This window comes from Terrabacter sp. Soil810 (genome assembly GCF_001429645.1).
In the GTDB taxonomy this organism is placed as follows: domain Bacteria; phylum Actinomycetota; class Actinomycetes; order Actinomycetales; family Dermatophilaceae; genus Terrabacter.
The window spans coordinates 176,418-223,818 of record NZ_LMSW01000012.1; the positions used below are offsets into that span (position 1 = coordinate 176,418).

Annotated in this window: 44 protein-coding genes and 2 tRNA genes; 29 read left to right on the plus strand and 17 right to left on the minus strand. The window is 71.4% G+C overall.

The annotated features are described in order from the left end of the window. Positions 1 to 627: a TetR/AcrR family transcriptional regulator gene (locus ASG96_RS15665; protein ID WP_057588530.1), complete on the minus strand. Its 627-nt coding sequence runs from the start codon at positions 625 to 627 to the stop codon at positions 1 to 3. Between the two features lie 98 nt (positions 628 to 725). Here ASG96_RS15665 and ASG96_RS15670 point away from each other — a divergent pair, with 98 nt between their 5' ends. The 10 genes from ASG96_RS15670 (at position 726) to treZ (ending at position 14,612) form a co-directional block, all read left to right on the plus strand. Beyond that, entirely contained in the window at positions 726 to 1,871 is a 1,146-nt protein-coding gene (locus tag ASG96_RS15670) for an acyl-CoA dehydrogenase family protein (protein ID WP_056759416.1), read from the plus strand. After that, positions 1,871 to 2,647 carry an SDR family oxidoreductase gene (locus ASG96_RS15675; protein WP_056759414.1) on the plus strand — a complete coding sequence of 259 codons (777 nt, stop codon included), beginning with the start codon at positions 1,871 to 1,873 and terminating at the stop codon, positions 2,645 to 2,647. The genes ASG96_RS15670 and ASG96_RS15675 overlap by 1 nt, the downstream gene beginning before the upstream one ends. Positions 2,648 to 2,850: 203 nt before the next feature. Continuing rightward, positions 2,851 to 3,915, plus strand: a complete 1,065-nt coding sequence (locus ASG96_RS15680; RefSeq protein ID WP_082588846.1) for an iron-siderophore ABC transporter substrate-binding protein — start codon at positions 2,851 to 2,853, stop codon at positions 3,913 to 3,915. Continuing rightward, on the plus strand, positions 3,915 to 5,039 hold the full coding sequence (locus ASG96_RS15685) for an iron ABC transporter permease (RefSeq protein WP_235509184.1): 1,125 nt from the start codon (positions 3,915 to 3,917) through the stop codon (positions 5,037 to 5,039). The genes ASG96_RS15680 and ASG96_RS15685 overlap by 1 nt, the downstream gene beginning before the upstream one ends. Next, positions 5,036 to 6,130 (plus strand): iron chelate uptake ABC transporter family permease subunit, encoded by a 1,095-nt coding sequence (locus ASG96_RS15690; protein WP_057588531.1) that lies wholly within the window; start codon positions 5,036 to 5,038, stop codon positions 6,128 to 6,130. Before ASG96_RS15685 ends, ASG96_RS15690 begins: the two co-directional genes overlap by 4 nt. 1 nt (position 6,131) lies before the next feature. Beyond that, positions 6,132 to 6,986 carry an ABC transporter ATP-binding protein gene (locus tag ASG96_RS15695; RefSeq protein ID WP_056759408.1) on the plus strand — a complete coding sequence of 285 codons (855 nt, stop codon included), beginning with the start codon at positions 6,132 to 6,134 and terminating at the stop codon, positions 6,984 to 6,986. After that, positions 6,983 to 8,014 carry a siderophore-interacting protein gene (locus ASG96_RS15700; RefSeq protein WP_057588532.1) on the plus strand — a complete coding sequence of 344 codons (1,032 nt, stop codon included), beginning with the start codon at positions 6,983 to 6,985 and terminating at the stop codon, positions 8,012 to 8,014. Before ASG96_RS15695 ends, ASG96_RS15700 begins: the two co-directional genes overlap by 4 nt. Positions 8,015 to 8,194: 180 nt before the next feature. Next, positions 8,195 to 10,366 (plus strand): glycogen debranching protein GlgX, encoded by a 2,172-nt coding sequence (gene glgX, locus ASG96_RS15705; protein WP_056759405.1) that lies wholly within the window; start codon positions 8,195 to 8,197, stop codon positions 10,364 to 10,366. Beyond that, the gene (gene treY / locus ASG96_RS15710; RefSeq protein ID WP_057588533.1) at positions 10,363 to 12,792 is read left to right on the plus strand and encodes a malto-oligosyltrehalose synthase; all 2,430 of its coding nucleotides are present in this window, start codon (positions 10,363 to 10,365) and stop codon (positions 12,790 to 12,792) included. Before glgX ends, treY begins: the two co-directional genes overlap by 4 nt. Then, positions 12,789 to 14,612 carry a malto-oligosyltrehalose trehalohydrolase gene (gene treZ, locus ASG96_RS15715; protein ID WP_056759401.1) on the plus strand — a complete coding sequence of 608 codons (1,824 nt, stop codon included), beginning with the start codon at positions 12,789 to 12,791 and terminating at the stop codon, positions 14,610 to 14,612. Before treY ends, treZ begins: the two co-directional genes overlap by 4 nt. Before the next feature lie 80 nt (positions 14,613 to 14,692). Here treZ and ASG96_RS15720 read toward each other — a convergent pair whose 3' ends face one another. Both ASG96_RS15720 and ASG96_RS15725 read right to left on the minus strand, forming a co-directional pair. Further along, a complete protein-coding gene (locus ASG96_RS15720; protein WP_082591817.1) occupies positions 14,693 to 15,661 on the minus strand; it encodes an acyl-CoA thioesterase II in 969 nt (322 codons plus the stop codon). 52 nt (positions 15,662 to 15,713) lie between these two features. Further along, positions 15,714 to 17,867 carry an ATP-dependent DNA helicase RecQ gene (locus ASG96_RS15725; protein WP_200962706.1) on the minus strand — a complete coding sequence of 718 codons (2,154 nt, stop codon included), beginning with the start codon at positions 17,865 to 17,867 and terminating at the stop codon, positions 15,714 to 15,716. Positions 17,868 to 17,990: 123 nt separating this feature from the next. On the opposite strand from ASG96_RS15725, the gene ASG96_RS15730 reads away from it, so the two are divergent. Both ASG96_RS15730 and ASG96_RS15735 read left to right on the plus strand, forming a co-directional pair. Further along, on the plus strand, positions 17,991 to 18,506 hold the full coding sequence (locus tag ASG96_RS15730; RefSeq protein WP_057588536.1) for a thioesterase family protein: 516 nt from the start codon (positions 17,991 to 17,993) through the stop codon (positions 18,504 to 18,506). Beyond that, on the plus strand, positions 18,503 to 19,141 hold the full coding sequence (locus ASG96_RS15735; protein WP_057588537.1) for a hypothetical protein: 639 nt from the start codon (positions 18,503 to 18,505) through the stop codon (positions 19,139 to 19,141). Before ASG96_RS15730 ends, ASG96_RS15735 begins: the two co-directional genes overlap by 4 nt. Here ASG96_RS15735 and ASG96_RS15740 read toward each other — a convergent pair. The 5 genes from ASG96_RS15740 to ASG96_RS15760 form a co-directional block, all read right to left on the minus strand. After that, positions 19,123 to 19,998, minus strand: a complete 876-nt coding sequence (locus ASG96_RS15740) for a glycerophosphodiester phosphodiesterase (RefSeq protein ID WP_235509185.1) — start codon at positions 19,996 to 19,998, stop codon at positions 19,123 to 19,125. The two genes, ASG96_RS15735 and ASG96_RS15740, sit on opposite strands and share 19 nt — an antisense overlap. 133 nt (positions 19,999 to 20,131) lie before the next feature. Next, the gene (locus tag ASG96_RS15745) at positions 20,132 to 20,650 is read right to left on the minus strand and encodes a DUF2247 family protein (protein ID WP_056759390.1); all 519 of its coding nucleotides are present in this window, start codon (positions 20,648 to 20,650) and stop codon (positions 20,132 to 20,134) included. Further along, a complete protein-coding gene (locus ASG96_RS15750; RefSeq protein ID WP_235509186.1) occupies positions 20,647 to 23,448 on the minus strand; it encodes a hypothetical protein in 2,802 nt (933 codons plus the stop codon). Before ASG96_RS15750 ends, ASG96_RS15745 begins: the two co-directional genes overlap by 4 nt. Beyond that, positions 23,445 to 23,798, minus strand: a complete 354-nt coding sequence (locus ASG96_RS15755) for a hypothetical protein (RefSeq protein ID WP_056759386.1) — start codon at positions 23,796 to 23,798, stop codon at positions 23,445 to 23,447. The genes ASG96_RS15750 and ASG96_RS15755 overlap by 4 nt, the downstream gene beginning before the upstream one ends. Positions 23,799 to 23,928: 130 nt before the next feature. Further along, positions 23,929 to 25,737: a glycoside hydrolase family 13 protein gene (locus ASG96_RS15760; RefSeq protein ID WP_082591818.1), complete on the minus strand. Its 1,809-nt coding sequence runs from the start codon at positions 25,735 to 25,737 to the stop codon at positions 23,929 to 23,931. Between the two features lie 120 nt (positions 25,738 to 25,857). Here ASG96_RS15760 and ASG96_RS15765 point away from each other — a divergent pair, with 120 nt between their 5' ends. Next, on the plus strand, positions 25,858 to 26,712 hold the full coding sequence (locus ASG96_RS15765) for an LLM class flavin-dependent oxidoreductase (RefSeq protein WP_056759385.1): 855 nt from the start codon (positions 25,858 to 25,860) through the stop codon (positions 26,710 to 26,712). A 57-nt stretch (positions 26,713 to 26,769) separates the two neighbouring features. Here the strand turns inward: ASG96_RS15765 and ASG96_RS15770 are convergent, their stop codons facing one another. Then, entirely contained in the window at positions 26,770 to 27,267 is a 498-nt protein-coding gene (locus tag ASG96_RS15770) for a MarR family winged helix-turn-helix transcriptional regulator (RefSeq protein WP_057588539.1), read from the minus strand. Between the two features lie 55 nt (positions 27,268 to 27,322). On the opposite strand from ASG96_RS15770, the gene ASG96_RS15775 reads away from it, so the two are divergent. Both ASG96_RS15775 and ASG96_RS15780 read left to right on the plus strand, forming a co-directional pair. Continuing rightward, positions 27,323 to 28,534: an NAD(P)/FAD-dependent oxidoreductase gene (locus ASG96_RS15775; RefSeq protein WP_057588540.1), complete on the plus strand. Its 1,212-nt coding sequence runs from the start codon at positions 27,323 to 27,325 to the stop codon at positions 28,532 to 28,534. Next, entirely contained in the window at positions 28,531 to 28,938 is a 408-nt protein-coding gene (locus ASG96_RS15780; RefSeq protein ID WP_056759378.1) for an NUDIX domain-containing protein, read from the plus strand. Before ASG96_RS15775 ends, ASG96_RS15780 begins: the two co-directional genes overlap by 4 nt. A gap of 55 nt (positions 28,939 to 28,993) precedes the next feature. Here ASG96_RS15780 and ASG96_RS15785 read toward each other — a convergent pair whose 3' ends face one another. From ASG96_RS15785 to pepN, 4 genes are all read right to left on the minus strand, one after another. Beyond that, positions 28,994 to 29,614: a hypothetical protein gene (locus ASG96_RS15785; RefSeq protein WP_056759376.1), complete on the minus strand. Its 621-nt coding sequence runs from the start codon at positions 29,612 to 29,614 to the stop codon at positions 28,994 to 28,996. Between the two features lie 138 nt (positions 29,615 to 29,752). Next, positions 29,753 to 30,139, minus strand: a complete 387-nt coding sequence (locus tag ASG96_RS15790) for a globin (RefSeq protein ID WP_056759374.1) — start codon at positions 30,137 to 30,139, stop codon at positions 29,753 to 29,755. A 58-nt stretch (positions 30,140 to 30,197) separates the two neighbouring features. Then, on the minus strand, positions 30,198 to 31,121 hold the full coding sequence (locus ASG96_RS15795) for a mechanosensitive ion channel family protein (protein ID WP_235506744.1): 924 nt from the start codon (positions 31,119 to 31,121) through the stop codon (positions 30,198 to 30,200). A gap of 225 nt (positions 31,122 to 31,346) precedes the next feature. Further along, positions 31,347 to 33,920 carry an aminopeptidase N gene (gene pepN / locus ASG96_RS15800; protein WP_057588683.1) on the minus strand — a complete coding sequence of 858 codons (2,574 nt, stop codon included), beginning with the start codon at positions 33,918 to 33,920 and terminating at the stop codon, positions 31,347 to 31,349. Between the two features lie 138 nt (positions 33,921 to 34,058). On the opposite strand from pepN, the gene ASG96_RS15805 reads away from it, so the two are divergent. Genes ASG96_RS15805 through trmB form a run of 4 tightly spaced genes read left to right on the plus strand, consistent with a single transcriptional unit; the run spans position 34,059 to position 37,172 of the window. Beyond that, positions 34,059 to 34,694: a DsbA family protein gene (locus ASG96_RS15805; protein WP_056759631.1), complete on the plus strand. Its 636-nt coding sequence runs from the start codon at positions 34,059 to 34,061 to the stop codon at positions 34,692 to 34,694. A gap of 35 nt (positions 34,695 to 34,729) precedes the next feature. Beyond that, a complete protein-coding gene (locus tag ASG96_RS15810; protein WP_057588541.1) occupies positions 34,730 to 35,212 on the plus strand; it encodes a ribose-5-phosphate isomerase in 483 nt (160 codons plus the stop codon). 45 nt (positions 35,213 to 35,257) lie between these two features. Further along, positions 35,258 to 36,373, plus strand: coding sequence for a PP2C family protein-serine/threonine phosphatase (locus ASG96_RS15815; RefSeq protein WP_057588542.1), 1,116 nt, complete (start codon positions 35,258 to 35,260; stop codon positions 36,371 to 36,373). A gap of 58 nt (positions 36,374 to 36,431) precedes the next feature. Then, entirely contained in the window at positions 36,432 to 37,172 is a 741-nt protein-coding gene (gene trmB / locus ASG96_RS15820; protein ID WP_082591820.1) for a tRNA (guanosine(46)-N7)-methyltransferase TrmB, read from the plus strand. 235 nt (positions 37,173 to 37,407) lie between these two features. Here the strand turns inward: trmB and ASG96_RS15825 are convergent. Continuing rightward, a tRNA-Pro gene (locus tag ASG96_RS15825) sits at positions 37,408 to 37,481 on the minus strand. Positions 37,482 to 37,615: 134 nt separating this feature from the next. On the opposite strand from ASG96_RS15825, the gene ASG96_RS15830 reads away from it, so the two are divergent. Beyond that, positions 37,616 to 37,689, plus strand: a tRNA-Gly gene (locus ASG96_RS15830). 44 nt (positions 37,690 to 37,733) lie between these two features. Beyond that, positions 37,734 to 38,030, plus strand: a complete 297-nt coding sequence (locus ASG96_RS15835) for a DUF2087 domain-containing protein (protein WP_056759367.1) — start codon at positions 37,734 to 37,736, stop codon at positions 38,028 to 38,030. Positions 38,031 to 38,098: 68 nt separating this feature from the next. On the opposite strand, the gene ASG96_RS15840 is transcribed toward ASG96_RS15835, so the two are convergent. After that, positions 38,099 to 38,614 carry a hypothetical protein gene (locus ASG96_RS15840; protein WP_057588543.1) on the minus strand — a complete coding sequence of 172 codons (516 nt, stop codon included), beginning with the start codon at positions 38,612 to 38,614 and terminating at the stop codon, positions 38,099 to 38,101. A gap of 140 nt (positions 38,615 to 38,754) precedes the next feature. Here ASG96_RS15840 and tig point away from each other — a divergent pair, with 140 nt between their 5' ends. From tig to ASG96_RS15880, 8 genes are all read left to right on the plus strand, one after another. Further along, positions 38,755 to 40,089: a trigger factor gene (tig, locus tag ASG96_RS15845; RefSeq protein WP_057588544.1), complete on the plus strand. Its 1,335-nt coding sequence runs from the start codon at positions 38,755 to 38,757 to the stop codon at positions 40,087 to 40,089. A 148-nt stretch (positions 40,090 to 40,237) separates the two neighbouring features. Then, positions 40,238 to 40,579, plus strand: a complete 342-nt coding sequence (locus ASG96_RS15850; protein WP_057588545.1) for a hypothetical protein — start codon at positions 40,238 to 40,240, stop codon at positions 40,577 to 40,579. A gap of 267 nt (positions 40,580 to 40,846) precedes the next feature. Next, entirely contained in the window at positions 40,847 to 41,449 is a 603-nt protein-coding gene (locus ASG96_RS15855; protein ID WP_056759627.1) for an ATP-dependent Clp protease proteolytic subunit, read from the plus strand. Between the two features lie 30 nt (positions 41,450 to 41,479). After that, a complete protein-coding gene (locus tag ASG96_RS15860) occupies positions 41,480 to 42,133 on the plus strand; it encodes an ATP-dependent Clp protease proteolytic subunit (protein ID WP_056759361.1) in 654 nt (217 codons plus the stop codon). A gap of 114 nt (positions 42,134 to 42,247) precedes the next feature. Next, entirely contained in the window at positions 42,248 to 42,502 is a 255-nt protein-coding gene (locus ASG96_RS15865) for an acyl-CoA-binding protein (protein ID WP_056759357.1), read from the plus strand. A gap of 45 nt (positions 42,503 to 42,547) precedes the next feature. Continuing rightward, positions 42,548 to 42,808 (plus strand): hypothetical protein, encoded by a 261-nt coding sequence (locus tag ASG96_RS15870; RefSeq protein WP_057588546.1) that lies wholly within the window; start codon positions 42,548 to 42,550, stop codon positions 42,806 to 42,808. 148 nt (positions 42,809 to 42,956) lie between these two features. Further along, on the plus strand, positions 42,957 to 44,234 hold the full coding sequence (gene clpX, locus ASG96_RS15875) for an ATP-dependent Clp protease ATP-binding subunit ClpX (RefSeq protein WP_056759351.1): 1,278 nt from the start codon (positions 42,957 to 42,959) through the stop codon (positions 44,232 to 44,234). Between the two features lie 46 nt (positions 44,235 to 44,280). After that, positions 44,281 to 44,919, plus strand: a complete 639-nt coding sequence (locus ASG96_RS15880; RefSeq protein WP_057588547.1) for a hypothetical protein — start codon at positions 44,281 to 44,283, stop codon at positions 44,917 to 44,919. Positions 44,920 to 44,983: 64 nt separating this feature from the next. Here ASG96_RS15880 and ASG96_RS15885 read toward each other — a convergent pair whose 3' ends face one another. Further along, positions 44,984 to 46,531 carry a DHA2 family efflux MFS transporter permease subunit gene (locus ASG96_RS15885; RefSeq protein ID WP_057588548.1) on the minus strand — a complete coding sequence of 516 codons (1,548 nt, stop codon included), beginning with the start codon at positions 46,529 to 46,531 and terminating at the stop codon, positions 44,984 to 44,986. Positions 46,532 to 46,589: 58 nt separating this feature from the next. Further along, positions 46,590 to 47,228 carry a TetR/AcrR family transcriptional regulator gene (locus ASG96_RS15890; RefSeq protein ID WP_235506740.1) on the minus strand — a complete coding sequence of 213 codons (639 nt, stop codon included), beginning with the start codon at positions 47,226 to 47,228 and terminating at the stop codon, positions 46,590 to 46,592. Positions 47,229 to 47,401: the final 173 nt, after the last annotated feature.

The following is a 47,401-nucleotide window of genomic DNA, read 5'->3' on the forward strand; positions in this document are numbered from 1 at the left end:
TCAGTGCCCGGCTCCGACGAGGCGCAGGGCGAGGGCGGCGTTGGTCGAGCCGATCTCCCCGGGGGTCCGGCGGATCGTCGGGGAGTACCACCGGGCCACGTCGACGACGATCGAGAGCAGGGCGAGCGCGGTGTCGGCGCTGTCGTCGACCGAGAAGGTGCCGTCGGCGACGCCGCGGTCGAGGACGTCGCGCATGAGGGAGTCCATCTCCTTGCGCAGCCCGAGCACCTCGGCGTGGTGCTCGGGCGTCAGGTGGTGGTGCTCGTACTGCACGACGCGGGCCACCTGGTACTGCTCGACGTGCCACTCCGTGAAGCGCGACATGACGGTGACGAGCTGCTCGGCGGGGGTCGGCCCGTCGGCGATGGCCGAGCGCATCAGCCGCAGGGCCGACTCGTGACCGCTGCGGCTCAGGGCGAAGAGGAGCTCCTCCTTGGACCCGAAGTGGACGTAGACACCGGCCGGCGAGAGGCCCGCTCCGGAGGCGATGTCACGGGTCGTCGTGGCGTGGAAGCCCTTGTCGGCGAACGCGTGGGCCGCCGCCTGCAGCAGCCGCTCGACGGTCGAGGCGTCCGGGTCGGACGTCCGGGAGCCGGCGGACGGCGAGGTCGTGGTGGGCTGCGGCACGTTGACAGCATGCCGCAGGGGAGGGAAACTAAGCAAGCGCTTAGTTACCGACGGGTACCGGCGCGTCGCACCCGTGAGCACGCCCGATGGAGGACGCAATGCCCCGCAACATCTATGACGAGGACCACGAGGCGATGCGCGCGTCGGCGCGGGAGTTCGTCGCCCGCACGCTCGCGCCCCGCGCCGACGAGATGATCGAGGGCAAGTCGATCCCACGCGACATCTGGCTCGAGGCCGGCAAGCAGGGCTTCTTCGGCCTCGACATCCCCGAGGAGTTCGGCGGCGCCGGCGTCGACGACTACCGCTTCAATGCCGTCGTCGCCGAGGAGATGTCGCGCTTCAACGCCGCGACGAGCTCGTGCTTCGGCATCCACTCCGACGTGTGCCCGCCCTACATCGTCGACCTCGGCACCGAGGAGCAGAAGCAGCGCTGGCTGCCCGGCATGGCCAGTGGCCAGCTCATCTGTGCCATCGCGATGACCGAGCCCTCCGGTGGCTCCGACCTCGCCGCGCTCAAGACGACCGCCGTCCGTGACGGTGACACGTGGATCCTCAACGGCTCCAAGACCTTCATCACCAACGGCTACCAGGCCGACCTCGTCATCGTGGCGGCCCGCACCGACCCGTCCAAGGGCGCCAAGGGCATCACGCTGCTCATGGTCGAGCGTGGCATGGAGGGTTTCCAGAACGGTCGCAAGCTCGACAAGGTCGGCATGGACGAGTCCGACACGGCCGAGCTCTTCTTCGAGAACGTCCGCGTCCCCGACGAGAACCGCCTCGGCGAGGAGGGCATGGGCTTCATCGCGATGATGCAGCGCCTCCCGCAGGAGCGCGTCGGTGCGGCGGTCTCCAACGTCGCCCACGCCAAGGCGATCCTCGAGGAGACGATCCAGTACGCCAAGGACCGCAAGGCCTTCGGTCAGCCCATCGGTGCCTTCCAGCACAACAAGTTCCTCATGGCCGAGCTCGTGACGAAGATCGAGGTCGCCGAGGCCTACGTCGACGACTGCGTCGCCGCCCACGCGCAGGGCACGCTGTCCGCCGTCGACGCCGCCAAGGCGAAGTGGTGGAGCTCGCAGGTCCAGAACGACGTGCTCGACCACTGCGTCCAGCTCCACGGCGGCTACGGCTTCATGAACGAGTACCGCGTGGCCCGCGCCTGGCGCGACGCCCGCGTCACGAAGATCTGGGCCGGCTCCAACGAGATCATGAAGGAGCTCATCGGCCGGGACCTCGGCTTCTGATGGCGGCCGACGCACGCGGCGGGCGCCACGAGGGCGCCGTCGCGATCATCACGGGTGCCAGCCGCGGGATCGGGCTCGGCATCGCCGAGCGCCTCGTGGCCGAGGGGGCCAAAGTGGTCATCACGGCTCGCAGGCCCGAGGCGCTGGCGGAGGCCGTCGAGCAGCTCGGGGGGCCGGAGCACGCCGTCGGCATCGCGGGCAACGCTGCCGACGAGGCACACCAGGACGAGGTCATCGCTGCGGCGCGCGAGACGTTCGGCGGCCTGCACCTGCTCGTCAACAACACGGGCATCAACCCCGTCTACGGGCCGATGCTCGACACCGGTCTCGACATCGCGCGCAAGGTGCTCGACGTCAACGTCGTGGCTGCCTTCTCGTGGATCAAGAAGGCGGTCGCGGCGGGGCTCGGCGACGAGGCCCACCCCGGGTCGGTCGTCAACCTCGCCTCCGTCGCCGGCCAGGGCGCGAGCGGTGTCATCGGCTGGTACGGCGTGTCCAAGGCGGCCCTCATCCACCTGACGACGGAGCTCGGCTATGAGCTCGGTCCCGACGTGCGCGTCAACGCGGTCGCCCCGGCGGTCGTCAAGACGAAGTTCGCCGAGGCGCTCTACGAGGGCCGCGAGGAGAAGGTCGTCCGCGCGTACCCGATGAAGCGTCTCGGCCTGCCCGAGGACGTCGCGGGGGCCGTCAGCTTCCTGCTGAGCAGCGACGCGTCGTGGGTCACCGGCCAGACCCTGACCATCGACGGCGGCGTCACCCTGGGCGGCGCGCTCTAGGAGATCCGTTCTGCCGCAACGGGATCCGCGGATCTCGTATGCCGTCCGGCCCCGTGTGCGAGCACGGGGCCGGACGCATGTCGGGCCGGGGTTTGACACGAGTTAGGTGAGGCTTACTAAGGTAAGCCTCACCTAATGCCGTCTCGGGGGAGTGTCCGACAGAGGTGGCGTGGGACCCGTCCCCGACAGAGAGACCCGTCATCGTGTCGCGCCTTCGCACCGCCCTCCTCGCCGCCGTCGCCGCGGCCCTCGTCCTCACCGGTTGCACCACCGGACCGACCGGTGTCAGCGCCGGCCAGAGCCCCACCGGCACGCCAGCGGACGGTGCGGCCTCCACGGGAGCCGACCCGGCGGCATACCCCGTCACCCTCCGGGACGCGTTCGGGGAGGCCACCATCACGAAGGAGCCGACGCGCGTCGTGACGCTGGGCTGGTCCGACGCCGACCACGTCGCGGCTCTGGGCGTCGCGCCCGTGGGGGCCCCGAAGGTGACCTGGGGTGGCAACGCCAACCTCTCGACCGACTGGTTCGACGAGCAGCTCGCGACCTTCGGCGGCGCCCAGCCCACCCGCTTCGACGACGCCGACGGCAACCCCGTCGAGGAGATCGCCAGGCTGCAGCCCGACCTCATCCTCGCCACGAACTCCGGCATCACCAAGGACGAGTACGACAAGCTGAGCAGGCTGGCTCCCGTCGTCGCCTACCCGGAGGTCGCCTACGGGACGGCCTGGCAGGACTCGCTCGAGACCATCGGCAAGGCACTCGGGCGCTCGAAGCAGGCTGCCGCCGCAGAGGCGAGGACCGTCGCCACGCTCGACGCCGCCAAGGCGAGGTACCCGCAGCTCGCGGGCAAGACCTTCATCTACGGCTACGTCGCCCCGACCGACCTGTCGCAGATCGGCTTCTACACGCCGAGCGACCTGCGTCCGCAGATGCTCACCGAGCTCGGCATGAAGAACGCACCGTTCGTCGAGGAGAGGGCCAAGGGCTCCAAGGAGTTCTACCTGACCGTCAGCGCCGAGCAGGCCTCGACGCTGGACGCGGACGTCTTCCTCACCTACATCACGGAGGACCCCGAGGTGGGAGTCATGACGAAGGACCCGCTCGTCGGACAGGTGCCCGCGATCAAGGCCGGGGCCCTCGTCGCGACGAAGGACCAGAAGGTCGGCCTGACGATGAGCTCGCCGACGCCGCTGTCGATCCCGTACATGACCGAGCTCTTCGTGCCGCTCGTCGCGGCGGCGGCCGCCAAGGCCGACGCCTCCTGATGAGCTCCACGCAGACCGCCGACCGGGGGTGTCGGACGGCCTCGGCCGAGGCGACCCTCCTGGCGGTCGAGTCGATCCTCGTGGGCGGGGGCCGCGGGGCTCGGCACGGGGGAGCCGGGGGAGCCGGGGGTTCGCGCCACCGCACCCCCGCGCTCGCCGCCCTCCTGCCCGTGCTGCTGGTCGCGGCCGTCGTCGCGTCGATCGTGCTGGGTTCCAAGGCGATTCCGCTCGGCGACGTGCTGCAGGTGCTCACAGGGCACGGCGACACGGTCGCCGACCGCGGCATCGTCGAGGCCCGGGTCGCGCGCACGGTCGTGGGCGTCCTCGTCGGCGCGGCCCTCGCCGTCGCGGGCGCCGCGATGCAGGGGCTGACCCGCAACCCGCTCGCGGACCCCGGCCTGCTCGGCGTCAACGCCGGCGCCGCCCTGGCCGTCGTCGTCGCGATCGCGGTCTTCGGCGTCGGCTCGCTCAGCGGCTACGTCTGGTGGGCCATGGTGGGCGCGGGCGTCGCGGCCGTCCTCGTCCACGCGCTCGCGGGCCTCGGCGGAGGCGTGACGCCCCTGCGCCTCACGCTCGCCGGCGCCGCCGTCACGGCGGGGCTCGCCAGCTGGTCGTCCGGGCTGCTCGTCTCGAGCCGGCAGTCGTTCGACGCCTTCCGCTTCTGGCAGGTCGGCACGATCGGGGGGCGAGGTCTCGACCTCGTCGTCACCGTGCTGCCGTTCTTCGCCGTCGGTCTCGTCGTCGTGCTCCTCGCGGTCCGGCAGCTGAACGCCCTCGCCCTCGGCGACGACCTGGCGCGTGGTCTCGGCGAGAACGTCCTGCTCGCCCGGGCCACCGTCGCCCTGGGAGTCGCCGTGCTCTGTGGTGCGTCCACGGCACTCGCCGGGCCGATCGGCTTCCTCGGGCTCGTCGTGCCGCACGTCGCCCGTTTCGTCGTCGGCCCCGACCATCGGCGGATCATCCCGGTGTGCCTCGTCGCCGGGCCGACGCTTCTGCTCGCCGCCGACACCCTCGGACGGCTCGTCGCGCAGCCGAGCGAGGTCCAGGCCGGCATCATGACCGCCGTCCTCGGCGTGCCCTTCTTCGTCGTGCTCGTGCGCCGCGGACGGATGGCGAGCCTGTGACCGTCGACTGGCTCACGCGCACCGCCGCTCACGCCGATGCCCGCGCGGCGGCGGCGGGTCCGGCCGACCTCGCCCGCGTCGTACGAGCCCGCCGTCGTCCCGCGCGTCGGGTGCACCTCGCCATCGCGGCCCTCGCGGTCGCTGCGGTCGCCGCCGTCCTCGTGCGCGTGCTCCTCGGGGACTACGTCGTCGCGCTCGCCGACCTGCTGCCGATCCTCCGGGGCGAGACGCTGCCGGACGCTCCGGGCGCCTCCTTCATCGTCATGGAGGCCAAGCTGCCGCGGGCGCTCGTCGGGCTGCTCGCGGGGGCGGCCTTCGGGGCCGCGGGTGCCATGTTCCAGACGACCTTGCGCAACCCGCTCGCGAGCCCTGACATCATCGGCATCAGCCTCGGCGCCTCGGCGGCGGCCGTCGTCGCGCTCACCTTCCTCGACGCGCAGGGGATCTGGCTGCCGGCGGCAGCGCTCGTCGGTGCGCTGGCCGTGAGCCTGCTCATGTACGCCGTGGGCCGGGGGACCGCGCTCGCCGGCCAGCGCATGGTGCTCGTCGGCATCGGTGTCGCCGCGCTCCTGTCGAGCGTCATCCAGCTCGTCATGACGCGGACCTCGGTCCAGGACGCGCAGGCGGCCCTCGTGTGGCTCACCGGCAGCCTGGCTCGTGCCACGTGGCCGGTCATCGGGCTGCTCACGGTCTCCCTCCTCGTCCTCGCCCCGCTGCTCGCAGTCTGCTCCCGGTGGATGCGGCTCGCCGAGCTCGGTGACGACCTGTCGACGACGCTCGGGGCGCCCGCCGGCCGGGCACGTCTCGGGCTCGTCGTCGCCGTCGCGCTCGCGGCCGTCGCGACGAGCGCGACGGGACCGATCGCGTTCGTCGCGTTCCTCGCCGGACCCCTGGCCCGGCGGCTCTGCGGTGGCCGGGCCTCCCTGTGGGCGGCCGCCCTCGTCGGCGCCGTCGTCGTCGTGCTGGCCGACTTCGCCGGCGACTACCTCATCCCCGACGTCAACCTCCCCGTCGGCGTCGTGACCGGCGCCGTCGGTGCCCCACTCATGCTCGCGGTCATCATCACCGCGGGACGAGCCGGAAAGGCCTGACATGACCTCCGCGACCCTCCGCCCGGCCAGCGTGGCAGCGGCGCCCGCCCTCCGCGTACGCGGCCTGACCCTCTCCTACGACGGACGCCGCGTCGTCGACGGACTCGACCTCGACGTGCCGGCGGGTGAGGTCACGGTCGTCGTGGGCCCCAACGGCTGCGGCAAGTCGACCGTCCTGCGGGGCCTGGCCCGGCTGCTGCGGCCGAGCGCCGGCTCCGTGCGCCTCGGCGTCGACGGCAGCGACGACGACGTGTGGTCGCTGCGGCCCAAGGAGTTCGCCCGCCGCGTCGCGCTCCTGCCGCAGAGCCCACCGCTGCCCGAGGGCATCACCGTCGTCGACCTCGTCGGTCGGGGACGGCACCCCCACCACACCGTGATGAGGCGCTGGTCGGCCGCCGACGACGAGGCCGTCGTCCGGGCGATGCGCGCGACCGGCACGCTGGAGCTCGCCGAGCGCCACGTCGAGGAGCTCTCCGGCGGCCAGCGCCAACGCGTGTGGATCGCCCTCACCCTCGCCCAGGAGACCGGCGTCGTCCTCCTCGACGAGCCGACGACCTACCTCGACGTCGCCCACCAGATCGACGTGCTCGACCTCCTGCGTGACCTCAACCGCAGGCAGGGGACCACCGTCGTCATGGTGCTGCACGACCTCAACCTCGCGGCCCGGTACGCCGACCACGTCGTCGCCCTGCGCGACGGCCGGCTCGTCGGCAGCGGAGCTCCGGGTGACCTCGTCGACGAGGAGTTCGTGGCCCGGGTCTTCGGCCTCGGCAGCCGTGTCATCGTCGACCCCGTGACCGGCTCGCCGCTCGTCGTGCCCGCCTCCACCCACCAGCAGAGCGGACCCTCCTCGTGACCACGACCACCGTCAACCCGGTCCTGCTCCTCACCGCCGTCGTGCGCGGGGTCGAGCGGCTGAGCCCCTCGTTCGTCCGGATCAGGTTCGGCGGCAAGGGATTCGAGCACCTCGGGCCCGAGGGGCCGACGCTCGACCAGCGCGTCAAGCTCATCATCCCCTCACGCGGGCGGCCGGCTCCGAGCGCGTTTCGCGAGCCGGAGGGTTGGTATGCCGCGTGGCTCGCCCTGCCCGAGGCCGACCGCGGGCACCTGCGCACCTACACCGCCCGCGCGGTCGAGGGGGAGGGCGACGACCGCCAGCTCGTCGTCGACTTCGTGCTGCACGGCCACGGGGCGCACGACGCCGGCGCGGGCCCCGTCGGCCCCGTCGGCCCCGTCGGCCCGGTCGGCCCCGTCGGCCCCGTCGGGCCCGCGGGCACGTGGGCGATGGGTGCCTCGGTGGGCGACGAGATCGGGCTGCTCGCCCCTCGGAGAGGTCACGAGCGCGGCTTCGGCGGCATCGAGTTCGACCCGGGGGCCGCGCGGCGGCTCGTCCTCGTCGCCGATGAGACGGCGCTGCCCGCCCTGGCGTCCATCGTCGAGTCCCTGCCGTCCGGTACACGGGGCCTGGCCGTCGTCGAGGTGCCCGGCGCGACTGACTTCCTCGACGTCGGCTTCCCACACGGGATCGAGCGTCACTGGGTCGCGCGAGGCGACCGTCCCCGGGGCGAGCAGACCCTCGGTGTGCTCCGCCGGTGCCTCCGTCTCGACGCCGACAGCCGCGACGCCGCCGACCTCAGGTCCCCGGGGATGGCCGCCGACCTCGACGACGACGTCTGGGAGACGCCGGCCTTCAGCTCGTCCGGCGAGGACGTGGCCGCCCCGGATGCGGCCCGCGGCCCCGTCGGCTCCGACGACACGTACGCCTGGGTCGCGGGCGACTCCGACACGGTCAAGGCGTGCCGCCGCCTGCTCGTCGGCGAGGCCGGCATGGCCCGTCCGCAGGTCGCCTTCATGGGGTACTGGAAGCAGGGACGCGCGGGCTGAGCAGCGCCTTCTCCACCCTGCCCGCACGGCGCGTCGTCGCGCGGCGCGCCACGCGGCACACGGCCGGTTGCGCTCGACGGGCCTCGGCAGGGGAGAATGCGCTGTGCGGCCACCGTCGTCCGCAGGTCGCCACGCCGTGGCGCCGCGGCCCTGCCGCGACCGAACGACGGAAGAAGGTCCATGGAGATCTGGCCGGGCAAGCCCTACCCACTCGGAGCGACGTACGACGGCTCGGGGGTCAACTTCGCCGTCTTCTCCGAGGTCGCCGAGCGCATCGAGCTCTGCCTCCTCGACGACGACCTGAGCGAGACGCGGCTCGACCTGCCCGAGACGGACGGCTTCGTGTGGCACGGCTACGTGCCCTACGTGCAGCCCGGACAGCGCTACGGCTTCCGCGTCCACGGGCCCTACGACCCTGCCAGCGGTCACCGCTGCAACCCGAGCAAGTTCCTGCTCGACCCCTACGCCAAGGCCATCGAGGGGCAGGCCGAGAACGACCAGTCGCTCTACTCGTACACCTTCGGTGACGCCAAGGCCGCGACGACGAGGAAGATCAACACCGACGACAACGTGCGCCACACGATGCACTCGATCGTCATCAACCCGTTCTTCGACTGGGGCGACGACCGCCCGCCGCGCCACGAGTACCACGAGAGCATCATCTACGAGGCTCACGTCAAGGGCCTCACGATGCTGCACCCGGAGATCCCCGAGGAGATCCGCGGCACGTACGCCGGCATCTCGCACCCGGCGATGATCAAGCACCTGAGCGACCTGGGCATCACCGCCATCGAGCTCATGCCCGTGCACCAGTTCGTCCAGGACGCGCCGCTCGTCGACCGCGGCCTGTCGAACTACTGGGGCTACAACACCATCGGGTTTCTCGCCCCGCACAACGAGTACGCCGCCGGCGGGCAGCGCGGTCAGCAGGTGCTGGAGTTCAAGGCCATGGTGAAGGCGCTCCACGCCGCGGACATCGAGGTCATCCTCGACGTCGTCTACAACCACACGGCCGAGGGCAACCACATGGGCCCGACGCTGGCGTTCCGTGGGCTCGACAACAACAGCTACTACCGCCTCGTCAGCGACGACCTCAGCCACTACTACGACACGACCGGCACCGGCAACAGCCTCCTCATGCGCAGCCCCCACGTGCTGCAGCTCATCATGGACTCGCTGCGCTACTGGGTCACCGAGATGCACGTCGACGGTTTCCGTTTCGACCTCGCCGCGACCCTGGCCCGCCAGTTCCACGAGGTCGACAAGCTGTCGGCCTTCTTCGACCTCATCCAGCAGGACCCGGTCGTCAGCCAGGTCAAGCTCATCGCCGAGCCGTGGGACGTCGGCGAGGGCGGCTACCAGGTGGGCAACTTCCCGCCGCTGTGGACCGAGTGGAACGGCAAGTTCCGCGACACGGTGCGCGACTTCTGGCGCGGCGATGGCGGCGCGCTCGGCGAGTTCGCCTCGCGCTTCACGGGATCCAGCGACCTCTACGAGCACTCCGGCCGCAAGCCGATCGCCTCGATCAACTTCGTGACCGCCCATGACGGCTTCACGCTGCGCGACCTCGTCTCCTACAACGACAAGCACAACGAGGCCAACGGCGAGGGCAACAACGACGGCGAGAGCCACAACCGGTCGTGGAACTGCGGCGTCGAGGGTCCGACGAGCGACCCGGAGATCCGCGACCTGCGGCTGCGTCAGCAGCGCAACTTCCTCACCACCCTGCTCTTCTCGCAGGGCGTGCCGATGATGCTGCACGGCGACGAGCTCGGGCGCACACAGGGCGGCAACAACAACGGCTACTGCCAGGACAACGACATCTCCTGGATCCAGTGGGTCCTCGACGAGGACGACCAGAAGCTGCTCGTCTTCACCCAGTCCCTCGTGAAGCTGCGCCGCGAGCACCCGGTGTTCCGACGCCGGAGGTTCTTCGCCGGCAACGCCGACCACGGCGGCGAGAGCGAGCTCGGTGACATCGCCTGGTTCACGCCCGAGGCGCAGCACATGGACGAAGAAGCGTGGAGCAACGGTCTGGCCAAGTCGCTCATGGTCTTCCTCAACGGCTCCGCGATCCCCGAGCCCGACCCGCGAGGGCAGCAGATCCTCGACGACTCCTTCCTCGTGATGTTCAACGCGCACCACGAGCCGCTGACCTTCACGCTCCCCGACGAGGAGTACGGCGCGGAGTGGATCCCCGTGATCGACACGGCGCTGCACGAGGTCGAGGCGAACCACCTCGACGCGACGTGGCAGATCCAGGTCCAGCCCCGCAGCATCGTCGTGCTGAGGTGCCCCCGCGTGATCGTCTCGCCGATCATCCCCGGCGTCACCGAGGAGGCCACCGCGTGAGGTATGCCAGCGCAGCCGTCTCGACCCACCGGCTCCAGCTCGAGCCGGACTTCACCCTCGACGACGCGGTCGCGCAGGTGAAACACCTTGCGACACTGGGGATCACGCACGTCTACCTGTCGCCGATCCTGCAGGCCACGGTCGGCTCCAAGCACGGCTACGACGTCACCGACCACACGTCGGTGGCGGCAGGGCTCGGCGGCGGCGCCGGTTTCGCCCGGCTCGTCGAGGCAGCCCACGAGGCAGGGCTCGGCGTCGTCGTCGACGTCGTGCCCAACCACATGACGGTCCCGACGCCGCTCTCGCTCAACCGCCCACTGTGGTCGGTGCTCCGCGAGGGCCGGCAGTCGGCATACGCCACGTGGTTCGACGTCGACTGGGACGCCCAGGACGGTCGCATCCTCATGCCGGTGCTGGGGGCGCCGCTCGACGAGGTGCTCGCGTCGGGGGAGATCTCCGTCGGGGAGCACGAGGGCGAGCCGGTGGTGCAGTATTACGACCACGTCTTCCCGCTCGCTCCCGGTTCCGACGTGGCTGCGCCGCTGGGTGACGTGCTCGCCGCCCAGCACTACCGCCTCGCGTCGTGGACGGTCGGCGACTCCGAGCTCAACTACCGGCGCTTCTTCGACGTCACGTCCCTCATCGCGGTGCGCGTCGAGGAGCCCGAGGTCTTCGACGCGACGCACGCCCTGCTCGTCGACGGCATCCGGTCGGGCGCGATCGACGGCCTGCGCATCGACCATCCCGACGGCCTCGCCGACCCGGAGGGCTACCTCGAGCGGCTCGGCGACGCGACCCGGGACGTCTGGGTCGTCGTCGAGAAGATCCTCGAGGGCGACGAGCAGCTGCCGCACACGTGGCGGACGGCCGGGACGACCGGCTACGACGCACTGCTGCGCATCGGCGGGCTCTTCGTCGACCCTGCCGGGGCGGAGCCGCTCGACGACCTCTCGACCGAGCTGCTCGGCGAGCGCCAGGACCTCGAGGCGATCGTCACGGAGTCCAAGCGCTGGGTCGTGCAGGTCATGCTCGCCACCGAGGTGAGCCGTCTGATGCGCCTCGTGGCCCGGGCGCGCCCGGACCTCGACGAGGCCGCAGCGCGCGAGGTGCTCGAGGCGATGCTCGTCGGCATGGACCGCTACCGCGTCTACGTCCGGCCGGGACAACCCCGGCAGGGACTCCAGGCCGAGCCGCTCGAGCTGGCCGTCGTCGAGGGCGCCGGCGCTCGGTACGACTCGCTCGACCGCGCCTGCGTCGAGGGTCTCGTCGACCTCGCCCTGGGCGAGGGAGATGTTCGAGACGAGTCGGCGCGCGACGAGTTCGTCGTGCGGTTCCAGCAGACGTGCGGGCCGGCCATGGCCAAGGCGATCGAGGACACGGCGTACTACCGCTACGTGCGCCTCGTCGGGCTCAACGAGGTCGGCGGGGACCCGACGCGGGTCGGCCTGCCGACCGCCGACTTCCACCGGTTCGCCCAAAACCTGCTGGGGGAGTGGCCGCAGTCGATGACGACGCTCTCGACCCACGACACCAAGCGTGCCGAGGACGTGCGCGCGCGCCTCTACGTGCTGGCCGAGCGGCCGGATGCGTGGGCGGCGTGGGTGCGGACGGCCCGCGAGCTGGCGACACCGGTCCGTGCCGACGGGCTCGACGCGCTGACCGAGTACTTCCTCTGGCAGACCCTCGTCGGTGCCTGGCCGATCAGCGAGGAGCGGCTGCAGGCGTACGCGCTCAAGGCGATTCGCGAGTCCAAGCTCTTCACACGGTGGACCGACCCGGACGAGGCGTACGAGTCGGCCGTCGAGCGGTTCGTGTCGGGTGTCGTGACGACGCCCGGGATCGTCGCGCACGTCGAGACGTGGGTCGATGCGACCGGGCGCGAGACGCGCGCCAACGTGCTGGGTCAGAAGCTCGTGCAGCTGACGATGCCGGGCGTGCCCGACGTCTACCAGGGCACCGACCTCGTGGACCTGTCGCTCGTCGACCCCGACAACCGAAGGCTCGTCGACTACGAGGAGCGCCGCGACCGACTCGCCCGCCTCGACGGTGGAGCCGCCCCCGCGGACCTTGACGACGAGAAGCTGCTCGTCACGACGGCTGCCCTGCGCACCCGTCGCGAGTGGCCCGAGTGCTTCACCGGTGAGGACGCGACCTACGTCCCCGTCGCGACGACCTCCGGGCACGCCGTCGCCTTCGGGCGCGGCACGGGCGACGGGCTCGAGGTCGTCACCGTCGTCACGCGTCTTGCGGGTCGGCTCGCCGACGCCGGCGGCTTCGGTGACGCCACCCTCGACCTGCCGGCAGGGCGCTGGTCCGACGTCGTCTCGGCGCGCACCTTCGACGGTGGTTCCACGCGCCTCGGAGACCTCGTCGGCGACGAGGGCCTGCCCGTCGCGCTGCTCGTGCGGGTAGGGGACGAGTCATGACCTCCGACCCGCTCCGCGTGTGGGCGCCTTCCGCGTCCCGGGTCGACGTCGTCGTCGCCCGGGTCGACGGGTCGGGCGCCGAGCCGACGTCAGCGGCGCAACGGCACGCCATGACCGCCGCCGACGGGGGCTGGTGGTCCTGGGCCCGGCCGGACGACGTCACCCTCGACTACTCCTTCAGCCTCGACGGGGGAGATCTGCGGCCTGACCCGCGGAGCGCCTGGCTGCCGCACGGCGTCAACGCCGCGAGCCGCACCTTCGACGCGTCGGCCCATGCCTGGGCCGATCGGGACTGGCGCGGCACCCGCGACGGGCGCGGGGTGCTCGGCGGAGTCGTCTACGAGCTGCACATCGGCACGTTCACGCCGGAGGGCACCTTCGACGCGGCGATCGCCCACCTCGGGCACCTCGTCGAGCTGGGCGTCGACGTCGTCGAGGTCATGCCGGTCGCGGCCTTCGGCGGCACGCACGGCTGGGGCTACGACGGCGTCGCGCCGTATGCCGTCCAGCAGGCCTACGGCGGTCCCGCCGCCTTCCAGCGTTTCGTCGACGCGTGCCACGCGCGCGGTCTCGGGGTCTGCCTCGACGTCGTCTACAACCACCTCGGCCCCACGGGCAACTACCTCGCCGAGTTCGGGCCGTACTTCACCGACACCCACACGACGCCGTGGGGACCGGCCGTCAACCTCGACGCCGAGGGCAGCCACGAGGTGCGCCGCTGGGTCATCGACAACGCTCTGCGGTGGTTCTGCGACTTCCACGTCGATGCCCTCCGGCTCGACGCCGTCCACGAGCTGCGCGACGAGTCGGAGCGCCACGTCCTCGCCCAGCTGTCCGACGAGACCGCTTCTCTCGCAGAGCAGCTCGGGCGCCCCCTCGACCTCATCGCCGAGAGCGACCTCAACGACGCCGTCATGGTGACACCCACCGCTGAGGGTGGCCGGGGCATGACGGCCCAGTGGGACGATGACATCCACCACGCCCTCCACGTCGCGCTCACGGGGGAGACCCAGGGCTACTACGCCGACTTCGCCGGTGGCACCGAGGCGTGGCCCGAGGGCGGTCCCATCTCCGTGCTCGCCAAGACCCTCACCGACGCCTTCCTCCACGACGGCCGCGTGTCGACCTTCCGGGGTGAGGTCTGGGGAGCGCGGGTCGATCCCGAGGTCCGCTCGGGTCACGAGTTCCTCGCCTACCTCCAGACCCACGACCAGGTCGGCAACCGAGCCACCGGTGACCGCATCAGCGACCAGGTCTCGCCCGGGCAGCAGGCGATCGGGGCCGCGCTCTACCTGCTCTCGCCGTTCACGGCGATGGTCTTCATGGGGGAGGAGTGGCGCGCGAGCACGCCGTTCGCCTTCTTCACCTCGTTCGAGGACGAGTGGCTGGCCGACGCCGTGCGCAACGGTCGCCGCGGCGAGTTCGCCGCCCACGGGTGGGACGAGGCCGACGTGCCCGACCCGCAGGACCCCGCCACGCGGGCGCGCAGCGTCCTCGACTGGAGCGAGCCGAGCGCACCGGGGCACAACGAGATGCTGCACTTCTACCGCGAGCTCATCAAGGTCCGCCGCACGCAGCCCGATGTGGCCTCCGGTGACCTGCGCACCACGTCGGTGACGTTCGACGAGCACGCACGGTGGATCGTCCTGTCGCGTGGCTCCGTCCACGTCGTCGCCAACCTGGCCGGTCGCTCGGGCGTCGTCCCCTTCGCGGGCGAGGTCGAGCACGTCCTCGCGTCGTGGGGACGGTCGCCGATCGTCGACTCGCACGGCGTCAGCCTCGACGGCCACGACGTCGCCGTGCTGCGCACCACCCCCTGACCCCGCCCACTCGAGTGTTACCGACCGCTCACTCGAGTGTCCGGTCGGGCGGACGACAGGGTCGGGGCTGAGCCAGGGTGTCAGGACTCCTTGACGCGGACCATGCCCTCCTGGGCGGTCGTCGCGACGAGGGTGCCGTCCTGGCTGAAGATCTCGCCGATGGACAGGCCACGGCCGCTCACGGCGGACGGAGACTGCTGCGCGTAGAGCAGCCAGTCGTCGACCCGGACGTCGCGGTGGAACCACATCGAGTGGTCGAGGCTCGCGACGCGTAGGCGACGGTCGCTCCACACCAGGCCGTGCCGGCGCAGCACCGGCTCGAGGAGCGAGTAGTCGCTTGAGTAGGCGAGCACGGCCGCGTGGAGCAGCGGGTCGTCGGGCAGCCGCCCGACGGCGCGCATCCACACGTGGTTGGTCGCAACCTGCTCGGGACCGGCGTCGACGAACATGTTGCTCTCGACGGGCCGCAGCTCGATCGGACGGGACTCGGCGATGTGCCGGGCCCCGGGGTGGTCGACGCCGCGGAAGGCCTCGGCGAGCGACGTCAGCCCGTCGGGTCCGGCCACCTGGGGCATGGGGTTCTGGTGGTCGAGCCCCCCGGCTCGCTCCTGGAAGGAGCAGACCATCGACATGATCGGTGCGCCCTTCTGCACGGCGTGCACGCGCCGGGTGGAGAAGGAGTTGCCGTCGCGCATCTCCTCGACCGCGAAGCGAATTGGCAGCGTGTCGTCGCCGGGTCGCATGAAGTAGCCGTGGAGCGAGTGGATGGGGCGGGGTCCGTCGCCGTCGTTGACGTCACGGACGGTGGTGCCGGCGGCCATCACGCACTGGGCGAGGACCTGGCCGCCGAAGACGCGTCCGTGGGGCATCTTCTGGCTGCGGCCCTCGAAGACGCGCGCGGACGTCGCACCGATCGACTCGGCGGCGTCCCGGCCGCGGACGTCGGTGACCGCGATCTGGGCGGTCCCGACGTCGCGGAGGGTCAGCACCTCGAGGAGGTCCTCCATGGGGGGCAGCGGGCGCGGCTCGGCGGGGGCGTCAGCAGTCACAGGACGACCCTAGTGGCCGCAGCGGAGCGACCGCTGCGGCCGGGGACGTGGGTCACGCCTCCAGGGCGAGCACCATCGGTAGGACGGCGGGGGCGCCGGCCTCGCGCAGCAGCCCCGCACAGACGGTGAGCGTCCACCGGGAGTCGCTGACGTCATCGACGAGCAGCACCGGACCCGGGATGCCGCTGAGTGCGGCCGCGAGCTCGGGTCCCATTGCCAACCGACCCCAGACGTTGGCGAGCCGGAAGGCGCTGTTGCCGCCGGACTCTCCGACGGGACCGCCCTCGACGAGGTCGAGAGCGCCGAGATACGGAAGGCGTCCCAGCTGGCCGAGGCCTGCCGCCAGCGAGCCGACGAGCTGCGGTCGTCGTCGCGACGGGATCGAGACGATGGCCGCCGGACGCTCCTGCCAGCCCCACCCGGCGAGCACGTCGACGCAGGCGCGGACGACCTCGGCGGGGACCTCCCGGTCCTCGCCGCGGAGCAGCTCGCGCAACCGCTGGCCCCACCCGAGGTCGCTGAGACGGGCGACGGCGCGGCCTTCCTGCATCGACACCGAGGGCGCGATCTTGCCCTTGAGCGGGACGCCGAGACGCTCCATGCCGGGAGGCCACTGCGCGCGGGACTCGAGCACCACACCCGGTCGTTCGAGGCGTGACCGGGCCGTGTTGACGGCGGCCTCGGGGATCGTCGTGTCGAACCACGGCTCGACACACCGGTCGCACCGGCCGCACGCCTCCGCGGAGTCGTCGTCGAGGGTCTCCTGCAGGAACGCCATGCGGCAGCGGTCGGTGCGTTCGTAGTCGACCATGAGCTGCTGCTCGCGCTCGCGCGCCTCGGTGACGCGGCCGTAGCGCTCGGCGTCGTAGGTCCACGGCTCGCCCGTGGCGGTCCAGCCGCCGGGCACGCGGTGGACGGCGCCGTCGACGTCGAGCACCTTGAGGAGCAGCTCGAGACGGGTGCGACGCACGTCGACGATGGACTCGAGCGCGACCGTCGACAGCGCCTTGGGTGACTCGGACAGGGCCCGCACGACGGCGTCTGCCTGGTCCTGCTTGGGCATGGACGCGGAGGCGAAGTAGCGCCAGATGTCCTTGTCCTCGGGGCCCGGCATGAGCAGGACGTCGGCACGCTCGGTGGCACGGCCCGCGCGACCGACCTGCTGGTAGTAGGCAACCGGTGACGACGGAGCACCGAGGTGCAGCACGAAGCCGAGGTCGGGCTTGTCGAAGCCCATGCCGAGCGCCGAGGTGGCGACGAGGGCCTTGACCTCGTTGTCGCGCAGTGCCTCCTCGAGGCGGATGCGTTCGCTGGGCTCGGTGCGCCCCGTGTAGGCAGCCACCTGGTGACCGGCCTCGCGCAGCGCCACCGCGACGTCCTCGGCGGCGGCGACCGTCAGGGCGTAGACGATGCCCGACCCTTGCAGGTCGCCGAGGTGGGCGATGAGCCAGGCAAGCCGTTGCTCGGGCGCCGCGAGCGGCAGCACCCCGAGGCGCAGCGACGCCCGGGCCAGCGGGCCGCGCAGGGTGAGCACGTCGCGGCCACCCGCGCCGAGCTGCTCGACGACGTCGGTGACGACGCGCGCGTTGGCGGTCGCGGTCGTCGCCAGGACGGGGGTGCGCTCGGGCAGCGTCGTGAGCAGGTCTCGGATCCGGCGGTAGTCAGGTCGGAAGTCGTGCCCCCAGTCGCTGATGCAGTGGGCCTCGTCGACGACGAGCAACCCGCAGGTCTCGGCGAGGGCGGGGAGCTGCTCGTCACGGAAGCGGGGGTTGTTCAGCCGCTCGGGGCTGACGAGCAGGACGTCCACCTCGCCGCGCGCGAGGGCGCCGGACACGGCGCCCCACTCGTCGGCGTTCGTCGAGTTGAGGGTGACGGCCTTGATCCCGGCACGCTCGGCCGCGGCGATCTGGTCGCGCATCAGGGCGAGGAGGGGGCTGACGATGACGGTGGGCCCGGCCCCCTCGGCCCGGCGCAGCGCGGTCGCGACGAAGTAGACGGCGGACTTGCCCCAACCGGTGCGCTGGACGACGAGCACGCGCCGCCGCCCGGCCACGAGCTCGTTGACCGCCTCGAGCTGGCCGTCGCGGAAGTCGACGTCGTCACGGCCGACGAGGCGGCGGAGCGCGGTCGTCGCCCGCTCGCGCAGGGCCGGGTCGACGTCGGCGACGAGCGGTGCGGTGGGAGCCGAGGTGGGGGGTGACGTCATGGCACCCAACCTACGTGCCGCCACCGACCGGGCCGACCGGCATACCCGGGCTGTGGACGACCCGCCGGTCCACGGAGGGGATGTGGACGAAGCGCCGACCCACCGGGCTGGAAGGATGGGGCCATGACGGAGACGAGCGAGCCGAGCGGCACCCCGCGCGAGGACCGACCGCCGGGGACCCCATACGCCGCGCAGGTGTCGTTGCGCTGGTCCGACATGGACGCGTACGCGCACATCAACAACGTCCAGTTCCTGCGCCTGCTCGAGGACGCACGCGTCATCGCCTTCCGCGACTGGTTCGACGGCGGTGGGGCGGGCGACAAGACGATGCTCGACGAGGGTGTGCTCGTGTCCCGACACGAGATCGAGTACCGCCGCCCGCTCGGTTTCCGGCACGCCCCGGTCGAGATCCAGATGTGGGTCTCCCGGGTGGGCGGGGCCGGCTTCGACGTGGCCTACATCGTCACCGACCCCGACGGAGTCGGGGACGGCGAGCGGCCCGTCTATGCCGTCGCCGAGACCGAGCTCGCGCTCTACGACTTCGCGAGCGAGTCGCCGCGGCGCATGCGCCCCGACGAGCGCGCGTCGGTGCAGGTGCATGTCGGCGGGCCGGCGCCGTTCCGGAGGCGACGCCGGTGACCGGCACGCCTCGGATCGACTTCGGCGACCCGCGGGGACTCGCCGACCTCGGCACCTACCTCGCGCGCGCGAGCCGCGCCAACCCCGACGGCGCCGTGCGGCTGCAGGTGCTGGGCAACCTCCTCGTCACCACGGTCGCCGTGATCGAGGGCACCGGACTGATGGGCGACGGCACCGTGCTGGGCATGCGCGTGGTCACCATCGCGCCGTCCGACGTCGTCGACACCACCGTGTCCTTCGCGTCGGTCAGCGACCGTCTCGCCCGCGACGGGGCAGGCGCCGTGCTCAGCGTCCCGCCGACGACCGTCCGTGCGCCGTGGAGCGGGCTGACGCCGCCTCGCGACGGGTGGGAGCCGGTCGGTCAGCTCGACGGTGAGGTCATCGACTCCATTGCGCGGCAAGGCATCTCGCAGGTCGCCGAAGGCACTCCCGAGAAGGCCGGTGGTCATGCGGTCGAGTCACTGAGGAGGCGCACGTGGGGTGCGATGAGCGACACCGTGCCCCCCATCGCCGCCGGTCTCGCGTTCGGCGCCCACGTGCTGGGCTTCACCACGGCCGGGGAGCCGGCGTCGATCGCGGCGCACGGCCGGTGGACGCGTCTCAGCACGTTGCGAGGTCACGTACTCGTCCGCTGACCTGATGGCGTATGCCGTCCGCCGCTCTGTGCGACCCGGCCCGCCCCGCGCGTGGCGCGTCGGTCGTCAGGTCCCCCGGTCCACTGGCCGCGCTCGACGAGGACGTCCTTGAGCACGTCGATACGGTCGCTGACGAGCCCGTCGACGCCGAGGTCGAGCAGCCGCCGCATCATGCCGGGGTCGTCGATGGTCCAGACGTGGACCTGCTTGCCGTAGCGGTGTGCCGTGTCGACGAGGCGCCGGGTGACCACGGGCACCGACCGTCCGCGCACCGGGATCGACGGCGGTACCTGGAAGACGTCCGCGGTTGTGCGGAAGATCGCCGTGAGCGCACCGGGCCCGAAGCGCGCCAACGCCGTGCCGACCTGTGCGGCTGCGGTCGCGACGGAGCCGTGCGAGAGACGCCGGAAGTGGGAGATGTTGCGCTGCGAGAACGAGCCGACACAGACCTGGTCGTACAGACCGCGCTCCTCGATGATCCGCCAGAGCGGCTCGGCCGTGCCCGGGGCCTTCAGGTCGATGTTGAGGTTGATGTCGGGCCAGGCGTCGAGGACGTCGGTGAGCAGCGGGACGTGTCCGCCGTCCCCGACCTCCGCGTGCGACACCTCCGACCAGGGAAGGTCGCGGATGCGTCCCCGGGCGTTGCTGACCCGGTCGAGCCGGGTGTCGTGGAAGGCGACGAGCAGGCCGTCGCGGGTGACGTGGACGTCGGTCTCGAGGTGCGTGTAGCCGAGGTCGACGGCGTTGCCGAAGGCGGTCATGGTGTTCTCGAGCCCGACGTTGGGTGCGTAGAGGGCCCCGCCCCGGTGGGCCAGCGCCACGGGTGTTCGTTCGAGGAAGGCCCGCGTCGTCACCATGTCGCTGAGGGTATCCGTCGGTTCTCTGCCGCACACGTGCCCGCCTGACTTCGAGTGGACACCCTTCAGGACATGCGGTCGCGTCCACCGTTGTCGCCGCGACGACGGGACTCGGCGGGTATGTCGCGAGTCGTCATGCGTCTGACGCTTCGGCGCGCCGGGCATAGGTCATGGATCTCTCGTCGAGGTAGGCCCGCCAGCGTCGTTGGATCGCGTCTGGGCCGGACCTTTGCCCTTCCGGTGCTGGGAGAAACGGAACGAAACCCTCGATCTCTTCTGGATAGCCGAACTCCGCGTAGATGGCCTCGAGGTCCGCCAGCGGGTCCTTTGACACCCCCCGTCGGTCGTAGGCCTGGGCGAGCACGAGGAAGAGCCAGACGAGGGACGGGTCCGGGTCGGCAGGCGCGGCCATGGTGTCGATCTGGCCGAGCAGGTCCGGGACTCGATCGAGCTCGTCAGAGAGAAGGAGCGCCAGTTCCCCGATGGCTGTGGCCTCCGAGTGGCCACGCCTGAAGGCGTCCTCGGCAAGCTCGACGACCGTTGCCTCGTCGAGATAGCCCAATCTGTACCCACGAGCGAGCTCGCTGGGTAGGAGGTGCACACGGCTGGTGATGAACTCGGCCGACATTCTGTTGGTGTCTTCGCTGCTCATGGCTTGATGGGCACCCCGGTGATCCTGCCGTCGCGGACGAACAGCTGATGTGTGATGCGGTCCTGCTCGAGGATCCACTCGAATCGACCCGCGACGCCGTTCACGCTACCCGGCATCTGCACGAGCGTGCGGCTGACCCCATCACCGCCGACGAGCATGAAGACCGTCGCCTTCTCGGCCACGTCTTCGACGACCCACGAGCCGGATCGGTGCAGCGGGTCACTCTTGAGTGCGGACCCACTCGGCTGCGCGCGACGAATCCGCTCTTCCGCTTCGGCGGGAGTTGATGGTCGCGCGAGGTGGGAGTCCTTCGCAGGGGTGACGTGCGCTCGGTTCGTAAGGACTGTGCGCGGCTTGAGGCGATCCATGGCGGACGCTGAGCCACGGCGGGCGTCGTCCTTGAACGCGGCGTCGGCCGCGGCCCGGATCTCGGCGTCCCGGGCGGCTCGTAACTGGGCGGCCGTCGGGAGCAGAGGAGCGCGCCGAGCCCCGAGCGCGATCGTGGGGAGCACGTCCGTGCACTTCCCGGTGATCGCCTCGATGCGCGCGGCCAGCCGTCCCCGGTGGAGGTCGTCGAGCTCGGTCTGGGACAGCTCCACGTCGGAGCGGACGAGCGCGATGAGGAGGTCGTCGGTGGGGGTGCGCATCGTCCCGCCGTCGACGTAGGTGTGCACGGTCGACGCCAGGCCGGTCACGCCGCCGCGACGGATCTCGGCGACGACGTGTCCGGCCTCGGCCAGGCCTCGCCACGCGGAGCGGTTCAGCTCGTCCTGGCGTCGGGCGACCGCCACGAGCGCTGCGGATGCCGACTGGTCGAGGAACCCCAGCCTCGCGACGTCGCGCCGGACATCGTCACCGGACGCAGCCGACCGCCGGGCCACGTCGAGCTCGCGGTCGACGAGCCGGTCGTACGCGGCGCCGGCGTCCTTGGCACGCAGCCCCGTCCCGGTGTCGACCGCCAAGGCGCCCACGACGCCTGTCAGCTCCTGACCGTCGAGCCACGGCTGCATCCCGTCCGAGGTGGGGCGGACGTAACCGACCGGCCGTGCTGCCGGGACCGACGTCGTGAGAGCGACGTCGACGTTCTCGCGCATGGCCGACACCCAGTCGGCGACGAGGTCCTCGACCGGCGACGTGGACGTCGTGTAGATCCGGGTCGTCGACGCCTCGAGCATCGCGTACGCGCTCGTGCGGGAGAGCTCGAGCATGACCCGCGCACGGATCTCCGCCGAACCCTGATCAGCACTCGTGGCGATGCTCCGCAGCAACGTCGCGAGATCCTCGTCGGTCGCCAGGCGGAGGTCGGGATTGCTCTCGATCCCATTGGCCTCGAACGTGACCCAGCGGCGCACGAGGTGCTCACCCAGGGTCAGACGGTCGCCTCGTGAGTTCGACAAGGCTCCGCCGGCGACCAGCGACCCGGGGAGCGGCTCGGCGAGCAGGGCTGCCTGCTCGGCGGGGTCGTCGCCGACGTGCTCGAGCAGCACGTGGACGGCGTCCCCGGTGCGCGGGGCGTCGTCGAACCACGACGCGAACAGGTCGTCGCCGTCGGGACGCAGGGTCGTCCCGTGCCGCAGGTCCGCGTCGGCGTCGCGGGTCTCGGCGATCTCGGACGTCGCGGCCGCAGCGGCGGCACGACGTGCGAACCGGGCCGGCAGCGGACGGTCGTCGCCGGCCGCCCCCGCGCCCGAGAGCAGCTGGCCCATCAGCCAGGCCCCGGTCGCCCGGCCTCCGCTGCCGGGGTCGACGCGCACCGTGTCGATGCCGGCGACGAGGTCGTCCGCGAGGAGTGCAGCGCCGGACGCCAGCCGGGCGCGGGTCCGTGGATCGGTGCCGATGGGGACGCTATGGCTCGTCGCCGTGATCAGGAGCGACCCGAGGGCGCTGAGGACCTCCCGCAGCGTGTCGACGTGTGTACCCGAGGCGCTCCGCGTCACCCCGGTGGCCAGGAGCAGCCGGGCGAGTCCGTCGGTTCCCATCTCCGACAGCAGCGCCTGCGCGTAGACCGGGTCGTCGGCGCGTGCGCGGACCCGGCTCGCGAGCTGCGCAGCGGTGCCGTCCGTCAGACGCGGCGACGCAGAGCCACCGTCCGCTACGAGCCGGCGCACGAGGAGGCTGTGCGCAAGGGCGGCGTCACGCGACACCCGTGTCGAGACGACCCCGTCGGCGAACCACAGGCCGCCGGTGACCGCCGAGCGCACACGCTCGCTGCTCGCCGCTGCCCCCGACGGGAAGGTCGCGTCGGTGGCGCCCGCCGCGAGCGCCGCGCATCGGCGACCCGTCGCCCGCAGGTCGTCGAGGACGCCGGCGTACGCCCGGCTCAGCCGAGCGCGTCCGACCGCCAGGTCGGAGCGGGCTCGCTCCGAGCCGAGCAGGCCGAGGGCTCCCGTCGGATCGGGGAGGGCGTCGAGGCGCAGGAGGGCGAGCGCGTGATCGGCGTCGAGCGCGTCCCACCGTCGCTGTAACGAGCGCACCTGCGCTACCGCGAGATCGAACGCGACGGCATACGTCACCAGCGAGCGTGAGGCGACGCAGAGGCCGTCGACGACGCGTCGCGCCCGGGCGCCGAGCTCGGCCGCCTCCGTGCCTGCCGCAACGGCGGCGTCCCCGGTCCAGACTGCTCCCAGCCGAGGGGCCAGGGTCCCGCGCACGGTGGTCGTGGACCGGGCCCGTGCAGCGGCCCGGTCGAGAGACCGGGCGGCCGCACGCAGGGCGGTGACGTCACCCGTCGGAAGGGGGAGCGCCACGTCCCCCGGCACCGTCGGCGACGCGTACCCCGCGTCGTGCAACCGGCTCACGGCACCGCCACATCGACCGGATCACCCTGGCCCAGCGGGGCGCTCGCGGCCACGCCCGCGAACCCCGCCGTGACGAACAGCTCGACGGCCCGTGCTTCCGCCGCCGACTCGTCGATGCGGTCACCGAGGGCACCGGCAGCGTCCGCAACGGCGTCGAGCGCGTGAGCGTGGACGACACGGAACCGCTCGAGCGCGACCCTCAGGCCGTCACCCTCGCACCCCACGGCTGCCATCGCACCTGCCGTGGCCGCGGCGACGACCGATGCGCACGCGCGCAGCTCCGCCGGCTCGTGCGCCAGCGCCAGCCGCTCACGGCTCATCCCGTGGGTGTCGATGGCGTAGCGCGTCATGGCCCGACGGTAGGCAAACCGGACACGACGCCTCGGGCGTCATCCACAGGCCTGGGTATGCCGTGAGGCCCCCGTCCAGCAGGACGGGGGCCTCACGTGCAGGCGGGTCGAGGACCCGCTCGTCAGGACATCAGGACCAGCGGGCCCAGACGGTGGTGTCGGTCGGGACGAGACCGTCCGCGAGCGGCCCGGAGGCCACGATGACCTCGGCGCCCTCGGGCAGCGCGACGGCGTCGGCGTCGAGGTTCGCGACGACGACGACCCGGTCACGCCGGGACGAGCCGTTGGTCAGCGCGACGACGTCGCCGGCATACCCCTCGACCCACGTGAGCGAGCCGGTCCCGAGGGACAGCTCGCGACGCGCGGCGAGGAGCGAGCGGTAGAGCTCGAGGGTCGAGCCCGCCACGCCCTCCTGACGGTCGACGGCGTAGTCGGCGTAGACGTCGGGCTGCGGCAGCCACGTGCTGGCGCTCGGGCCGAAGCCGAGCGACGGGCCCGTCGACGTCCACGGGATCGGGACGCGGCAGCCGTCGCGGCCGGTCTCGGCGCCGTGGGTGCGCGCGAAGGTCGGGTCCTGGCGGAACTCGGCCGGCATGTCGGTCGAGTCGGGCAGGCCGAGCTCCTCGCCCTGGTAGATGTACGCGCCGCCGGGCAGCGCGAGCATCAGCGCGGTCGCGGCCCGTGCCCGACGCAGACCGAGTGCGCGGTCGGGCTGCGGGTCGGTCGCCGAGATGCCGTTCATCCGCGGCGTGCCGGGCGAGAAGCCGAGGCGCGACGCGTGGCGCACGACGTCGTGGTTGGACAGCACCCACGTGGACGGCGCGCCCACCGAGTCGGCGGCGTGCAGCGACGAGGTGATGACGGTGCGCAGGTCCTCGGCCGTCCACGACGCCGTGAGGAAGTCGAAGTTGAACGCCTGGTGCATCTCGTCCGGGCGAACGTAGGCGACGGCGCGCTCCTGCGGCTCGACCCACGCCTCGGCGCAGAGGATGCGGTCGGGGGCGCCGTAGGACTCGAGGATCTGGCGCCAGGCGCGGTAGATCTCGTGGACGCCGTCCTGGTCCCACATCGGGCTGCGCTTCGTGTGGTCGATCCGCGGCGCCTCCTCGACGAGCGGGTGCTCGTGCAGGCCCTCGGGGCCGTGCTCGTGCTCGGAGTGCCCGAGCATCGTCGTGCGCTCCTCCTCGGTGTCGGGCAGGCCCTGCTCCTTGATGAGTCCGTGGGCGACGTCGACGCGGAAGCCGTCGACGCCACGGTCGAGCCAGAAGCGCAGGATCGACTCGAACTCGGCGCGCACCTCGGGGTGCTCCCAGTTGAAGTCGGGCTGCTTCGTGTCGAAGATGTGGAGATACCACTGGCCGGGCTTGCCGTCGGCCTCGGTGACCCGCGTCCACGCGGCTCCGCCGAAGACGGACTCCCAGTTGTTCGGGGGCAGCTCGCCGTGCTCGCCGCGGCCCTCGCGGAACATGTAGCGCTCGCGCTCGGCCGAGCCGGGACCGGCGGCGAGGGCGGCCTGGAACCACTCGTGCTCGTCGGACGAGTGGTTCGGCACCATGTCGACGATGACCTTGAGGTCGAGCTCGTGGGCGCGCGCGATCATCGCGTCGGCGTCGCGGAGCGAACCGAAGATGGGGTCGATGTCGCGGTAGTCGGCGACGTCGTAGCCCGCGTCGGCCTGCGGCGAGGTGTAGAAGGGTGAGAGCCAGATGGCGTCGACGCCGAGCGCGCGCAGGTGGGGCAGCCGCGACGTGATGCCGGGGAGGTCACCGATGCCGTCGCCGTCGCTGTCGGCCCACGAGCGCGGGTAGATCTGGTAGATCACCGCTTGGCGCCACCAGGCGCTGTCCGGGCGGTCCGCGGCATGCACCGGGGTCGGGTCCTCGCGGACCTCCGTGAGGTGCCCGGGGTGGTTCAGGGTCTGGGTTGCTGATCGCGTCACGGGCCACCATCGTTCCGCATCAGGCCGAAAACTCAAAGAAAGTTCTGCAACTTCTTGCAACGCGTCGCCAGCGCCTGGCCTGTCACGGCCCCTGTCACCGCCCCTTGGTAGGAACGGAGCATGAAGAGCGGCTTCGTCGTCCCGTACGCCACCGAGCGCGAGTTCGCCGCTCTGGCCCGCCTCGGCGAGGATCGCGGGTGGGACGCCGTGCTCGGCTGGGAGGCGCTCTACGGCGTCGACGCGTGGGTGCAGCTGGGCGCGGCAGCTATGGTCACCGAGCGCATCCGGCTCGGCACGCTGCTCACCCCCGCGTCACGCCACCGACCGTGGGACCTCGCCTCCCGCGTCGGGTCCGTCGACCGGATCAGCGGCGGCCGGGCGTTCCTGTCGGTGGGCCTCGGCGCCCTCCACCCCGGGTGGACGGCCTTCGAGGCCGACGAGGGCCGTGCCGTGCGTGCCCGCAAGCTCGACGAGAGCCTGGCGATCTTCGCCGGTCTGCTCGGCGACGCCGCGACCTTCACGTATGCCGGCGAGCACTACAGCGCCGGCCCCAACGACTTCATGCTCCCGCCGCCCACGCCGCAGCGCCCCCACCCCCCGGTCTGGGTCGTCGGCGCGCCGACTCCGGGTGGTGGACGCCAGCGCTCCCTCGAGCGGGCGGCCCGCTGGCAGGGCCTCATCCCCGCGATCCACCCACCCGACGGGCGGCCGAAGACCGTCGAGGCCTTCGCCGCCGTCGTCGAGCCGGTGCGCCGGCTCCGTGAGGAGGCGGGCTTGCCGTGGGAGGGCTACGACGTCGTCATCGAGGCCGACTCGTGGGGCTCGTTCACTGCGCTCGAGCCCGCCGAACCGGCGGCGTGGGAGCAGGCAGGGGCCACATGGTGGGTCGAGAGCTGGTGGGACCTCGAGCCGGGAGCCGATGGTCTGGCGGAGGTCCGTCGGCGCGTCGAGGCGGGCCCGCCCACGACCCGCTGAACCGCGTGGGGGTCCGGCGCCCGCCGGGTGGCGTATGCCGTGTGCCCGGCCACGGGGTCAGCGCTGGCTGGGTGCTCGCTGCGAGAGCAACGCGCGGTGCTCGTCGGTCAGCTCGGTGATCCGGCGCAGGTAGTCGGTCATGAACCGGAGCTGCTCGGTGCTCAGCTCGTCGAGCATCGGCTGCCCGGCACGGACGAGCGGACCGTAGGCCTCCCACGTCTGGGCCTGGCCGAGCTCGGTCATCTCTACGAGGACCGTGCGTCGGTCGGTCTCCGAGCGCGTCCTGCGCACGAGCCCGCGCTTGGCGAGGCGGTCGATGAGGGCCGTCGTCGCCGCCGGTCGCAGTCCGGTGGCGGTGCTGAGCTGGCCGGCCGACTTCGGCCCGTCGACGAGCCAGTCGAGGCAGCGCAGGTCGGCGGGCCCGAGCCCGAGCCGGCGTCCGACGGTGTCGTCGAAGGCCTGGACGGAGCGCTGGTACTGCTGCATCGCGTCGCCGAGCGCGTGGACCAGCGGCTCCCGGTCGGCGCGCCGGGAGGGTTGACGGGAGGCCGACATGAGGCTTACCTTTCGAATCTCGAAACATTCGAATCTCGTAAGGAAGGCTACCAAGATGAAGGCTCTCGTCGTGGGAGGCGGCGTCGCCGGTCCGGCCACAGCCCTCGCCCTGCACCAGGTGGGCATCGAGGCGACGGTCCTGGAGGCATGGCCGCGCTCGGACGGGGAGGCCGGCTCGTGGTTCACGCTCGCCCCCAACGGACTGCACGCGCTGGACCTGCTCGGGGCCCGACACCTCGCGGCCGGGATCGGCTTCCCGAGCGAGCGCAACGTCATGGCCGGTGCCACCGGTCGCGTCCTCGGCTCGATGAGCCTCGGTGTCCCGCTCGAGGACGGCACCGTCGCCGTGACCATGAAGCGCTCCCGCCTCGCGGCAGCCCTGCTGGGCGAGGCCGAACGGCGTGGGATCGAGGTGTGTCACGCGAGTCGCGTCACGGAGGTGGCCAGCAGCTCCGACGGGGTCACCGTGAACCTCGAGGACGGCTCGACGGTCGCGGGCGACCTGCTCGTCGGCGCAGACGGCGTCCGTTCGATGGTTCGGCAGGCCATCGACCCACACGCGGCTCCGGCCCGCTACGTCGGGCTGACGAACTTCGGCGGCATCACCGAGCGCACCCCGCTCGCCGCGACACTCCCCGCCCGCCAGTGGCACTTCGTCTTCGGGTCGCGCGCCTTCTTCGGGGCCCACCCGACCCCCGACGGCGACGTCGTGTGGTTCGTCAACGTGCCCGGGCCCGCGATCACCCGGGCCGAACGTGCGGCCCGAACCCCCGAGCAGTGGCAGGACCGGCTCGTCGAGCTGCTCGCCGACGACGCGGGACCGGCCGCCGACCTCGTGCGCACCGGGCGACTCGAGCTCTGGGCCGACAACACCCACGACCTGCCCCGGGTCGCGCGCTGGCACCGCGACCGCATGGTCATCGTCGGTGACGCGGCGCACGCGCCGTCGCCGAGCTCCGGGCAGGGGGCGTCCCTCGCCCTCGAGGACGCCGTGGTCCTGGCCACATGCCTGCGCGACGGGGGCACGGTCGAGGAGGCCCTGACGGCATACGACACCGCTCGGCGCGACCGTGTCGAGCGCATCGTCGCGGCGGGAGCACGGAGCAGCAGCTCGAAGATCCCGGGTCGCACCGGTCGCGCCGTCCGCGACGCGATGATGCGACTCGTCTTCCGCTTCGTCGTCACCGAGCGTTCGAGCGCATGGATCACCGGGCACCGGGTCCGCTGGGACCCGGAGGCGGCGCCGGCACTACCGTCGGGGTCATGACGACCTTTGTCACCGCAGCGTTCTGCCTCGTCCGGGACCGGCAGCTGCTGACCGTCCGCAAGGCCGGCTCGACCCGGTTCATGCTGCCGGGCGGGAAGATCGACCCGGGGGAGTCCGCTCGCGAGGCGGCCGTCCGAGAGGTCATGGAGGAGGTCGGCCTCGACGTCACCGGCGTCGGGGAGCCGCTGGGCCGGTTCCACGACGTGGCGGCCAACGAGCCGGACTCGTGGGTCGACGCGACGGTCTACGTCACGCACCTGCGTCCCGAGGACGCTCCGGCTCCGCTCGCCGAGATCGCCGAGCAGCGGTGGCTCGGTCTCGACGGGGATCTGCCCGCGGACCTCGCGCCCCTGCTGCGCAACCACGTCGTGCCCTCGCTGCGGGCCCACCTCGCCACAGCCTGAGGGGCGCCACCCGGGATCCGGGTGACGCCCCTCGACGCGGGAGCCGATCGTGTCGTCAGTGCGGCCCGCCGGGTCCGCCGTCCATGTCGATGACGCCGGCCTGGGCCGCCTTCTTGACCGCGTCGGCCTCGGCCTGCGTCAGCGTGCCGTCCTTGACGGCCTGGGCGAGGCGGTCGTCGAACGCCTTCTGCTCGTCGGCCTCGTGCGCAGCACGCAGGTCGGCGAAGGCCGCCTTGACCTTGGCCGCGTCGATGCCCAGCTCGCTCGCGAGCTTGGTCGCCAGCTCGTCCTGCATCGTCGCGGGGTCGGGCTTCGTCGCCGTGCCCTGGCCGCGAGCGGGGCTGGACTTGAGGTCCTGACGCACGGCCTTGAGTGCGTCCTCGAGCTTGGCCTGGCTGACGCCGAGCTTCGTCGCGAGCGCCGCGAGGTCCACGCCCTTGCCCATGCCGGGCCCCATGCCGCCGTGGCGGCCACCAGGGCCCCAGCCGCGGCCCGTGCCGGGCGCGGAGTCGGTCGTGCCCTTGTTGGGGTCGCCCTGGGTCGAGGTCGCCGTCGGGGTGGGAGTGGTCGTCGAGGTCGTGTCGTCGGCCCGAGCCACCTGCGTGACGCCGAGGCCGATCACGGCCACGGCCGCGCCCACCGCTGCGATGCTCGCCTTCTTGTTGATCGACACCATGCCGCATCCTCCGTCGTGTCGTCGGGCGCGCGCGTCCGACCGTGGAACCGCCTGCCTCCAGAGAACACCAGGCGCGAGGCCGCCGACCCGTGAATGCGCTGTGAGTTGCTGTGAGTCGTGGAGTCGGCGGGGCTGAGGTCAGAAGGTGCCGTCCGGCCCCGGCGCGTTGACGAGGGAGTATGCCGCCCGCGTGAGGTAGTCGCGCAGCCGGTCGTCGTTCTCGGGGGAGAGCTCGAGCGTGTCGACGGCGTTCATCATGTGCAGCAGCCAGCGGTCGCGCATGTCGGGCGTCACGGCATACGGCATGTGCCGCATCCGCAGCCGCGGGTGGCCGCGCTGCTCGGAGTAGGTCGTCGGCCCGCCCCAGTACTGCTCGAAGAACATCCGCAGGCGTTCCTGCGCCGGTCCGAGGTCCTCCTCGGGGTAGAGGGCGCGCAGCGGCTCGTCCTCGGCGACGCCGCGGTAGAACTCGCGCACGAGCTTGGCGAAGGTCTCGTGGCCGCCGAAGTCGTCGTAGTACGTCACGTGGGCCAGTCTCCCAGAGCGGTGGCCGTGGTCGCGGCCGGGCTCCGGCGGCGGTTGGTCACTGCGGGGCGGCCCCGCCGTAGGGCGGCATGACGGGCATGGGGCTGCGCACGCCGGCGCGGTCGAAGGCCGTCTTGACCCGCTCGCGCATCTCGCGCTGCACGCCGAACTGCTCGTTGGCGATCGTCTTGGCGATGATGCGGATCGTGATGACGCCCCCCGCGATCGACTCGACCCCGACGACGTTGGGCTCCTCCAGGAGGATGTCCTTGAAGTCGTCGTCGTCGTCCATGGTGCCGACGACGTCGCGGATCACCGTGATCGCCTTCTCGACGTCCTGGTCGTAGGCGATCGGGACGTCGACGATCGCCGTCGACCACCCCTGGGTCTTGTTGCCGATGCGCACGATCTCGCCGTTGCGGACGTACCACGTCATGCCACCCGCGTCGCGCAGCTGAGTGACGCGCAGCGACACGTTCTCGACCGTGCCGACGACCTCACCGGTGTCGATGACGTCACCCACGCCGTACTGGTCCTCGACGATCATGAAGACGCCCGACAGGAAGTCCTTGACGAGACTCTGGGCACCGAACGCCAGGGCCACGCCGCCGACGCTGGCCGAGGCGAGCATCGGCCCGAGCGGGATGCCGACGAGCGACATCACCGTGAGCGCGGTGATCCCGTAGACGATGAACGTCGTGATGCTCTTGAGCAGGGCTCCGACGGTCTCGGTGCGCTGCACGTGGCGGGCGTTGGCGACGCCCACCGCCTGCAGCGCCCGCCCGGCGCCGGGGATCCTCGCGAGGTGCTCTGCGCGCCGGGACGTCGCCGTCGCGACGACCCGGTCGATGAGCCGGTGCAGCACCCAGCGCGCGACGAGACCGAGGACGACGGTCGTCAGGATCAGCAACGGTGCACCGGCGAGCCAGTCGCCGACCCCGGCCCACGTCAGGGTCGACAGGTCGGGCATGGAAAGCGTCATGGCTGGGTCCTGGGCGGGTGGCGGGCTGGGTGTCGGGCTGGGTGTCGGGGTGGAGCTGAACGGGGTCAGGTTCGTGAAGGCGTCGATCACAGGAGTCTCAGTCAGGGGTCTCGGTCAGGGGGGCTCGGTCAGGTGTCGGTCAGGTCGGTCAGGCGGGTTCTCGGAGTCGGGCTCGGCGGAGCCCGGGTGCGGGGCGGCCCGTCCGGGCGGCCCCGCACCACGGGCTCAGCCGCGTCGGTCGCGCTCCTGCGCCACGAGGGCGCGCGCGATGGTGTCGCGGTTCTCGGCCACGGTGCGCACCAGACCCGGCGCTGCGTCGGGGTTGGCGGCGAGCCACGCGTCCGAGGCGTCCTTGAGCTGCTGGCTCGCGACCGAGAACGGGTAGAAGCCACCGACGACGCGCTCGCCGATGGCGACGCTCCGCTCGGCCCACGCGTCGACGAGCATCGCGTGGTACTTCTCGACGTACGGCTCGAGCAGCGACATGTCGCTGCTGCGGCGGAAGCCGGCACTGACCGCCTCGACCATCTGGTTGGACAGGTCGTTGCGCTCGACGGCCTTGGCCCAGGCGTCGGCCTTGGCCTCGGCGGTCGGGCGCGCGGCGAGGGCCTCGGCGGCCCGCTCCTTGCCCGTGGCGGTCGGGTCGCGGTCGAGCTCGGTCTCGATCTCGATCTCGTCGGCCGCGCCCAGTGCTGCGAGGGCCTTGAGGAAGGTCCACCGCAGCTCGGTGTCCGTCGTGAGACCCGGCAGCGACTCGGCACCCGTCAGCAGGGCGCGCAGCCTCACCTCGTCGGCCGGGTCGGACGTCGAGCCCGCCCACGCCTCGACGAGCTGGAACTGGGCGTCGCTGCCGGCCTCGGCGGTCTCGGCGAGCGAGCGCAGGGACGACGACAGGAGGGCCGACACCTCGGAGCGGTGCTCCGGAGCGGTGTAGAGACGGGCCGCCGTCGACATCTGGCCGAGCAGGACACGCAGCAGCGTCGAGTCCGTCTCGCCCGGCATCGACTCGAGGACGAAGCGCACGAAGTCACGCGCCGGCATCTCGCCGTCGCGCGTCATGTCCCACGTGGCGCCGAGCACGAGCGAGCGCGGCAGCGAGTCGGTGAAGCCCCGGGGGAGGGACAGGGCCGTCGCGAGCGAGCGCTCGTCGAGGCGGATCTTGCCGTAGGCGAGGTCGTCGTCGTTGAGCAGCAGCAGGTCGGGCTGCTCCTGGCCGACGAGCTCGGCCAGGTCGGTGCGCTCGCCGGTGATGTCGACCTCGTCGTAGCCGATGCGCTCGAGCACGTCGCCGTCGACGCCCGGCCGGACGGCATACCGCCCCACGCCGATGCGGTGCGGGCGGAGCGTCGGGTACTCCTCGGTCGCCGTCTGCGTGATCGCGAACGAGCTGTAGCGACCATCGGCGTCGACCTCGAAGACGGGGCGCAGCGTGTTGACGCCTGCCGTCTCGAGCCAGAGCTTGCTCCACTCGCTCAGCTCGCGGCCGGACGCCTTCTCGAGCTCGCCGAGCAGGTCGGCCAGGGTCGTGTTGCCCCAGGCGTGCTTGCGGAAGTACTCGCGCAGCGCGGCGACGAACGGCTCACGACCGACGTACGCGACGAGTTGCTTGAGCACCGACGCGCCCTTGGCGTACGTGATGCCGTCGAAGTTGACCTCGACGTCTTCGAGGTGGCGCATGTCGGCGGCGATCGGGTGCGTCGAGGAGAGCTGGTCCTGGGTGTAGGCCCAGGCCTTCTCCGACGTGCCGAAGGTCGTCCAGGCGCTCGTCCACTCGGTGGCCTCGGCCTGGCACGTCGTCGACGCCCACTCGGCGAACGACTCGTTGAGCCAGAGGTCGTCCCACCACTTCATCGTCACGAGGTTGCCGAACCACATGTGGGCCAGCTCGTGCAGGATCGTCAGGGCCCGGCGCTCGATCTTCGCCTCGGACACCTTGGACCGGAAGATGTAGACCTCGACGAAGGTCACCGCGCCGGCGTTCTCCATCGCGCCCATGTTGTACTCGGGCGTGAAGATCTGGTCGTACTTCTCGAACGGGTAGGCCTGGTCGAACTCCTCCTCGAAGAACGCAAAGCCCTTCTTGGTGCAGTCGAAGATGTTGTCGGCGTCGAGGTACTGCGTCAGCGACTTGCGGCAGAAGACACCGAGCGGCACGACACCCTTGCGGGTCTGCACCTCGTCACGGACCTCGTCGTAGGGGCCGGCGATGAGCGCCGTGATGTACGACGAGATGCGCTGCGTCGGCTCGAACGACCACGTCGCGCGCTCGACTCCGTCGGCCACGCCGGCGGCCTGAGGGGCGGGCGTCGGGGAGTTGCTGATGACCTTCCAGTGTGCGGGCGCCGTCACCGTGAAGCGGAAGGCCGCCTTGAGGTCGGGCTGCTCGAACACGGCATACATGCGCCGGGAGTCCGGGACCTCGAACTGCGTGTAGAGGTAGACCTCGTTGTCGACCGGGTCGACGAAGCGGTGCAGGCCTTCGCCGGTGTTGGTGTAGCGGCCGGTGGCGTCGACGGTCAGCTCGTTCTCGGCGGCCAGGCCCTCCAGCGCGATGCGCGAGTCCGCGAAGACCTCGGCGGGGTCGAGGTCGACGCCGTTGAGGGTGACCGTCTCGACCGAGTCGGCGATGAGGTCGATGAACGAGTCGGCGCCGGGCTCGGAGCAGGCGAACCTGACCGTGGTGACGGTGTGGAAGTTCTCCGGACCCGTCGTCAGGTCGAGACGGACGTCGTAGGAGTCGACGCGCAGGATGCTGGCGCGGCTCGCCGCCTCGTCGCGGGTCAGGTTCTTGCCGGGCACGGAGGGACCTCCTGGGAAGGGTGCTGGGGCACGACGCAGCGTCGGTCGGACGGCGTCGTCGCGGGCCATCCTCGCACGGAACCCGGGGCCGTCCACCACCGCAATCGGCGTGCAGGTGGCAGTGCCATGATGGGCCGCATGGCCGATGCGAAGGACAGCCCGAAGACGAGCCGTGACGCCGTCGAGATGTGGTTCGACCCGATCTGCCCGTGGGCGTGGATGACGTCGCGCTGGCTCATGGAGGTCGAGACGCTGCGGGACATCGAGGTGACCTGGTCGGTCATGAGCCTCGCCGTCCTCAACGAGCACCGGCACGACCTCGACGCCGCCTACCGGGCGCGCATGGACGAGGCGTGGGCCCCGGTGCGGGTCATCATCGCTGCCGCCGAGGCGCACGGCGACTCCGTCATCAAGCCGCTCTACGACGCCATGGGCACCCGCATCCACCTGCGGAAGATGAACGACTTCGACCAGGTGATCGGCGAGTCGCTCGAGGAGGTCGGCCTGCCCGCGGACCTCGCCAAGGAGGCGCACCACAAGAAGTACGACGCCGCCCTGCACCGCAGCCACAAGCGCGGCATCAGCCTCGTCGGCACCGACGTCGGCACGCCGATCATCGCCGTCGACGGCGTCGCCTTCTTCGGTCCCGTCGTGACGCCCGCCCCCAAGGGCGAGGACGCCGCCCGGCTCTGGGACGGTTGCGTGCTCGTGGCGAGCACGCCCGGGTTCTTCGAGCTCAAGCGCACCCGCACGCTCGGCCCCATCTTCAGCTGACACCCACCACCCCTGCGACGCACCCAAGGACGGACATGCGCATCCACATCGGCGGCGACCACGCGGCATACGAGCTCCACCAGTCCCTGATCACGCACCTGCGCGACGGCGGCCACGAGGTCGTCGACCACGGCCCCTTCGGCTACGACGCCCAGGACGACTACCCCGTCTTCGTGCTGCGAGCCGCCGAGGCCGTCGCGGCCGACCCGGGCTCGCTCGGTGTCGTGCTCGGCGGGTCGGGCAACGGGGAGCAGATCGCAGCCAACAAGGTCACCGGCATCCGGGCCGCGCTCGCGTACAACGTCGAGCTGGCGAGCCTCGCCCGCGAGCACAACAACGCGCAGGTCGTCTCCATCGGCGCCCGGTTCACGCCCGACGACGTCGCCAAGGAGATCGTCGACACCTTCGTGGCGACGAACTTCACCGATGAGGCGCGCCACAGCCGCCGTCTGGGTATGGTTTCCGCGTACGAGGACACGGGGGACTTGCCGGCTTTGCCGGACTCGGACGCGCGCTGACGTCGCGACGTCCGCCGTCCCCCTTCATCGCCGCAAGGGAGGCACGTGGCCCACAACGAGAGCTCGGTCTCTCGACGCCCGCGCTACGCTGCCGGACCGATTCGACGACTCCGACTCCTGGGCCCTTGGCTCAGCCGCGCGCCCTGGGCGGTCGTCACGGGCTTCCTCGCGCTCGGCATCCTCGCCTCGGCCGCGGTCTTCGTGTGGCCGACCGTGGTCCCGTGGGGCGTCTACGGCCTCATCGTCGTCGCTGCGGGACTGTTCCTCGAGCCGCGCTACCTCCTCGTCGTCTACATGGGGCTCATCCTCGCCATGGCGATCCTCGGGGCCTATCTCGGCCCCATCAAGTCGACGACGACGGGCGCGCAGATCGTCACCGTCGTCACGATGCTCCTCATGATCTGGCTCTCCCACGCGCGCGCCCAGGTCGGCGTCGTCGGCGTGAGTGGCGAGTCGATGCTCGTCGACATGCGCGACCGGCTCCGGGCCCAGGGCGAGCTGCCGCCCCTGCCGCCGCAGTGGGGAGCCGAGGTCGCCCTCGAGTCGGCCTACGGCGACAGCTTCGCCGGCGACTTCGTCGTCGCCAGCCGCTCCACCGACGGCCGCACTCTCGAGATCGCGCTCGTCGACGTCTCAGGAAAGGGCCGCGAAGCGGGCGCCAGGTCACTGCTGCTCTCCGGCGCCCTCGGTGGGCTGCTCGGCGAGATGAGCGAGGGCGGGTTCCTCGCCTCCGCCAACAACCACCTGCTGCGGCTGCGGTGGGCCGAGGGCTTCGCGACCGCCGTGCACGTGGCCGTCGACCTCGAGAGCGGCAACTTCACCATCGGGTACGCCGGTCACCCCGCCGCTGCGCAGTTCGCGGCCGGGTCAGGCCGGTGGCGGATGCTCGCCGGTGGCCGCGGGCCGCTGCTCGGCGTCATCGACCACGCCGAGTACCCCCGTGAGAACGGCACCCTCCGGCGCGGAGACGCGCTCGTGCTCTACAGCGACGGCGTCATCGAGGCACGCGACAAGGCCCTCGTCGACGGCATCGACCGCATGCTCGGGCGCGCCGAGTCGTTCATCCGCACCGGCTTCGAGGGTCTGGCCCAGCGGCTCTGCGACCAGGCCGCGGCCGGCCTCGGCGACGACCGTGCCGTCGTCACGATCTGGCGCACCTGACCCGACCGGGCACAGGTGACGGAACTCGGGTGCCCGCCGCCCTCACTACGATGCCTGCGTGAGCGAGCACCCCACCGAAGCGACCATGCCCGAGGCCGGCCCCGACCGGCGCAAGGAGCACGTCGTGCCCGACCTGCCACCGGGCGTCACCCCCGCCCGGGTGCGCACGTTCGTGCGCCGGGGGCGGCTGTCGTCCCTGACGAAGGAACGTGTCGAGCGCCTCGCGCCCGCCCGCTCCGTGCCCGACGGCCCCTTCGACGCCGCTGCAGCCTTCGGGCGCACGGCCCCCGTCGTCCTCGAGATCGGCTGCGGCCACGGCCACGCCGCCATCGCGTATGCCGCCGCGTTCCCCGAGTGCGACATCCTCGCCATGGACGTCCACACCCCCGGGCTCGCCCGGATGCTCGCCGACGCCGACGAGGCCGGCGTGCCGAACCTGCGCGTCGAGATCGGCGACGCCGTGCTCTTCCTCGAGGAGCGGGTCGCCGACGCCACGTTCGACGCCGTCCACCTCTTCTTCCCCGACCCGTGGCGCAAGCAGAAGCACACGAAGCGGCGCTTCGTCAGCCCGGCCAACCTCGACCTGCTCGCCCGCGTCCTCAAGCCCGGCGGCCACGTCCTCATCGCCACCGACCAGGACTTCTACGCCGAGCACGCCCTCGCCGAGGTCGCGGCGCACCCGGGGTTCGAGGCGCACCGCGTCGACCGGCCGCAGTGGCGTCCACGAAACGGCTTCGAGGCCAAGGGAATTGCGGCTGGGCGCACGATCAACGAGCTCCGGCTGGACCTGCTGCCCTAGCAGCACGCCGGGAGCGGCGGAGGCTGTGGAGTCTTCTCGGCACCTGGTGCCGGGTGATCTCCACGACATTCGGACCGCAGTGCATTCCTGCCCTCGGGTGACAGGACGCCGCCGTCGCGTCTCGCCGCTCGTCCCTCACGTCGATGCGCTCCGGCTCCCGGCATCCTGTCTCCCCGACGTAGCGAAACGGGACGTGGACTGCGACTTCGTCGCGTCCACGTCCCGTTTCGTGCAGTCGGGGTGACAGGATTTGAACCTGCGGCCCTTGCGTCCCAAACGCAATGCGCTACCAAGCTGCGCCACACCCCGTGGCGTCGGAATCGTAGCCGACAAGTGGCCGGCGAACCGACCGGTTCCCACGCCGCGCGGGCGGGTCGATTTCAGCGGACCGGGCGGGAACCAGTAGGCTGACGCCTCGGATCGCCGGCACGACCGGCGCCCCTGCGGGCGTAGCTCAATGGTAGAGCCTCAGTCTTCCAAACTGATCACGCGAGTTCGATTCTCGTCGCCCGCTCCAAAACCGCTTGGCGTCACGACGCCGCACTTCCTAGCGTGGGTCGCATGTTCCGCCCCGACCTGCAGGACGCCCTGCGTGACCGCGACGCCGTCCTCCGCTCGTTCCTCGCGCCCGACGGCACGCTGACGAGCATCCCGACCAAGATCCGCAAACGCCTCGTCGTGCTCGACCTGCTCTCGCAGGAGTTCGAGCCGGGGGAGCGCTACGACGAGACCGAGGTCAACAACCGGCTCCGCGCCTTCCACCCCGACGTCGCGGCCCTGCGCCGCTACCTCGTCGAGGAGGGCTTCCTCGACCGGGCCGACGGGCTCTACTGGCGCAGCGGCGGCACCGTCGGCTGACGACACCCGCCACGGGACGACACGATCGTCGCCCGTCGGGCCCACACGGCATACGCCGTCGGTGGTGCTCAGCGGAAGCCGAGCGCCTCGCTCAGCCAGCTCTCGGCGCCGTCGGCCTCCAGGCCCTCCTCGACGGCGGCGGCCGTGCGTGCCGACGGCCAGCCGTGGACCCAAAAGAGCGCGAGCCCGCCCGGGAGCGCGATGAGCAGCGTCAGCCAGGTGTGGGGCGTGAAGACGAAGGAGCAGGCGAACGCCACGAGCACCGGCGCCTCGGCCAGCGCGGTCCGCAGGGTCGTCGTCGACGTGAAGTAGCGCAGGCTCGTGGTCTCGGCGTTCTCCCGCGGCAGGCCGTGCGGGAGGGCGGGGACGGCATATCCGACGTAGCGGATGAGCGTGGCCGAGCCGACGAGCGTGGCGAGGACGATGCCAACGGCCCAGGCCGACGGGAGTGGCGCGGAGGGGTCCACGAGGATCCGCACGGCGCTCAGCATGAGGGCTCCCATGCCGACCGCGACCGACACCATCTGGATCGGGCGCAGGGCCGCGTTCTCTGGGGACGCGAACGGGCCGGGAGGGGTGCTCATGGCCCCCGAGCATAGGCGTGCGGCGCCCGCGGACGATCCGCGCATTTAGCCATCGGGCGCGTGCCCTATAGCATGGTGCGCTGGCCCGTCCGTTCACCGTCGACGACCACGTCGGCACCACCCCAATGGAGTACCCCGCAGTGAAGAGTGCGCTCGAGACCCTCAGCCCGACCCGGGTCAAGATGACCGTCGAGGTCCCGTTCGAGGAGCTCAAGCCGAGCCTCGACGCGGCCATCAAGCACATCGGTGAGCACATCCAGGTGCCCGGCTTCCGCAAGGGCAAGGTGCCGGCCCGCATCATCGAGCAGCGCGTCGGCCGCGCGGCCGTCCTCGAGGAGGCCGTCAACAACGCCCTCCCGACGTTCTACGGCCAGGCCCTCGAGGAGAACGAGGTCCGCCCGCTCGGCCAGCCCGAGATCACCGACCTCCAGGTCCCCGCGACCGACGGCGAGGACTTCGTCTTCACCGCCGAGGTCGACAAGCGCCCCGAGATCGAGCTGCCCGACTTCAGCGACATCGAGCTGACCGTCGACGAGGCCAAGGTCGAGGACGAGGCCGTCGAACAGCGCCTCACCGACCTCCGCGCCCGCTTCGGCACGCTCAAGGGCGTCGACCGCGCGGTCCAGGACGGCGACTTCGTCTCCATCGACCTGTCCGCCGAGATCGACGGAGACGAGATCGACTCCGTCACCGGCGTGTCCTACGAGGTCGGCAGCAAGAACATGCTCGAGGGCCTCGACGAGGCGCTCGTGGGCATGACGGCCGACGAGACCAAGAACTTCACCGCCCCCCTCGCCGGTGGCGACCAGGAGGGCCGGGACGCCAGCTGCACCGTGACCGTCACCGCGGTCAAGGAGCGCGAGCTGCCCGAGCTCGACGACGAGTTCGCCCAGCTGGCCTCCGAGTTCGACACGCTCGACGAGCTCAAGGCCGACCTCACGGCCAAGGCCGAGATCGACGCCAAGTTCGCCCAGGGTGTCGCCGCCCGCGACCAGCTCCTCGAGGCCATCCTCGACAAGGTCGAGGTGCCGATCCCCGAGAGCATCGTCGATGCCGAGGTGCACAGCCACCTCGAGGGCGAGGGTCGCCTCGAGGACGACGAGCACCGTGCCGAGGTCGGCGAGAGCACCCGCAAGGGCCTCAAGACCCAGCTCGTCCTCGACGCGATCGCCGAGAGGGAAGAGGTCCAGGTCGAGCAGCAGGAGCTCATCGAGTTCCTCGTCATGAGCTCGCAGCAGTACGGCATGGACCCCAACCAGTTCGCGCAGTCGCTCGACCAGGAGGGTCAGATCCCCGCCATGGTCGCCGAGGTCGCCCGGCGCAAGGCGCTCGCCACGGTCCTCGAGAAGGTCTCCGTCAAGGACACCGCCGGCAACGTCATCGACCTCAACGAGGCCGTCCCCGGCACCGAGGGCGACGAGGACGAGGTGGCGTCCGACGCCGACGACGCGCAGGCCGAGAAGGCCGACGCCTGACCGTCCCACACCGCTCGTAGGCCGCTGGGCCGGCTCCCGCACGGGAGCCGGCCCAGCGGCACGTCGGGGAGAGCCCCGGTTCCGGTCCCGGGCCACGGGGTACGACCAGCGGTGACCCACGAAGCGAACCGAGCGGCGAGGAGCCACCATGACCGCGCACGACGAGACGGACCAGAACCCCGAGACCACCGCCGACTCCCTGGCCGGGCAGCCGGGCGGCATGGCCCAGACGCCGTCGGCGATCGGCGGCAGCGACGAGGACGACCGAGCCGGTGGTGACCCTCTGGCCAGCACGACCGGTGACGCCGGGACCGGGCAGCCCGGCACCGACGTCGACGGTGGCGTCGACCAGTCCGACGCCGACCGCGGCAACCTCGACGGCAGCACCGCGGGCGAGGACGTGCGCGAGCGCTCGCTCGACGAGTCCAAGGACTCGAGCAGCTACACCGACTCGGGCGAGGCCGGGGCCGACAACGGCCTCAGCGAGTAGTCCGCGACCAGCCGGGCACCCACCCGCACGCGCACCTGGACCCCGCCGGACGGCTTACGACCGGCGGGGTCCGTGCGTGTGGTTGCGCCGCTCCGGCTCAGGTTTGTGCGCTCACGGCGAACACGACGCGGTTCGGGAAATCTGGCCGAGGGGTCGGGCGTTAGGGTCAGTGACGAGCCAGCCGGCGCCACATCCCGTGGCGAGAGGCTGGACCACTTCGACGATGGAGACACGGTGATTTCGGAGACCTCCGCCAACGGCAACGGCATGCCGGGTGGTCTGGACGACCACATCTACAACCGCCTGCTCAAGGAGCGGATCATCTTCCTCGGGTCCGACGTCCGCGACGACAACGCGAACGCCATCGCCGCGCAGCTGCTGCTGCTCTCGGCCGAGGACCCCGAGAAGGACATCTGGCTCTACATCAACAGCCCCGGCGGCTCGATCTCCGCCGGCATGGCCATCTTCGACACGATGAACTGGATCCCCAACGACGTCGCCACCGTCGCGATGGGCATGGCCGCCTCGATGGGCCAGTTCCTGCTCTCGGCCGGCACGAAGGGCAAGCGCTACGCCACGCCCCACGCCCGCGTCATGATGCACCAGCCCTCGGGCGGCATCGGCGGCACGGCCACCGACATCAAGATCCAGGCCGAGCAGATGCTCTACGTCAAGAAGCAGATGGCGCGGCTCATCGCCGAGCACACCGGCCAGACCATCGACCAGATCGAGAAGGACTCCGACCGCGACCGCTGGTTCAGCGCGGAGGAGGCCAAGGAGTACGGCTTCGTCGACCACGTCTTCAGCCGCTCCGACCAGGCGGTCGAGGGCAAGGGTGTCGGCCAGGCCGACGCCAAGGCCGAGAACTGACCGCGGTCTGACCAGGACTTGGAGACACACATGAACATCGAACCCACCAACCGCCTCGCGGTCGCCCAGCCCTCGAGCCGCTACATCCTGCCGCAGTTCGAGGAGCGCACCTCCTACGGCATGAAGCGGTCCGACCCCTACAACAAGCTCTTCGAGGACCGCATCATCTTCCTCGGCGTGCAGGTCGACGACGCGTCGGCCGACGACATCATCGCCCAGCTGCTCGTGCTGGAGTCGCTCGACCCCGACCGCGACATCCTCATGTACATCAACAGCCCGGGTGGCTCGTTCACGGCCATGACGGCGATCTACGACACGATGCAGTTCGTCCGTCCCGACATCCAGACGTTCGTCATCGGCCAGGCGGCCTCGGCCGCCGCGGTGCTCCTCGGCGCCGGTGCGCCGGGCAAGCGCTTCGCGCTGCCGAACGCCCGCATCCTCATCCACCAGCCGGCGCTCTCGGGCGGCGACTACGGCCAGGCGTCGGACATCGAGATCCAGGCCAACGAGGTGCTGCGCATGCGCACGTGGCTCGAGGACACCCTCGCGCACCACACGGGCCGCACGTCCGAGCAGGTCCGCAGCGACATCGAGCGCGACAAGATCCTGTCGTCCGAGGACGCCAAGACCTACGGTCTCATCGACGAGGTCCTCGCCTCGCGCAAGGCCTCGCTCGAGGACTGACCTCCCGCTCGTCACGAGCACGTATGCCGTGGGGCCGGGTTCCGCTGGGACCCGGCCCTCGGCGTACCTGCTTGGATGTCAGGTGAACCTGGTGTCGAGCATGGAGGTCCGGTCATGGCGAGTGCGGAGTTCGAGCAGGCGGTCGAGGCCGTCAAGGCCCTGACGACCGACCCCGGCAACGAGGTGAAGCTTCGGCTCTACGGGCTGTTCAAGCAGGCGACGGCCGGTGACGCGACCGGCTCGCGTCCGGGCTTCACCAACCCCGTCGGGCGTGCCAAGTACGACGCGTGGGCCAAGCTCTCGGGCACGGCTCCCGAGGCGGCCCAGGAGCAGTACGTCGCGATCGTCCGCGACCTCACCTCCGCCTGACGGCCGGACCACGTGGCGGCCGGCCGTGGGCCGTACGCTGCTGGCATGAGGACGTATGCCGACCTGCCCGGGAGCGCGGCCCCGGACCTCGGTGACGGGATGTCGCTGACGACGATGCTCGTCATCGCCCTCGTCGGGCTGCTCGTCGTCACGTTCGGCGGGCTCGCCCTCGCGGTGGGCCTCGGGTTCCTCACGACCCGCCGACGCGGCGGGGGCGGTGGCCGCGACGGGGGCACTGGGGTCGACGACGGTGACGGCAGCGACGGTGGGACACAGCCCGATTCGGCTGGAACTCCGTTCAAGTGACAGCGTCGTCGTTTGTCCGCCATCAGCGGACAAACGGCGTTGCGCGAGCGAGGGTGGCCCCCTCCGTCGTCTAATAGGAGTCGGCCCCTAGGTTGGGGCCTGCCGGGTGCACCCCAGCGTTCGGCGCCGACGAACCAGGAGCGAATCGGTGGCACGCATCGGAGAAGGCGGAGACCTCCTCAAGTGCTCTTTCTGCGGGAAGAGCCAGAAGCAGGTCAAGAAGCTCATCGCCGGTCCCGGTGTGTACATCTGCGACGAGTGCATCGACCTCTGCAACGAGATCATCGAGGAGGAGCTCGCCGAGAGCAGCGAGCTGGGCCTCGACCACCTGCCGAAGCCGCGCGAGATCTTCGACTTCCTCGAGAACTACGTCATCGGCCAGGACGTCGCCAAGAAGTCGCTCGCCGTCGCCGTCTACAACCACTACAAGCGCATCCAGGCCGGTGAGGGCGTCAAGCGCGACGACGACCACATCGACATCGCGAAGTCCAACATCCTGCTCATCGGCCCCACCGGCTCGGGCAAGACGTACCTCGCGCAGACGCTCGCCAAGATGCTCAACGTCCCCTTCGCCATCGCCGACGCGACGGCCCTGACCGAGGCCGGCTACGTCGGCGAGGACGTCGAGAACATCCTCCTCAAGCTCATCCAGGCCGCCGACTACGACGTCAAGAAGGCCGAGACGGGCATCATCTACATCGACGAGGTCGACAAGATCGCCCGCAAGAGCGAGAACCCGTCGATCACGCGCGACGTGTCCGGCGAGGGCGTGCAGCAGGCGCTGCTCAAGATCCTCGAGGGCACGACGGCATCCGTGCCTCCGCAGGGTGGCCGCAAGCACCCCCACCAGGAGTTCATCCAGATCGACACGACCAACGTGCTCTTCATCGTCGGCGGTGCGTTCGCCGGCCTCGAGAAGATCATCGAGTCGCGCTCGGGTCGCAAGGGCCTCGGCTTCGGCCAGCCGCTGCACAACCCGAAGGACCTCGGCGACAGCTTCCAGGACGTCATGCCCGAGGACCTGCTGAAGTTCGGCCTCATCCCCGAGTTCATCGGCCGCCTGCCCGTCCTGACGACGCTCGCGCCGCTCGACCAGCAGGCGCTCGTCAACATCCTCACGGTGCCGCGCAACGCGCTCGTCAAGCAGTACCAGAAGATGTTCGAGATCGACGGTGTCGACCTCGAGTTCACCGAGGACGCCATCGCCGCTGTCGCCGACCAGGCGCTGCTGCGCGGCACCGGGGCCCGCGGCCTGCGCGCGATCATGGAGGAGGTCCTCCTCCCCGTCATGTTCGACGTGCCGAGCGACGACGAGATCGCCAAGGTCGTCGTGACCCGCGAGGTCGTCCTCGACAACGTCAACCCGACGATCGTGCGCCGTGAGGCCGAGCCGCGGGCCAAGCGTCCCCGCAAGGAATCCGCCTGACCTTCTTGGTCGCCCGCGCGTCGTCCGCGTGAACGGAGGCTGACCCGTGGCCGCTCCCTTCCGGCTCGTGGCCGGTGACCACGCGCCCGTCCAGCAGACCAGCACGACGTGCGGCTCGGCGTCGTTGACCATCGCCCGCATGCTCGCCAACCCCGCCTTCGCGCAGTGGATCCGGGACGGCATACGCAAGGACGCCCGCGACGGGGACGTGCCCGACGCCGGCACCGAGGCGCAGCGCTTCGCCGCCTACGAGCAGGTCGTCGCGTCGCGCACCAACGCGCTCGTCGGCGCGGGCCGGCACCTGCAGCTGCCGTGGCCCCGTGCCCTCGGCACCCCGCCCTGGGGCGCCCTGAACGAGCTCGAGTACGGCGCCACCGACCCCCAGGCCGACTACGACGTCACGTGGTTCCGTCACCGCGGGCGGGTCGGCCTCGAGCACACGTATGCCGCCCTCCGCGCCCGGGTGCGGCCCGGCCGTCCCGCACTGCTCTACGTCGGCAACGCCTGGTCTCCGCGCCACGTCGTGCTCGTCATGCCGCCGACGGGGGAGCAGGAGCTCGACGTCTACGAGCCGTCGGTGGGGCGCGTCGTCGACCTGCCGCAGCACGCGTTCGTCGAGCGACGCCTGGCCGTCGCCGGCTGGGACGTCCCGTGGGCGGCCGTCTGGGCCGACCCCCACCCCTGACACGGCGAGAGGCCACCGTTCATGACGAACGGTGGCCTCTCGAGGTGCGGAGCCGGGGGAGCGCTCAGCCCATGTGCGCCGGGGCAGCGCCGTCGGTCGCGAGCTCCTGGTGGCGCACGTGCAGCGCGACCAGCGTGACGACGCCGGCGACCGCGATCATGATCGCCGCGACGAGGTAGGCCCGGCTCGCGCCATAGGTGAACGCCTCGTCGGCGATCATCTTCTGCGCTGCTGCGACCTGCTCCTGCGTCGGGGCCGGACCGCCCTGCGGCAGCTTCGCCGTCAGCTCGGCGACCTTGTCACCCATGTTGTTGACGAAGATCGTGCTCAGCGTCGCGAGGCCGAGCGTGCCACCGACCTGCTGCATGGTGTTGAGCACGGCCGAGGCGACCGAGGAGTCCTCGTGGGCGACGCCGTGGACGGCCGTGAGCGTGAGCGGGACGAAGATCAGGCCCAGGCCGAAGGCGAGGACGACGATCCACGGCAGCAGGTCCGCGGAGTACGTGCTCTGCGGCGTCAGGTGGGTGAAGCCCCACATGCCGAGCGCCGCGAAGCCAGCGCCGGCGCCGGCGATCCAGCGCGGGTCGACCTTGGCGATGAGGAACGACGCGATCTGGGCGGCGACCACGATGCCGACCGAGAAGGGCAGGAACGCGAGGCCCGTCTTGAGGGGCGAGTAGCCGAGGATCGTCTGGATGTAGATGCCGAGGAAGTAGAACATCGCGAACATGGCGGCGCCGACGATGAGCATCACGAAGTAGGACGTGCCGCGGGTGCGGTCGCCCGGGATGCGCATCGGCAGGAGCGGGTGGGCGACACGCGTCTCGATGACGACGAAGGCCACGAGCAGGACGACGCCGATGGCGAGGTAGGTCACCGTGGTGGCGTCGCTCCAGGAGGTGCTCGCCGCGTGGGTCAGGCCGTAGACGAGCGAGGAGAGGCCGGCGATCGAGGTGATGGCACCGGGGATGTCGAGCGAGCCCCGGCCGTCCTCGGACTCGGTGAGGATGCGCCGGGCGAGGATCGCGACGACGATGCCGATCGGCAGGTTGATGAAGAAGTTCCAGCGCCAGTCGATCTCGGTCAGCGCACCGCCGAGGATGAGGCCGATGGCGGCGCCGGCGCCGGACATGGCGGCGAAGACGCCCATGGCGCGGTTGCGCTCCTTGCCGGCCGGGAAGGTCGTCGTGATGAGCGCGAGCGCGTTGGGGGCGGCGAGAGCGCCACCGAGGCCCTGGACGGCGCGGGCGGCGAGCATCATCGCCTCGTTCTGGGCGATGCCGGCCACGAGCGAGGCGATGGTGAACAGCACGATGCCCCAGAAGAACAGACGGCGCCGGCCGTAGAGGTCGCCGAGGCGACCGCCGAGGAGCAGCACGCCACCGAAGGCGAGCGTGTAGATGGTGATGACCCACTGGAGGTTCGCCTGGCTGAAGCCGAGGTCGGCCTCGATGTGGGGGAGCGCGATGGTCACGATGGTGCCGTCGAGCACGATCATGAGCTGGGCGGCGCAGATGACGAAGAGCGCCAGGCCGAGGCGTTTCGGCGGGGTGTCGTGGGAGGTGAACTCGCCCTGGGGCTCGTCCACCTCCAAGGCCGTGTTCGAAGACATGGGTGTTCCTCTCGAAGACATGCAGGGGTGGTGGTGGGGTCGCCCCGACGCGGCCGGCTCAGCGAGGGCTGGGCGCGGGCGCGAGGGTGGCGGCGCAGGCCGGGAGGACGACGCTGTCCACGAACTCGGCGATGCGGTCCGGCCCGGGTCGACGTCCGGAGAGCAGTGCCTCGTGGATCGACAGGGACGGGAGGATCATCAGCAGGGTGTCGAGGTCGGCGTCGGCGCCGACCTCACCGCGCTCTCTGGCGTGCTCGAAGATGGTGCGGGTGGCCTCGATCTTCGGGGCCAGGAACCGCTCGTGGATGCCGCGGGCCAGCTCCGGCTCGCGGTGGATGACGGGGAGCAGGGCCCCCCACGTGCCGATGACGACCTCGTCGTCGAGGCCCCCGTCGGCGCAGGCCTGGGCGAGCAGGTCCCCGCGCAGGGTCCCGGTGTCGGGATCCTGCTCAGCCGGGCAGTCGATGAAGAGCCCGACGGCGTCGATGACGAGGTCCCGCTTGTGCGGCCAGCGCCGGTAGAGCGTCGCCTTGGACGCTCGCGCGGCCGTGGCGACGGCGTCGAACGTGAGCCGGTCGTAGCCGGACTCGCGCAGGACGTCGATCGCGGCCTCGAGGATCTCGACCTCGCGGTCACCTGCGACGCGCGGACGGCTCGCGTGTGCCGCGTCCGTCGTGCTCGCGCTGGTCGTGCTCATGCTCACCCCGGTCCCACCCCGATGAAACGAAACTGTTTCGTTTCATCAAAGCGTAGGTCGCCCCGACGCGAATCGCAAACGCGGTGTCGACCCTCGACCCCGGCCGGGTCGTCTCGCACATCGCGCCGGACGTCTCACACCCGCTCGGCGGGCGGGCTCGTGCGCACGAGCCA

What these genes read in the sequence shown, in the direction of transcription:
- ASG96_RS15835 (WP_056759367.1), top strand. Translation starts at nt 37,734, where the DNA reads ATGTTCCGCCCCGACCTGCAGGACGCCCTGCGTGACCGCGACGCCGTC.
- ASG96_RS15855 (WP_056759627.1), top strand. Translation starts at nt 40,847, where the DNA reads ATGCCGGGTGGTCTGGACGACCACATCTACAACCGCCTGCTCAAGGAG.
- ASG96_RS15810 (WP_057588541.1), top strand. Translation starts at nt 34,730, where the DNA reads ATGCGCATCCACATCGGCGGCGACCACGCGGCATACGAGCTCCACCAG.
- ASG96_RS15780 (WP_056759378.1), top strand. Translation starts at nt 28,531, where the DNA reads ATGACGACCTTTGTCACCGCAGCGTTCTGCCTCGTCCGGGACCGGCAG.
- ASG96_RS15755 (WP_056759386.1), bottom strand. Translation starts at nt 23,798, where the DNA reads ATGACGCGCTACGCCATCGACACCCACGGGATGAGCCGTGAGCGGCTG.
- ASG96_RS15670 (WP_056759416.1), top strand. Translation starts at nt 726, where the DNA reads ATGCCCCGCAACATCTATGACGAGGACCACGAGGCGATGCGCGCGTCG.
- ASG96_RS15695 (WP_056759408.1), top strand. Translation starts at nt 6,132, where the DNA reads ATGACCTCCGCGACCCTCCGCCCGGCCAGCGTGGCAGCGGCGCCCGCC.
- ASG96_RS15740 (WP_235509185.1), bottom strand. Translation starts at nt 19,998, where the DNA reads ATGGTGACGACGCGGGCCTTCCTCGAACGAACACCCGTGGCGCTGGCC.
- treZ (WP_056759401.1), top strand. Translation starts at nt 12,789, where the DNA reads ATGACCTCCGACCCGCTCCGCGTGTGGGCGCCTTCCGCGTCCCGGGTC.
- ASG96_RS15725 (WP_200962706.1), bottom strand. Translation starts at nt 17,867, where the DNA reads ATGACGTCACCCCCCACCTCGGCTCCCACCGCACCGCTCGTCGCCGAC.
- ASG96_RS15785 (WP_056759376.1), bottom strand. Translation starts at nt 29,614, where the DNA reads ATGGTGTCGATCAACAAGAAGGCGAGCATCGCAGCGGTGGGCGCGGCC.
- ASG96_RS15795 (WP_235506744.1), bottom strand. Translation starts at nt 31,121, where the DNA reads ATGACGCTTTCCATGCCCGACCTGTCGACCCTGACGTGGGCCGGGGTC.
- glgX (WP_056759405.1), top strand. Translation starts at nt 8,195, where the DNA reads ATGGAGATCTGGCCGGGCAAGCCCTACCCACTCGGAGCGACGTACGAC.
- ASG96_RS15730 (WP_057588536.1), top strand. Translation starts at nt 17,991, where the DNA reads ATGACGGAGACGAGCGAGCCGAGCGGCACCCCGCGCGAGGACCGACCG.
- ASG96_RS15765 (WP_056759385.1), top strand. Translation starts at nt 25,858, where the DNA reads ATGAAGAGCGGCTTCGTCGTCCCGTACGCCACCGAGCGCGAGTTCGCC.
- ASG96_RS15770 (WP_057588539.1), bottom strand. Translation starts at nt 27,267, where the DNA reads ATGTCGGCCTCCCGTCAACCCTCCCGGCGCGCCGACCGGGAGCCGCTG.
- ASG96_RS15675 (WP_056759414.1), top strand. Translation starts at nt 1,871, where the DNA reads ATGGCGGCCGACGCACGCGGCGGGCGCCACGAGGGCGCCGTCGCGATC.
- ASG96_RS15840 (WP_057588543.1), bottom strand. Translation starts at nt 38,614, where the DNA reads ATGAGCACCCCTCCCGGCCCGTTCGCGTCCCCAGAGAACGCGGCCCTG.
- ASG96_RS15865 (WP_056759357.1), top strand. Translation starts at nt 42,248, where the DNA reads ATGGCGAGTGCGGAGTTCGAGCAGGCGGTCGAGGCCGTCAAGGCCCTG.
- ASG96_RS15860 (WP_056759361.1), top strand. Translation starts at nt 41,480, where the DNA reads ATGAACATCGAACCCACCAACCGCCTCGCGGTCGCCCAGCCCTCGAGC.
- ASG96_RS15890 (WP_235506740.1), bottom strand. Translation starts at nt 47,228, where the DNA reads ATGAGCACGACCAGCGCGAGCACGACGGACGCGGCACACGCGAGCCGT.
- ASG96_RS15775 (WP_057588540.1), top strand. Translation starts at nt 27,323, where the DNA reads ATGAAGGCTCTCGTCGTGGGAGGCGGCGTCGCCGGTCCGGCCACAGCC.
- ASG96_RS15850 (WP_057588545.1), top strand. Translation starts at nt 40,238, where the DNA reads ATGACCGCGCACGACGAGACGGACCAGAACCCCGAGACCACCGCCGAC.
- ASG96_RS15870 (WP_057588546.1), top strand. Translation starts at nt 42,548, where the DNA reads ATGAGGACGTATGCCGACCTGCCCGGGAGCGCGGCCCCGGACCTCGGT.
- ASG96_RS15745 (WP_056759390.1), bottom strand. Translation starts at nt 20,650, where the DNA reads ATGAGCAGCGAAGACACCAACAGAATGTCGGCCGAGTTCATCACCAGC.
- ASG96_RS15805 (WP_056759631.1), top strand. Translation starts at nt 34,059, where the DNA reads ATGGCCGATGCGAAGGACAGCCCGAAGACGAGCCGTGACGCCGTCGAG.
- ASG96_RS15885 (WP_057588548.1), bottom strand. Translation starts at nt 46,531, where the DNA reads ATGTCTTCGAACACGGCCTTGGAGGTGGACGAGCCCCAGGGCGAGTTC.
- ASG96_RS15685 (WP_235509184.1), top strand. Translation starts at nt 3,915, where the DNA reads ATGAGCTCCACGCAGACCGCCGACCGGGGGTGTCGGACGGCCTCGGCC.